This is a genomic window from Streptomyces sp. NPDC031225, assembly GCF_055570355.1.
The window spans coordinates 1-56329 of sequence record NZ_JBVIHJ010000030.1; the positions used below are offsets into that span (position 1 = coordinate 1).

At 71.4% G+C, this 56329-nt stretch carries 49 protein-coding genes, 1 tRNA gene and 1 pseudogene (1 of these 51 cut by a window edge); 36 read left to right on the forward strand and 15 right to left on the reverse strand.

Annotated elements, in window-relative coordinates:
- Positions 1 to 87: 87 nt before the first annotated feature.
- Positions 88 to 2496 carry a bifunctional SulP family inorganic anion transporter/carbonic anhydrase gene (locus ACZ48Z_RS37755; protein ID WP_468740426.1) on the reverse strand — a complete coding sequence of 803 codons (2409 nt, stop codon included), beginning with the start codon at positions 2494 to 2496 and terminating at the stop codon, positions 88 to 90.
- Between the two features lie 300 nt (positions 2497 to 2796).
- Between ACZ48Z_RS37755 and ACZ48Z_RS37760 the strand changes: the two genes are divergently transcribed.
- Positions 2797 to 4068, forward strand: a complete 1272-nt coding sequence (locus ACZ48Z_RS37760) for a polysaccharide deacetylase family protein (RefSeq protein ID WP_468740427.1) — start codon at positions 2797 to 2799, stop codon at positions 4066 to 4068.
- A gap of 3 nt (positions 4069 to 4071) precedes the next feature.
- On the opposite strand, the gene ACZ48Z_RS37765 is transcribed toward ACZ48Z_RS37760, so the two are convergent.
- Positions 4072 to 5058, reverse strand: a complete 987-nt coding sequence (locus tag ACZ48Z_RS37765) for an ATP-binding protein (RefSeq protein WP_468740428.1) — start codon at positions 5056 to 5058, stop codon at positions 4072 to 4074.
- Between the two features lie 101 nt (positions 5059 to 5159).
- Here ACZ48Z_RS37765 and ACZ48Z_RS37770 point away from each other — a divergent pair, with 101 nt between their 5' ends.
- Positions 5160 to 5984 (forward strand): oxidoreductase, encoded by an 825-nt coding sequence (locus tag ACZ48Z_RS37770; RefSeq protein ID WP_468740429.1) that lies wholly within the window; start codon positions 5160 to 5162, stop codon positions 5982 to 5984.
- Between the two features lie 336 nt (positions 5985 to 6320).
- On the opposite strand, the gene ACZ48Z_RS37775 is transcribed toward ACZ48Z_RS37770, so the two are convergent.
- Positions 6321 to 7154 (reverse strand): HAD family hydrolase, encoded by an 834-nt coding sequence (locus tag ACZ48Z_RS37775; protein ID WP_468740430.1) that lies wholly within the window; start codon positions 7152 to 7154, stop codon positions 6321 to 6323.
- Between the two features lie 599 nt (positions 7155 to 7753).
- On the opposite strand from ACZ48Z_RS37775, the gene ssd reads away from it, so the two are divergent.
- The 7 genes and pseudogenes from ssd to ACZ48Z_RS37810 form a co-directional block, all read left to right on the forward strand.
- Positions 7754 to 8866, forward strand: coding sequence for a septum site-determining protein Ssd (gene ssd, locus ACZ48Z_RS37780; RefSeq protein WP_468740431.1), 1113 nt, complete (start codon positions 7754 to 7756; stop codon positions 8864 to 8866).
- Positions 8867 to 9165: 299 nt separating this feature from the next.
- Positions 9166 to 10401, forward strand: coding sequence for a TadA family conjugal transfer-associated ATPase (locus ACZ48Z_RS37785; protein WP_468740531.1), 1236 nt, complete (start codon positions 9166 to 9168; stop codon positions 10399 to 10401).
- Between the two features lie 86 nt (positions 10402 to 10487).
- Entirely contained in the window at positions 10488 to 11513 is a 1026-nt protein-coding gene (locus tag ACZ48Z_RS37790; protein WP_468740432.1) for a type II secretion system F family protein, read from the forward strand.
- Positions 11510 to 12298, forward strand: a complete 789-nt coding sequence (locus ACZ48Z_RS37795; protein WP_468740433.1) for a type II secretion system F family protein — start codon at positions 11510 to 11512, stop codon at positions 12296 to 12298. The genes ACZ48Z_RS37790 and ACZ48Z_RS37795 overlap by 4 nt, the downstream gene beginning before the upstream one ends.
- Before the next feature lie 75 nt (positions 12299 to 12373).
- Complete coding sequence (locus ACZ48Z_RS37800) at positions 12374 to 12595, forward strand: DUF4244 domain-containing protein (protein WP_468740434.1); 222 nt, start codon at positions 12374 to 12376, stop codon at positions 12593 to 12595.
- Complete coding sequence (locus tag ACZ48Z_RS37805) at positions 12582 to 12953, forward strand: TadE family type IV pilus minor pilin (RefSeq protein WP_468740435.1); 372 nt, start codon at positions 12582 to 12584, stop codon at positions 12951 to 12953. Before ACZ48Z_RS37800 ends, ACZ48Z_RS37805 begins: the two co-directional genes overlap by 14 nt.
- Positions 12950 to 13636 (forward strand): annotated as a pseudogene (locus ACZ48Z_RS37810) (Rv3654c family TadE-like protein); the annotation flags it as partial. The gene ACZ48Z_RS37805 and the pseudogene ACZ48Z_RS37810, both read left to right, overlap by 4 nt.
- 40 nt (positions 13637 to 13676) lie before the next feature.
- Here the strand turns inward: ACZ48Z_RS37810 and ACZ48Z_RS37815 are convergent.
- Entirely contained in the window at positions 13677 to 16250 is a 2574-nt protein-coding gene (locus ACZ48Z_RS37815) for a DEAD/DEAH box helicase (RefSeq protein ID WP_468740436.1), read from the reverse strand.
- 80 nt (positions 16251 to 16330) lie between these two features.
- Here ACZ48Z_RS37815 and bldG point away from each other — a divergent pair, with 80 nt between their 5' ends.
- The 12 genes from bldG (at position 16331) to ACZ48Z_RS37875 (ending at position 33470) form a co-directional block, all read left to right on the forward strand.
- A complete protein-coding gene (bldG, locus tag ACZ48Z_RS37820; protein WP_006132569.1) occupies positions 16331 to 16672 on the forward strand; it encodes an anti-sigma factor antagonist BldG in 342 nt (113 codons plus the stop codon).
- A gap of 119 nt (positions 16673 to 16791) precedes the next feature.
- On the forward strand, positions 16792 to 17229 hold the full coding sequence (locus ACZ48Z_RS37825; protein ID WP_468740437.1) for an ATP-binding protein: 438 nt from the start codon (positions 16792 to 16794) through the stop codon (positions 17227 to 17229).
- Between the two features lie 320 nt (positions 17230 to 17549).
- Positions 17550 to 19958, forward strand: coding sequence for a sodium-translocating pyrophosphatase (locus ACZ48Z_RS37830; RefSeq protein ID WP_468740438.1), 2409 nt, complete (start codon positions 17550 to 17552; stop codon positions 19956 to 19958).
- A 196-nt stretch (positions 19959 to 20154) separates the two neighbouring features.
- On the forward strand, positions 20155 to 20772 hold the full coding sequence (locus ACZ48Z_RS37835; RefSeq protein ID WP_468740439.1) for a small secreted protein: 618 nt from the start codon (positions 20155 to 20157) through the stop codon (positions 20770 to 20772).
- A 152-nt stretch (positions 20773 to 20924) separates the two neighbouring features.
- Positions 20925 to 22448 carry a DUF7059 domain-containing protein gene (locus ACZ48Z_RS37840; protein WP_468740440.1) on the forward strand — a complete coding sequence of 508 codons (1524 nt, stop codon included), beginning with the start codon at positions 20925 to 20927 and terminating at the stop codon, positions 22446 to 22448.
- A 673-nt stretch (positions 22449 to 23121) separates the two neighbouring features.
- On the forward strand, positions 23122 to 23319 hold the full coding sequence (locus tag ACZ48Z_RS37845) for a hypothetical protein (RefSeq protein WP_468740441.1): 198 nt from the start codon (positions 23122 to 23124) through the stop codon (positions 23317 to 23319).
- A gap of 259 nt (positions 23320 to 23578) precedes the next feature.
- Positions 23579 to 26407 carry a type I DNA topoisomerase gene (gene topA / locus ACZ48Z_RS37850; RefSeq protein WP_468740442.1) on the forward strand — a complete coding sequence of 943 codons (2829 nt, stop codon included), beginning with the start codon at positions 23579 to 23581 and terminating at the stop codon, positions 26405 to 26407.
- A gap of 124 nt (positions 26408 to 26531) precedes the next feature.
- On the forward strand, positions 26532 to 29756 hold the full coding sequence (gene tmk, locus ACZ48Z_RS37855) for a dTMP kinase (RefSeq protein WP_468740443.1): 3225 nt from the start codon (positions 26532 to 26534) through the stop codon (positions 29754 to 29756).
- A 201-nt stretch (positions 29757 to 29957) separates the two neighbouring features.
- On the forward strand, positions 29958 to 31163 hold the full coding sequence (locus tag ACZ48Z_RS37860) for a DNA polymerase III subunit delta' (protein WP_468740444.1): 1206 nt from the start codon (positions 29958 to 29960) through the stop codon (positions 31161 to 31163).
- 95 nt (positions 31164 to 31258) lie between these two features.
- Positions 31259 to 32920, forward strand: a complete 1662-nt coding sequence (locus ACZ48Z_RS37865; protein WP_468740445.1) for an alpha/beta hydrolase — start codon at positions 31259 to 31261, stop codon at positions 32918 to 32920.
- 108 nt (positions 32921 to 33028) lie between these two features.
- Positions 33029 to 33102 (forward strand) — tRNA-Thr (locus tag ACZ48Z_RS37870).
- Between the two features lie 224 nt (positions 33103 to 33326).
- Complete coding sequence (locus ACZ48Z_RS37875; RefSeq protein WP_468740446.1) at positions 33327 to 33470, forward strand: hypothetical protein; 144 nt, start codon at positions 33327 to 33329, stop codon at positions 33468 to 33470.
- Positions 33471 to 33495: 25 nt separating this feature from the next.
- Here the strand turns inward: ACZ48Z_RS37875 and ACZ48Z_RS37880 are convergent, their stop codons facing one another.
- Positions 33496 to 34287 carry an inositol monophosphatase family protein gene (locus ACZ48Z_RS37880; protein WP_468740447.1) on the reverse strand — a complete coding sequence of 264 codons (792 nt, stop codon included), beginning with the start codon at positions 34285 to 34287 and terminating at the stop codon, positions 33496 to 33498.
- Between the two features lie 55 nt (positions 34288 to 34342).
- On the opposite strand from ACZ48Z_RS37880, the gene ACZ48Z_RS37885 reads away from it, so the two are divergent.
- Positions 34343 to 35242, forward strand: coding sequence for a LysR family transcriptional regulator (locus ACZ48Z_RS37885; RefSeq protein ID WP_468740448.1), 900 nt, complete (start codon positions 34343 to 34345; stop codon positions 35240 to 35242).
- 9 nt (positions 35243 to 35251) lie between these two features.
- On the opposite strand, the gene ACZ48Z_RS37890 is transcribed toward ACZ48Z_RS37885, so the two are convergent.
- Positions 35252 to 35860 carry an NAD(P)-dependent oxidoreductase gene (locus ACZ48Z_RS37890; RefSeq protein WP_468740449.1) on the reverse strand — a complete coding sequence of 203 codons (609 nt, stop codon included), beginning with the start codon at positions 35858 to 35860 and terminating at the stop codon, positions 35252 to 35254.
- A gap of 443 nt (positions 35861 to 36303) precedes the next feature.
- Here ACZ48Z_RS37890 and ACZ48Z_RS37895 point away from each other — a divergent pair, with 443 nt between their 5' ends.
- On the forward strand, positions 36304 to 36498 hold the full coding sequence (locus ACZ48Z_RS37895) for a hypothetical protein (RefSeq protein ID WP_468740450.1): 195 nt from the start codon (positions 36304 to 36306) through the stop codon (positions 36496 to 36498).
- A 164-nt stretch (positions 36499 to 36662) separates the two neighbouring features.
- Positions 36663 to 37007, forward strand: a complete 345-nt coding sequence (locus tag ACZ48Z_RS37900; protein ID WP_468740451.1) for a DUF3052 domain-containing protein — start codon at positions 36663 to 36665, stop codon at positions 37005 to 37007.
- A 71-nt stretch (positions 37008 to 37078) separates the two neighbouring features.
- Here ACZ48Z_RS37900 and ACZ48Z_RS37905 read toward each other — a convergent pair whose 3' ends face one another.
- Both ACZ48Z_RS37905 and ACZ48Z_RS37910 read right to left on the reverse strand, forming a co-directional pair.
- Entirely contained in the window at positions 37079 to 37546 is a 468-nt protein-coding gene (locus tag ACZ48Z_RS37905) for a hypothetical protein (protein WP_468740452.1), read from the reverse strand.
- A 40-nt stretch (positions 37547 to 37586) separates the two neighbouring features.
- Positions 37587 to 38401, reverse strand: a protein-coding gene (locus tag ACZ48Z_RS37910; RefSeq protein ID WP_384178561.1) for an IS5 family transposase whose coding sequence is annotated in 2 segments (ribosomal slippage) — positions 37587 to 38051 and positions 38054 to 38401 — 813 coding nt in all. Because the reading frame shifts where the segments join, the coding sequence is not laid out codon by codon here.
- A 226-nt stretch (positions 38402 to 38627) separates the two neighbouring features.
- Between ACZ48Z_RS37910 and ACZ48Z_RS37915 the strand changes: the two genes are divergently transcribed.
- Both ACZ48Z_RS37915 and ACZ48Z_RS37920 read left to right on the forward strand, forming a co-directional pair.
- A complete protein-coding gene (locus ACZ48Z_RS37915) occupies positions 38628 to 39521 on the forward strand; it encodes a glycosyltransferase family 2 protein (protein ID WP_468740453.1) in 894 nt (297 codons plus the stop codon).
- Between the two features lie 363 nt (positions 39522 to 39884).
- A complete protein-coding gene (locus tag ACZ48Z_RS37920; protein ID WP_468740454.1) occupies positions 39885 to 43361 on the forward strand; it encodes an AfsR/SARP family transcriptional regulator in 3477 nt (1158 codons plus the stop codon).
- Between the two features lie 294 nt (positions 43362 to 43655).
- Here ACZ48Z_RS37920 and ACZ48Z_RS37925 read toward each other — a convergent pair whose 3' ends face one another.
- Positions 43656 to 45344 carry a bifunctional 3'-5' exonuclease/DNA polymerase gene (locus tag ACZ48Z_RS37925; protein ID WP_468740455.1) on the reverse strand — a complete coding sequence of 563 codons (1689 nt, stop codon included), beginning with the start codon at positions 45342 to 45344 and terminating at the stop codon, positions 43656 to 43658.
- Positions 45345 to 45496: 152 nt separating this feature from the next.
- A complete protein-coding gene (locus tag ACZ48Z_RS37930; RefSeq protein ID WP_468740456.1) occupies positions 45497 to 46231 on the reverse strand; it encodes a Clp protease N-terminal domain-containing protein in 735 nt (244 codons plus the stop codon).
- A gap of 76 nt (positions 46232 to 46307) precedes the next feature.
- Between ACZ48Z_RS37930 and ACZ48Z_RS37935 the strand changes: the two genes are divergently transcribed.
- Positions 46308 to 47501, forward strand: a complete 1194-nt coding sequence (locus ACZ48Z_RS37935; RefSeq protein ID WP_468740457.1) for a DUF2786 domain-containing protein — start codon at positions 46308 to 46310, stop codon at positions 47499 to 47501.
- On the opposite strand, the gene ACZ48Z_RS37940 is transcribed toward ACZ48Z_RS37935, so the two are convergent.
- The 4 genes from ACZ48Z_RS37940 to rpmB all read right to left on the reverse strand — a co-directional run bounded on the left by ACZ48Z_RS37940 (position 47482) and on the right by rpmB (position 49273).
- Positions 47482 to 48033, reverse strand: coding sequence for a DUF4232 domain-containing protein (locus ACZ48Z_RS37940; protein ID WP_468740458.1), 552 nt, complete (start codon positions 48031 to 48033; stop codon positions 47482 to 47484). The two genes, ACZ48Z_RS37935 and ACZ48Z_RS37940, sit on opposite strands and share 20 nt — an antisense overlap.
- 116 nt (positions 48034 to 48149) lie before the next feature.
- Complete coding sequence (locus ACZ48Z_RS37945; protein ID WP_468740459.1) at positions 48150 to 48641, reverse strand: hypothetical protein; 492 nt, start codon at positions 48639 to 48641, stop codon at positions 48150 to 48152.
- Between the two features lie 68 nt (positions 48642 to 48709).
- Positions 48710 to 49015, reverse strand: coding sequence for a 30S ribosomal protein S14 (gene rpsN, locus ACZ48Z_RS37950; RefSeq protein WP_468740460.1), 306 nt, complete (start codon positions 49013 to 49015; stop codon positions 48710 to 48712).
- Positions 49016 to 49036: 21 nt separating this feature from the next.
- Positions 49037 to 49273: a 50S ribosomal protein L28 gene (rpmB, locus tag ACZ48Z_RS37955; RefSeq protein WP_468740461.1), complete on the reverse strand. Its 237-nt coding sequence runs from the start codon at positions 49271 to 49273 to the stop codon at positions 49037 to 49039.
- Positions 49274 to 49335: 62 nt separating this feature from the next.
- On the opposite strand from rpmB, the gene rpmG reads away from it, so the two are divergent.
- The 5 genes from rpmG (at position 49336) to ACZ48Z_RS37980 (ending at position 51651) form a co-directional block, all read left to right on the forward strand.
- A complete protein-coding gene (gene rpmG / locus ACZ48Z_RS37960) occupies positions 49336 to 49500 on the forward strand; it encodes a 50S ribosomal protein L33 (RefSeq protein ID WP_468740462.1) in 165 nt (54 codons plus the stop codon).
- A 2-nt stretch (positions 49501 to 49502) separates the two neighbouring features.
- A complete protein-coding gene (locus ACZ48Z_RS37965) occupies positions 49503 to 49751 on the forward strand; it encodes a type B 50S ribosomal protein L31 (protein WP_468740463.1) in 249 nt (82 codons plus the stop codon).
- The gene (locus tag ACZ48Z_RS37970) at positions 49751 to 50929 is read left to right on the forward strand and encodes a CobW family GTP-binding protein (RefSeq protein WP_468740464.1); all 1179 of its coding nucleotides are present in this window, start codon (positions 49751 to 49753) and stop codon (positions 50927 to 50929) included. The genes ACZ48Z_RS37965 and ACZ48Z_RS37970 overlap by 1 nt, the downstream gene beginning before the upstream one ends.
- 5 nt (positions 50930 to 50934) lie before the next feature.
- Positions 50935 to 51168: a 30S ribosomal protein S18 gene (gene rpsR, locus ACZ48Z_RS37975; RefSeq protein ID WP_389102954.1), complete on the forward strand. Its 234-nt coding sequence runs from the start codon at positions 50935 to 50937 to the stop codon at positions 51166 to 51168.
- 240 nt (positions 51169 to 51408) lie between these two features.
- The gene (locus tag ACZ48Z_RS37980; protein WP_328749214.1) at positions 51409 to 51651 is read left to right on the forward strand and encodes a DUF397 domain-containing protein; all 243 of its coding nucleotides are present in this window, start codon (positions 51409 to 51411) and stop codon (positions 51649 to 51651) included.
- A gap of 91 nt (positions 51652 to 51742) precedes the next feature.
- On the opposite strand, the gene ACZ48Z_RS37985 is transcribed toward ACZ48Z_RS37980, so the two are convergent.
- Positions 51743 to 52237: an ATP-binding protein gene (locus tag ACZ48Z_RS37985; protein WP_468740465.1), complete on the reverse strand. Its 495-nt coding sequence runs from the start codon at positions 52235 to 52237 to the stop codon at positions 51743 to 51745.
- Between the two features lie 366 nt (positions 52238 to 52603).
- Between ACZ48Z_RS37985 and ACZ48Z_RS37990 the strand changes: the two genes are divergently transcribed.
- The 4 genes from ACZ48Z_RS37990 to ACZ48Z_RS38005 all read left to right on the forward strand — a co-directional run.
- Positions 52604 to 53428 carry a helix-turn-helix domain-containing protein gene (locus ACZ48Z_RS37990; RefSeq protein WP_468740532.1) on the forward strand — a complete coding sequence of 275 codons (825 nt, stop codon included), beginning with the start codon at positions 52604 to 52606 and terminating at the stop codon, positions 53426 to 53428.
- 165 nt (positions 53429 to 53593) lie between these two features.
- Positions 53594 to 55054: an aldehyde dehydrogenase family protein gene (locus ACZ48Z_RS37995; RefSeq protein ID WP_468740466.1), complete on the forward strand. Its 1461-nt coding sequence runs from the start codon at positions 53594 to 53596 to the stop codon at positions 55052 to 55054.
- 114 nt (positions 55055 to 55168) lie between these two features.
- Positions 55169 to 55705 carry a DinB family protein gene (locus ACZ48Z_RS38000; protein ID WP_468740467.1) on the forward strand — a complete coding sequence of 179 codons (537 nt, stop codon included), beginning with the start codon at positions 55169 to 55171 and terminating at the stop codon, positions 55703 to 55705.
- 18 nt (positions 55706 to 55723) lie between these two features.
- On the forward strand, positions 55724 to 56329 hold the 5' portion of the coding sequence (locus ACZ48Z_RS38005; RefSeq protein WP_468740468.1) for a PadR family transcriptional regulator. The gene runs 36 nt beyond the window's last position; only the first 606 of its 642 coding nucleotides appear in the window; its start codon is at positions 55724 to 55726; the stop codon falls past the right edge of the window.

The window sequence follows — 56329 nt, forward strand, 5'->3', positions numbered from 1 at the left end:
CCGCCTCCCCCTCCCCCCCCCCCCCCCCCCCCACCCCCCCCGGGCCGTCCCCCCCCCCCCCGCCCCCCCCCCCCCCCACCGCGAGGTTCACACCGGGAGGTCGGTCGCCGCCTCCACATGGTCGAACTGCCCGTCCCCACCCGCCCCGCTGAGCAGGTACGCCTGCGCCTCACCCACGTGGAAGTACATCCCGTGCAGCTCCAGCGCCCCTTCGCGCAGGGCCCGGGCGACCGAGTCATGGGCGCTGAGGTGCTCCAGCTGCTCCACCACGTTGGTCAGGCAGAGCTGCTCGACCGCGTCGGCGGGGGCCCTTCCGGCGAGCCTCGCCCAGGGGCGGCTGTCGTCGGCCATCCGCTCCAGGCTCGGCAGCCCGTGCCGCAGCCACCGCTTCAGCGGGGTCTGGGCGCCGCCCGGCTCGGAGTTGAGCAGCGCCTGCATGGCGCCGCAGCCGGAGTGACCGCACACGGTGATGGACCGTACCTTCAGGACGTCCACCGCGTACTCGATCGCGGCCGCCACCGAGTCGTCCCCGCTCTCCTCGCCGGGCAGCGGAACGAGGTTGCCCACGTTGCGCACCACGAAGAGGTCGCCCGGACCACTGGAGGTGATCATCGAGGTGACCAGCCGTGAGTCGGCGCAGGTGAGGAAGAGCTGCGACGGCTGCTGGCCCTCGCGCGCCAGCCGGGCCAGCTCGCCCCGCACGATCGGTGCGGTGTTGCGCTGGAACGCGCTGATGCCACGGGCCAGTTCACGTCCGCTCGACTCACGGGGCGCGCTCGGACCGGGTGCTGTACCGGGCTCACCGGGCGCCTCGGCCCGTGCTGCGGCGGGCGCGCTCGGGCGCTCGCACTGGTGGTTGCGCCAGGCCGTCCAGGGACGGCAGCGGCAGTCGGCGGAATCGGACGGCTCGGCGATCCGGGTGCCCGGTCTGCGGCCGGTCAGCTCGACCGAGCCGCCCTGCGCGGTGTGCGTCTTCTGCCAGTCGTGGAGCGACTCGTACGCCGCGTGGTCCATGAACGACCCGTCCAACTCCACGACCGCGTCGGCCCCTTGAGGGACGAGATGCAGGGCCCTGCTGAGCCGGGGCACCGCGAGGAACGTCAACTGGCCTCGTACGTGTACGTGATGGACTCCCTCTCTCTCGTCGTGCGTGATGCGGGTGCGGGTGAGGCGGTGCAGGGCGACGGCGACGGCGACGGCGATCCCCAGCGTGACGCCCTCCAGGACGCCGAGGAGGACCACGCCCAGGGTGGTGACGGCGTAGACCAGCACTTCTCGGTGGCGGGTCACCGTGCGGATGTGGTGCAGGGACACCATCTGGATGCCGACGGCCATCACCAGGGCGGCGAGCGAGGCGAGCGGGATGAACTCCAGGACCGGGACCATCAGCAGCGCGGCGATCACTACGAGAACGCCGTGCAGCATCGTGGAGTTCCGGCTGACGGCACCCGCCTGGACATTCGCCGAACTCCGCACCGCCACACCGGCGACCGGCAGTCCGCCGAGCGTGCCGGAGACGATGTTGGCGGCACCCTGTCCCAGCAACTCGCGGTCCAGTTGGGAGCGGCCGACACGGGCGCTGCGGCCGGTGCCGGGGCCGGCGGCGAGCAGATCGGGGCGGCCCGCGACCAGCTTGTCCACGGCGACCGCGCCGAGCAGCGACTGCACGCTGCACACCAGCGTGGTGGTGAGCACGGCGGCGACGAGGCCCAGCACAGGGCCCTCGGGCAGTCCTGCCAGGGCGTGGCTGCTCCAGGACGGCAGGTCGACCCTGGGCAGGGTCAGCCCGGCGAGCGAGGCGGCAACGGTCGCTCCGCCGACGGCGACGAGGGCGGCCGGGATCCTGCGCAGCAGACGGCCGGCCCGGCCGGGGATGCGCGGCCAGAGGAAGAGCAGCACCAGGGTCAGGACGCTGGCCGACACCGCGGACGGCTGGACGCGTGCCAACTGGGCGGGCAGAGCGCGGAGGTTGTCGAGGACGGCACTGTGCGGGGTGCCGCCGAGGACGATGTGCAGCTGGGCGACGGCGATGGTGACGCCGATGCCGGCGAGCATGCCGTGCACGATCGCGGGGCTGACGGCGAGCGCGGTGCGGGCCACGCGCAGGCAGCCGAGGCAGAGTTGGACCACTCCGGCCAGAACGGTGATGGCGCAGGTCGTCCGCCAGCCGTAGCGGTGGATCAGGTCGGCGGTGACCACGGTTAGTCCGGCGGCGGGACCGCTGACCTGGAGCGGGGAGCCGCCGAGCCGGCCGGCGACGATCCCTCCGACGGCGGCGGCCACGAGGCCGGCCTGGAGGGGCGCGCCGGTGGCGAGGGCGATGCCGAGGGACAGGGGCAGGGCGATCAGGAAGACCGCGATCGAGGCCGACACGTCGGCGCCCGCGATGCGGAAGCGGCGGGGCGGTGTCGGCGGCGGGCTGTGGGGTCGGTGGGTGCGCCTCGTAGGGTCCGAGTCGCTCGGGTCGGTGGCGCGGGTGGGGACGCAGGCTGACATGTTTTCCCGTCTCCTCCGGGGCAGCGCGGTCGCGGAACAGGTGGTCCCCCGTCGGTGACGGAGGGTCGGGTCGCGGCCGTGGGTCACGGCGTGCAGCGGCGGGATGAATCAACGCTCGGTAAATGGATCGTAATGCAGAGTAAAGGCCAGGCATAGACTTTCCGGTCAAATGGTCTAACGAATCACCTGTATGTGTGAAGTGGCAATTTCATCGGCTTGTCGTATTAATTCATTCTCGGTCCCATGCGAACTTGGCGGCGCTGTCGTTGGCCCCGAGAGAAGGAAGAAGGTGGGCGGAACATGGCCGCCACCCAGAGGATTGCTGCGGGAGTCGTGGTCGCCGCGGTCTGTGCCGCCTCACTGGCCGGTTGCGCGACCGACGCCTCAAAGGGAGGGGCAGCCGGTCCGCAGAAGGCGAAGCCGGCCCAGGCACCCCCCAAGCGCGTGGTCCGCCTGATCGGCGACGGCTCCACCTCGTACACCGGAGCCCAGCCGCACCTGCCCAGAGCCGAGCGCCTGAAGCCCGGTCAGAAGCCCCCGCAGTTCGTGGTGTTCTCCTGGGACGGCGCGGGCGAGGACAGCCAGAAGCTGTTCTCCCACTTCCGCGAGGTCGCCAAGGCGAACCACACGACGATGACGTACTTCCTCAGCGGCGTGTACATGCTGCCGGAGGACAAGCGCGACGAGTACAAGCCGCCGCAGCACTCTCCGGGCCGCTCCGACATCGGCTTCAACGACGAGCAGGGCATCGCCGACACCGTCAAGCAGCTGCGCCTCGCGTGGCTGGAGGGCAACGAGATCGGCACCCACTTCAACGGCCACTTCTGCGGCAGCGGCGGCGGGGTCGGGCAGTGGTCGGTCGAGGAGTGGAAGGACGAGATCGCCCAGGCGAAGAAGTTCGTGAAGTCCTGGAAGACCAACACCGGGATGAAGAAGGCCTCCCCGCTGCCCTTCGACTACGACAAGGAGCTCATCGGCGCCCGCACACCCTGCCTGGAAGGCCAGAAGAACTTCATGAGGGCCGCGAGCGAGCTCGGCTTCCGCTATGACACCAGCGGCGTCAACGAGCAGCTCTGGCCGAAGAAGAAGCAGGGCCTGTGGGACCTGTCGATGCAGCTCGTGCCCTTTCCCGGGCACTCCTACGAGCAGCTCACCATGGACTACAACTTCATGGTCAACCAGTCCGGCACCAGGACCCAGGGCGACCCGAACAAGTACGAGTTCTGGGGCGACCAGATGCGCGACGGCCTGCTCAAGGGCTTCCACCGGGCCTACGACGGCAACCGCGCGCCCCTGATCATCGGCAACCACTTCGAGTCCTGGAACGGCGGCACCTACATGCGGGCCGTCAAGGAGACCATCGAGCGGGTGTGCAACAAGCCCGACGTGCGCTGTGTCTCCTTCCGGCAGCTCTCCGACTGGCTGGACGCCCAGGACCCGAAGACCCTGCAGAAGCTGAGCACCCTGGGGGTCGGCGAGGCGCCGAAGCAGGGCTGGCCGGCCTTCCTGTCCGGCAGCCCCGCCCCGGCACCGAAGGGCGTACCGGGGGCACCGGCGGCCAGGAAGCAGTAACCGTCAGACGGTCGCTGCCGTCACCGCGCCCTCGCCGAGCATGAACGAGGGGTCGATCTGCGCCGCCAGGTCGGCCCCTGTGCGCTCGTTGCCCCAGGACTCGGCGTTCTTCAGATGGAAGTGCACCATCTGCCGGGTGTAGCGCTCCCAGTCCCGCAGGTCGTATGTCGCGTCGACAGCCGTCCGCAACCGGTGCAGGGCGCGGCGGTTGACGTCCTCCAGGAGTGCGAACCGGGGTGGCCTGCCCTTCTCCAGCGCGCGCACCCAGTCGGAGTGCCCGAGCGTCACCAGCAGGTCGTCCCCGACCTCGGCGCGGAGGAAGTCGAGGTCGTCCTGACCCTGCACCTTGTTGCCGACGACTTGCAGGGTGACCCCGAAGTCCCGGGCGTACTCCTTGTACTGGCGATAGACGGAGATCCCCTTCCGGGTCGGCTCGACGACGAGGAACGTGATGTCGAAGCGGGTGAACATGCCGGAGGCGAAGGAGTCGGAGCCCGCCGTCATGTCCACCACGACGTACTCACCCCGCCCGTCCACCAGGTGGTTCAGGCACAGCTCCACCGCTCCGGTCTTGGAGTGGTAGCAGGCGACCCCCAGGTCGGCGTCCGTGAAGGGGCCGGTGACCATCAAACGGACCACGTCGCCGTCGAGTTCCACCGGGCGGGCGCAGGCGTCGTACACCGGGTTGTCCTCGCACACCCGCAGCAGCCGCGAGCCCTCGCCGGGCGGAGTGGTCTTGATCATCTCCGCGGCGGACGCGATCCGCGGGTTGCTGCCGCGCAGGTACTCCTTGATCAGCGGCAGCCGGTCGCCCAGGGCGGGCAGTGCGACCGCCTCCGCGTCGTCCAGACCGAGCGCCGGTCCCAGATGCTGGTTGATGTCGGCGTCCACGGCGATCACCGGTGCCCCGGTGGTCGCGAGGTGGCGGATGAACAGGGAGGACAGGGTGGTCTTGCCGCTGCCGCCCTTCCCGACGAAAGCAATTTTCATGTTCACGAAGCGTAGTCGTGACATGGCTGTACGTGTCAGGTGTGCGTGAAGAAGACCACTCCATCGAGGGGTGTGGGGCTGGAATGCGTAATCTCGTACTCATGAGTACGACAGGCGCGACCGCCGATCCGCTCGCGGCCCTGGGCTCGCTGCCCGGCGTGGCCGAGTCCGTGGAGTCCGTGCGCAAGTCCGTGGACCGGGTCTACGGACACCGGGTCATGCGGCGCCGCAGCAACGAGATCACCTCCGAGGCGGCCCTGCGCGGCGCCCGCGGCTCAGCCGCGCTGTCCGGTGCGGACTGGGCCCTCGAAGAGGTGCGCCGGCGTTCGGACTTCGGTGTCGACGACGAGGCGCGGGTCATGGGTGCGGCCCTGAGGCTGACCGCCGAGGCAGGCCAACTGCTGTCCATCTGGCGGCAGTCGCCCCTGCGCGTGCTGGCCCGGCTGCACCTGGTGGCCGCGGCCACCGACGGGGAGGAGATCGGGCGTCCGCGCCAGGCGGGCGAGGCGGTCCAGGAGCCGCTCATCGAGCTGTCACTGCCGGGCGCGGCAGAGGTCTCGGGCCGGCTGGAGGGTCTGTCCGAGCTGATCATCGCGGGCGGCTCCGCCCCCGCCCTGGTCACCGCCGCCGTCGTACAGGGAGAACTGCTCGCCCTCAGGCCCTTCGTCTCGTACAACGGCCTGGTCGCGCGCGCGGCGGCGCGGATCGTCCTGGTCGGCAGCGGTCTCGACCCGAAGTCGGTCTGCCCGGCGGAGGTCGGTCACGCCGAACTGGGCCGCGCGGCCTATCTGGAGGCGCTCGACGGATACGTCTCGGGCACCCCCGAGGGCATGGCCGCCTGGATCGCCCACTGCGGCAGGGCGATCGAACTGGGGGCCCGTGAGTCGACGGCGGTGTGCGAGGCGCTCCAGCGCGGGGCGGCCTAAAAGGCCCCGGAACAGGGTTGCGGCGGTACGAGGATTCGTACCGCCGCTGGCATGTTCACCTGGTTACCAAGCGTCCTCGATATATTGCCCATCAGGTCGGGAACTCTGCCCGTCACCTGGTGCGGCTGGCCCGTAATCGACGGGTCGACGTCGCGTGGGTGCCTGGTGTTCATGCTCGGTCCGTGGGGCCAAATGCGTTTTTAAGGTGATCCTTTCGGATGTCCTTGGTCTCGCGGGCCGTTAACCCCTTTGTACTCCTGGACCGGAGCAAGCGGAACCCCTGGCAGCGCTTCTTTACTTTTATCCGCAAATGCACGCCAAGTGGTCCGAACCGCCTCAGGCCACCGGTGACCGGCGCCGATTCGCGTACCAGACAAGGCCCGCAGTGGCCGCCGCGGCTCCTATCGCGGCGACCGCGACGAGCGCCGGGCGGGGCGGTACGGCGAATCCGGGCAGCCGCTGCTTGAGCCGGACCGGCCGGTGGAAATCGAGAATCGGCCACCCGCGCGCGAAGGCCTCACGGCGCAGTGCCCGGTCGGGATTGACCGCGTGCGGGTGGCCCACGGCCCTCAGCATCGGCAGGTCGGTCGCCGAGTCGCTGTAGGCGTAACAGCGCTCCAGGTCGTACCCCTCGGACGCCGCCAGCTCCTTGACCGCCTCGGCCTTCGTCGGGCCGTACGCGTAGTACTCCACCTCGCCCGTGTAGCAGCCGTCCTCGCCCACGACCATGCGGGTGGCCACCACCCGGTCCGCGCCGAGGAGTTCGCCGATCGGCTCGACCACTTCGGCGCCGGACGTGGAGACGATGACCACGTCGCGTCCGGCGGTGTGGTGCTCCTCGATGAGGGAGGCGGCCTCGTCGTAGATGATCGGGTCGATCAGGTCATGGAGCGTCTCGGCAACGATCTCCTTGACCTGCTGGACGTTCCAGCCGCGCACGAGCGCGGAGAGGTACTCGCGGGTGCGCTCCATCTGGTCGTGATCCATACCGCCGACGAGGAAGACGAACTGGGCATAGGCGGTCCGCAAGGCGGCCCTGCGGTTGATCAGGCCGCCTTGGTAGAACGACTTGCCGAACGTGAGCGTGCTCGACTTCGCAATGACCGTCTTGTCCAGGTCAAAGAAGGCGGCTGTGCGGGGCATCGAGTGGTTATCCACGACCCCGAGCATAGGCGCAGCCCATTCGGCGTAAGGTGAGGCGCGTGGGTTTGCCTGAGAGGGCTCTCGGGTACACCATGGAAGTCACGGATCGTTCGCGACCGTGCTAACGCGGTCCGGCTCCTCCCCCCCCGAGTCGGCCGTGAAGGCGACCCCCACTCTCCCCCCCGGTGGGGGTCGTCGCATGTCCGGGTGGGTTTTTCCTCATGAGCATGCGGTCCTCGGACCGCTTCGAGGCGGCTTCGGCCGCCTCTTTCGCATGTCCATGATTCGTCACCGTGCGTAGCTGGAGCGCTGCTCTGTGGAGGTTGTACACAGGCGGCGCGGGGCTCACCGGTATGGGTGATGGCGATATTCACAGCCGCTGAGTTGTCCACAGTTATCGACCAAGATCCACATGATTTCCGGGATCCCTGCACCGTGATTCCCACGCATCCCGCTCGGGCCGACTTCATGGCCGGTTCCGGTTAGCCGGGTGTGTTTGGCCGGTTCGTATCGGCCGCTCATATGGAGACCGCTTGCCGGTTCTTCACATGTTTGGGAATCGCGGGGCCTCAGGGGCCGCGTGGGAGAAGCGACGCGCGGGTTCTCGCGCGTCGCGGTGAAGGGGGATGAGGACCGTGGCCGCAGCCGTCACACACGATCTGCCGCCCGCCGCCGGAGGGCGGCAGGGACAGCCGTTGATCGTCACGGAGGACGAGGATCTGCTGGACGACCTGCTGCGCCTGTGCGCGGCGGCCGGGGCGAAACCCGAGGTCCATCACGGAGTGCCGGAGCGCAGAGGCAGTTGGGAGGCCGCCCCGCTCGTCCTGGTCGGCGACGACGCCGCCCGGCGCGTCCGCGGGACCGCCCGTCGGCGCGGGGTGGTGCTCGTGGGCCGGGACCAGGACGACTCCGGGGTGTGGAAACGGGCTGTCGAGATCGGCGCCGACCATGTCCTCGTGCTCCCCGACGGCGAGCAGTGGCTGGTCGACCGCATCGCCGACGTCGCCGAGGGCGTCGGCCGGCCCGCCCTCACCGTCGGTGTCATCGGCGGCCGGGGCGGGGCCGGAGCCTCCACGCTCGCGTGTGCCCTCGCCGTCACCTCCGCGCGTGAAGGCCTGCGCACACTCCTCGTGGACGCGGATCCACTGGGCGGCGGACTCGACGTACTCCTCGGCGGCGAGGGCACCGAGGGGCTGCGCTGGCCCGCGTTCGCCGCCTCGCGCGGGCGGGTCGGAGGCGGCGCCCTGGAGGAGTCGCTGCCGCGGCTGCACTCGCTGCGGGTGCTGAGCTGGGACCGCGGCGACCGCATCGCCGTCCCGCCGCAGGCCGTACGCGCGGTGCTCGCCGCGGCCCGGCGCCGGGGCGGCACTGTCGTCGTCGACCTGCCGCGCCGCCTCGACGACGGCGTCGCCGAGGCGCTCGCCCAGCTCGACCTCGGCATCCTCGTGGTCCCCGCAGAACTGCGCGCCATCGCCGCGGCCGGCCGGGTGGCCTCCGCCGTCGGCATGGTCCTGCGGGACCTGCGGGTGGCCGTACGGGGCCCGTACGCACCCGGCCTCGACGACCGCGAGGTGGCCCGGCTGCTGGGACTGCCGCTGCTGGGCGAGGTGCCGGTCGAGTCGGCGCTGCAGCGGCCGCAGGGGAGCGAGGCGCCGCCGGGAGCGGCTGTCCGGGGGCCGCTGGCCCGCTTCTGCAAGGAGTTCTGGGAGCGGGCGTTGACGGAGGCGGGGGTGGCATGAGCGGCGCATTCGAAGGCGGGTGGACGAGCGCGGGGCCGGAAGGCTCGGTGGTCGGGCGGCGACGGGCGGAGAGGTCGTCGGCGGACAGGGCTGTCGAACGGCGGTGTGCCGGGGAGCCCTCTGGCCGGGCTGTCGAGCCGGTGCGGGCGGGTGGCTCGGTTGCCGCTGTCGCTCGGTGGCGGGCGAGTGAGTCCGTCGGCGGTGTCGTCGGGCGGTGGCCGGCCGGTGAGGGTGAGGGCGCGGACCTCGGATGGGCGCGGGCCGATGAACCGCTGACCGAAGCCACCGCGTGGCAGGCGGTGGGGGGCGGGAACGCGGGCCGGACGGATGTTTCCGCGGCGGGCTCGGCGGCGGGCGTGGACACGGCTGCCGGGCTGCTGGACGGCGTACGGCAGTGGCTGGCCGAGAGCGGGGCCGAACCGACACCCGCGCGGGTGGCGCAGGCCCTGCGGGAGCAGGGGCGGGTGCTCGGGGACGCCGAAGTGCTCGGCGCGGCGGAGCGGTTGCGGTCCGAACTGGTCGGCAGCGGCCCCCTGGAGCCGTTGCTCGCCGACCCGTCGGTGACGGACGTCCTGGTGTCGGCCCCGGACCGGGTCTGGGTGGACCGGGGTGGCGGACTCGAACTGACCGCCGTCTCCTTCCCGGACGCGGCCGCCGTACGACGACTCGCGCAGCGGCTCGCCGCGGTGGCCGGGCGGCGCCTCGACGACGCACGGCCCTGGGTGGACGCCCGGCTGCCGGACGGGACGCGGTTGCACGCGGTGCTTCCCCCGGTCGCCGTCGGCTGTGCCTGTCTGGCGCTGAGGGTCGTACGCCCGCGTGCGTTCACGCTGGACGAGCTGGTCGCGGCCGGCACGGTACCGCCGGGCGGAGACCGGGTCCTGCGGGCGCTGCTCGACGCGCGGCTGTCCTTCCTCATCAGCGGCGGGACCGGCACCGGCAAGACGACCTTGCTGAGCGCGCTGCTGGGGCTCGTGGGGCCGGGTGAGCGCATCGTGCTTGCGGAGGACTCGGCGGAGCTCAAGCCGGACCATCCACACGTCGTACGGCTGGAGACCAGACCCGCCAACCAGGAGGGCGCCGGGCTCGTCACGCTCGAGGACCTGGTGCGGCAGGCACTGCGGATGCGGCCGGACCGGCTGGTCGTGGGCGAGGTCCGCGGGCCTGAAGTGGTCCATTTGCTGGCCGCGTTGAACACCGGCCATGAAGGCGGCTGCGGAACCGTGCACGCCAACGCGGCGGCCGATGTCCCGGCCCGCCTTGAGGCGCTGGGGACGGCCGCCGGGCTCGACAGGGCCGCGCTGCACAGCCAGTTGGCGGCCGCGCTGTCGGTCGTGCTGCACCTCGTGCGCGACCGGACCGGGCGGCGGCGGATCGCTGAGGTGCGCGTACTGGAGCGGGACTCCTCGGGCCTGGTGCGGACGGTGCCGGCGCTGCGGTGGGGCGCGGAGGCGTTCGCGTACGAGCGTGGGTGGGAGCGGTTGCGGGAGCTGCTCGGGGGCGCGATGCGAGGGCTGGAGGGGCTGGGCGCGTGACTGCGGGACGACGGCGCGGACCGGGCCGTCGGGGAGCTGCTGAGGGCCGATGACGGCCCGGACGGTGAGAGGGCGTGGTGATCGGGATGAGTGAGATGTCGGTGGGGTCGATGGGGGTGGCCGTGGGGTGCCTCGGAGCGGCCGTGTGGCTGTCGGGTGGCCGCCGTTCCGGGGTGCGGCGGGCGCAGGCGCTGTTCGGGGGCGATGGGGTGGCGGGGGTGGGGCCACCGCCGTGGCAGCAACTGCTGGCGGAACTGCGGCGGGTTCGTGGACGACTGGGATTCGAGTGGTGGGCGGCGGTCGGCGGCCTGGTGCTCGGCGTGCTGGGCGCTTCGGTGTTGCCGGTCCTCGCAGGGGCGGCCGGGGTGCCGTTGCTGCGGCGGGTGCGGCTGGCCCGGGAGTCGCGTCGAGTACGGGAGCGGCGTACGGACGCGGTGATCACGCTGTGCGCGGCGGTCGCCGGAGAGGTGCGGGCCGGGCGGCAGCCGGGGGAGGCGCTGGTGTGGGCCGTGCGGGACTTCGAGGGGGCGGCGGTTGGCGGAGCGGGGTCGGGCGGGCCCGGGCCTGGAGCGTCGGCGCCTGGAGCCGGTGAGGTCGGGGGGTGGCGCCTCGGGAGGCCGGGGGCGGGTGGGCGGTGGTCGCGCGGGCTGCGGGCCGGCCTCGGGGAGCCGGAGTCGGGTGGGCTCGGAGATGCGCAGGCGGTCGTGCTGGCAGCGGCCCGGTTCGGCGGGGATGTTCCGGGGGCGCTTGCGGCCGGGGCTCGGCGGCCGGGAGCTGAAGGGCTGTTGGGGCTTGCCGCGTGCTGGCGGGTGGCTGTGCACCAGGGCGCGGGCCTCGCGGCCGGGCTGGACCGGCTCGAAGGGGCGTTGCGGGCCGAGCGGGATCAACGCGCGGATCTGCGTGCTCAGTTGGCCGGAGCGAGGTCCACGGCATGGATGCTCGCCGCCTTGCCGGCCCTGGGGCTGGGCCTGGGTGCAGCCCTCGGCGCCGACCCCCTGCACGTTCTGCTGCACACCGGGAGCGGGCTGGGCTGTCTCCTGGTCGGCGGTCTGCTGGAGGGCGTCGGGATGTGGTGGGCGATGCGGATCGTGCGGGGAGCTGAGGCGGCGTGAGCGCGGAAGTTGTCCACAGGCTGGGGGTGGTCGTGGGGATCGCGATGGTCGTCGCCTGGCTCGCCCGATGGGTCGCCGCGGTACGGCGGGAGCTGAGGTTGCGGCGGCGGCTGGGTGAGCTGTTGGCTGCCGTGCAGGCCACGGCCGAGGGTCCGCGGACCGAGGGGCGGGAACTCCTGCGGCGCTGGCTGCCCGTGGCCGGGGCCGGGTGCGCCGGGTGGGTTCTGGTCGGCGGAGTCCCCGGTGTGGTGGTCGGGCTGGTCGTCGCGGCGGGCCTGTGGCGGTGGCGGCTCCGGCAGGCGGCCGGCGTGGGTGTCCAGGAGGCCGACCTGCGTGAGGCGGCCCGCCAACTCCCGCTCGCCGCAGATCTGCTGGCCGCGTGTATCGCGGCGGGCGCCGGCCCGGTGATCGCGGCACAGGCCGTCGGCGAGGCACTGGGCGGGCCTGTGGGAGAGGGACTCGCGCGCGGGGCGGCGGAGGTACGGCTGGGCAGTGAGCCGGGCGAAGCCTGGCGAAGGCTCGCCACGACCCCGGGCGCCGAACCACTTGCGCGGCTGCTGACACGCGCCGACGTGACCGGGGCGCCCGCGGCCGGACCGGTCGCCGGGCTCGCGGCGGACGCCCGCGCCGACTGGGGACGTGCCGCGACGGCACGGGCACGTCGAGCGGCAGTACTGGTCACCGCGCCGGTGGGGCTGTGTTTTCTGCCCGCGTTCATCGCCGTCGGCGTACTGCCGATCGTGATCGGACTCGCGGGCGGAGTGCTGGGAGGAGGTGGGCGATGACGGACGACGGCCGGTGAACCGGCCCATCAGCAGGCAGACAGGTAATCAACGGGACTGATCCTCACGGGGGTTGAGATGTGCAAGACGGTATGGGCGCGGATGCGTGCCCTGGTGTGCAGGACGATGTGCGGGGCGCGGTCGGTGCGCGAGGACGCGGGGATGGTCACCTCGGAGTACGCGATGGGGATCGTCGCGGCGGTGGCGTTCGCGGTGGTGCTCTACAAGGTGGTGACGAGCGGGGCCGTCAGTGCGGAGCTCCAGGCCATCGTGAAGCGGGCGCTCGATGCGAAGGCGTGAACGGGCGGCGGACCAGGGGTTCGTGACGGCGGAGTCGGCCATGGTGCTGCCCGTGCTGGTGATGTTCGCGATGGCGCTGGTGTGGGGGCTGCTCGTGGTGGCCGCACAGATCCAGTGCGTGGACGCCGCCCGGGCAGGTGCTCGGGCGGCGGCCCGTCAGGACCCCGCCGACGCGGTCGTCCAGGTGGCCCGGGACACGGCCCCGCGCGATGCGCAGGTCGCGGTCACCCGCGAGGGCGACCGGGTCCGTGTGGTGGTCGTGGCGAAACCTCCCGCACTGCACGGCCTGCCCTTCGAAGTGCGGGAGGAGGCCGTGGCGTTGGCGGAGGAGACGGTGACGGTGGAGGCAGGGGGATGAGTGGCGAGGCGGCGAGGGGTGGTGCCTCGGGGCACGGGGTGGTCCCTGCGCGGAACGGAGCAGGTGCAGGTGCAGGTGCGTCTGCCACCGCTCGGTTCGCCGACGGTGGTCGGGCCGACGGCCGGGTGCTCGTCCGATCTGCCGACGGTGGTCGGGCCGACGGTCGGGTGCTCGTTCGATCTGCCGACGGTGGTCGGGCCGACGGCCGGGTGCTCGTCCGATCTGCCGACGGTCGTCGGGTCGACGGTCGGGTGCTCGTCCGGTCTGCCGACGGTGGTCGGGCCGACGGCCGTCACGCGTTGGTCCGGTTCCGCGGCGACCGGCTCGCCGAGATCCGTGCCGTTCTCGCCGGCTTCGCCGTTGCCTGCCTCGACAAGGGCCGTCGCGCTGTCGCCCGGTTCGTCGGCTCCCACGCCGCCGCTGGCCGGGCTGACCGCGGGTCCGCCACCGTCTGGAGTGTCGGAGCCATCGCGGTGTTGTGCGTGGTGTTCGGGGGTGTGCTGGCGCTGGGGCAGGCTGTCGTCGTACGGCACCGGGCGGCAGGCGGCGCGGATCTCGCGGCGCTGGCAGCGGCGGATCACTGGTCCGACGGTCCCGGGGCGGCCTGCGCCCGGGCGGAGGGGGTGGCGAGGGCCCAGGGCGCGCGGCTCGTGCGGTGCTCGGTGGTCGGGGAGATCTCGGACGTGACGGCGGCTTCCGGGAGAGGGCCGTTCACGGCGGAGATCAGGGCACGCGCGGGGCCCGCGGGGCCGGTCCCGCCGGGGGTTCCGCTTCCACCTGGCCCGGACGGGGCGCCGATGCCCTCGCCCCCGGCACCCCAGGCACCCCCGCCTCCGCACTCGCCCCCTCGGCCGGCGCTCCCCGCAGCAGCACCGTGAGCAATCGCACCGCGCCGCGTTTGTGCAGCGGGTCGTTCCCGTTGCCGCACTTGGGGGACTGGATGCAGGACGGGCAGCCGGCGTCACACTCGCAGGCGGCGATGGCCTCACGGGTGGCGGTGAGCCAGGCGCGGGCGGTGTGGAAGGCGCGCTCCGCGAAGCCCGCGCCGCCCGGGTGGCCGTCGTAGACGAAGACCGTGGGCAGCAGCGTGTCGGGGTGGAGCGGGACCGACACGCCGCCGATGTCCCAGCGGTCGCAGGTCGCGAAGAGGGGCAGCAGGCCGATCGAGGCGTGTTCGGCGGCGTGCAGGGCGCCGCCGAGGATCTCCGGGTTGATCCGGGCCTCGTCGAGCTGGTCCTCGGTGACCGTCCACCACACGGCGCGGGTGCGCAGCGTACGAGGAGGGAGGTCGAGTTTCGTCTCGCCGAGCACTTCACCGGTCATCAGACGTCTGCGGAGGAAGGAGACCACCTGGTTGGTGACCTCGACGGAGCCGTAGCACAGGCGGCCGTCGCCCCAGGGGATCTCGGTGTCCGTCTCCAGGACGGTGATGGAGGTGGTGTCGCGGGCGACCGTCGAGTAGGACGGGTTCGCTTCTTCGACCAGGGCGACCGAGTCCTCCAGGTCCAACGACCGCACCAGGTACGTGCGGCCCTGGTGGAGGTGGACCGCGCCCTCGTGGACGGTGGTGTGGGCGGCTCCCGCGTCGACCGTGCCGAGGAGGCGGCCCGTGCCGGACTCGACGATCTGGATCGGCGGGCCGCCCTCTCCGCGGATGTCGGTGAGGTCGGCGGCCCGTTCCCGCCGGGTCCAGTGCCAGGCCTTGGTGCGGCGGCGCAGGAGCTTCGCGGACTCCAGCTGGGGCAGCAGCTCCTCGCACGCCGGGCCGAACAGCTCCATGTCCTCGTCCGTCAAGGGCAGTTCGGCCGCGGCGGTGCACAGGTGCGGGGCGAGGACGTACGGGTTGTCGGGGTCGAGGACCGTGGACTCCACGGGCTGGTCGAAGAGGGCCTCGGGATGGTGGACGAGGAAGGTGTCCAGGGGGTCGTCGCGGGCGACCAGGACCGCCAGCGCCCCCTGGCCGGATCGTCCGGCCCGGCCCGCCTGCTGCCACAGGGAGGCGCGGGTGCCGGGGTAACCGCAGATCAGTACGGCGTCCAGCCCGGAGACGTCGATGCCGAGTTCCAGGGCGGTGGTGGCGGCGAGGCCCAGCAACTCTCCCGAATGGAGCGCCTGTTCCAGGGCGCGGCGCTCCTCGGGAAGGTAGCCGCCGCGGTATGCCGCCACGCGCCGGGCGAGGGAGCGGTCGACCTCGGCCAGCCGTTCCTGGGCGATCACCGCGATCAGTTCGGCGCCGCGCCGGGAACGGACGAAGGCGACCGAGCGCACGCCCTGCACGGCGAGGTCGGTCAGCAGGTCGGCCGTCTCGGCGGTGGCCGTACGGCGGACCGGCGCGCCCTTCTCGCCCTGCATCTCGGTGAGCGGGGGCTCCCAGAGAGCGAACACCAGTTCCCCTCGCGGGGAGGCGTCGTCGGCGACCTCGACCACCGGGAGGCCGGTGAGGCGGCGGGCGGCGACCGACGGTTCGGCGGCGGTCGCGGAGGCGAGCAGGAAGACGGGAGAGGCGCCGTAGCGGGCGCACAGGCGGCGCAGCCGGCGCAGCACCTGGGCGACGTGGGAGCCGAAGACGCCCCGGTAGGTGTGACATTCGTCGATGACGACGTACTTCAGTGCCTTCAGGAAGGAGGACCAGCGCGGGTGGGACGGGAGTATCCCGCGGTGCAGCATGTCCGGGTTGGTGAGCACGTAGTTGGCGTACTGGCGGACCCACTCGCGTTCCTCGAACGGCGTGTCGCCGTCGTAGACGGCGGGGCGCACCGAATTGGCCAGCGGTTGTGAAAGTTCCTTCACCGAGCGGCACTGGTCTGCCGCCAGCGCTTTCGTGGGCGCCAGGTACAGCGTGGTGGCGCCGCGCCCGTTGGGAGCTTCCGAGCCGTCCAGCAGGGTGGAGAGGACCGGCACGAGGTAGGCCAGCGACTTGCCGGAGGCGGTGCCGGTGGCGACGACGACCGACTCGCCGTCCAGGGCGTGCTCCGCCGCGCGTGCCTGGTGGGCCCAGGGGTGTTCGATACCGCAGGCCTGGACGGCCGCGATGACCTCCGGACGGATCCGGTCGGGCCAGACGGCATGGCGGCCCTCACGTGGGGGCAAGTGCTCCGTATGAGTGATGCGCGCAGCCCGGCCCGGCCCCGCGGCGAGCCGGCCGAGGACCGTGCTCGGTGCGGGGCGGGAACCGGGGTCCGTCGAGGGTCGATCGGATCGGAGATTCTTGGCCATCGGCACCGAGTGTGTCACTGGCGTGACGGACAATGGGACCAAGGCGTCGTGCACGCCTGCCGGTAAGTGATTGAATGCCATCGCGGCTGGCGAACCGTCCCGGGGGCTCTGCCGAGGTGTCCCGAGGGGCGACCGCTCGATAGCAAGGTGCTGGAGGATCCGTGGACCTGTCCCTGTCGACCGAGACCGTCGGCGATCGCACGATCGTCAGGGTCGGTGGCGAAATCGACGTATATACCGCGCCCAAGCTGCGCGAGCAGCTGGTCGAGCTGGTGAATGACGGCAGTTTCCACCTTGTCGTCGACATGGAGGGCGTGGATTTCCTCGACTCCACCGGACTCGGCGTACTGGTCGGCGGCCTGAAGCGGGTGCGTGCCCATGAGGGCTCGCTGCGCCTGGTCTGCAACCAGGAGCGCATTCTCAAGATCTTCCGTATCACCGGCCTCACCAAGGTGTTCCCGATCCACACCTCGGTCGAGGAAGCGGTGGCGGCGACCGACTGACCGGTTTCCCGGGCCCATGCCCGGGACGGCAGCAGGACGTCGACAGATGTACAGGAGGGGGTCCGGGCTTTCGGCGGCCCGGTCCCTCGACAGCACGCCCGTAGTTCCGAGGGGGACGTATGGCCACCGTTGAACTCCGTTTCAGCGCGCTGCCCGAGCACGTCAGGACCGCCCGACTGGTGGCGGCAGCGGTTGCGCGCAGGGCCGGGGTGGACGAGGCCGTTCTCGACGAGGTCAGACTCGCTGTCGGCGAGGCCTGCACCCGTGCCGTCGGACTGCACCAGAGCGGCGGCATCACCGCGCCGGTCCAGGTGCTGCTGATCGAGGAGGAGAAGCAGTTCTCCATCGAGGTCGGCGACGAGGCGCCGCGTTCCGCCCCGGGTGACCGGGCGCCGGGCGCCGCGGGCGAGGAGTTCGATGCCGAGGCCGAAGAGGACGAGATGGGCCTCGCGGTCATCAGCGGCCTCGTCGACGACGTCGAGGTCACCGCAGGGGAGCACGGCGGTCAGATCCGTATGACCTGGCCGACCACACCGCCGGCCGCGACGCTTCCCTGATTTCACTCTTTTTTATTCCCATATTTGTTCGACTCGGCGTGACATGCGGAAGGGCCCCACCACCCGGTGGGGCCCTTCCGCATGTCGGCGTGAGCTCTCTGTGCCTACAGTGGTCTGGTGCGATGCTTTTCGTGAATTGATTCACGATCGGGCGGGTGGTCGAAGAATGATCAGTGAATTGATCGCCAATGCCTTCGGGGCATTACTGCTTTCAGGTTCCGTAAAGGCAGATTCCGTTTCCCGCGCCCTGTTTTGATCAGAGCGGGGTACCTACAATCCGTCCACAATCTTGAGCTCAGCCCAAGCGTCAAGGAGGACGAATGGCGGGGCTTTCTACCCCTGATCAGTTGGACCAGCCCACAACAACCCTCGCGGCTGCGGTGCTCACCGACGACAACCGGGTGCTGGTCGCGGTCATCGCGGTCGTCGCCCTGGCGGCGCTCGTGGTGGCGGGTGTCCTGGTACGCCAGGTGCTTGCGGCCGGCGAGGGCACCGACAGCATGAAAAAGATCGCGAAGGCCATCCAGGAAGGCGCGAACGCCTATCTGGCACGCCAGATGCGCACGCTCGGCATATTCGCCGTCGTCGTGTTCTTCCTGCTCATGCTGCTGCCCGCGGACGACTGGAATCAGCGCGCGGGCCGATCCCTGTTCTTCTTGATCGGCGCGGCGTTCTCGGCGACCACCGGCTATATCGGCATGTGGCTCGCCGTACGCAGCAACGTGCGTGTGGCCGCGGCGGCGCGAGAAGCCACTCCGGCGGAGGGCGAGCCGGAAAAGGATCTCACCGCCGTCTCGCACAAAGCCATGAAGATCGCTTTCCGTACCGGCGGTGTGGTCGGCATGTTCACGGTGGGGCTCGGTCTGCTGGGAGCCTCCTGTGTGGTGCTGGTGTACGCGGCCGACGCGCCGAAGGTCCTGGAGGGCTTCGGTCTCGGTGCGGCGCTCATCGCGATGTTCATGAGGGTCGGCGGCGGCATCTTCACCAAGGCCGCCGACGTCGGCGCCGACCTGGTCGGCAAGGTCGAGCAGGGCATCCCGGAGGACGACCCGCGCAACGCCGCGACCATCGCCGACAACGTCGGCGACAACGTCGGCGACTGCGCGGGCATGGCGGCCGACCTCTTCGAGTCGTACGCCGTGACCCTCGTCGCCGCGCTGATCCTCGGCAAGGCGGCCTTCGGCGACTCCGGACTCGCCTTCCCGCTGCTCGTCCCGGCGATCGGTGTGATCACCGCGATGATCGGCATCTTCGCGGTCGCGCCGCGCCGCTCCGACCGCAGCGGCATGTCCGCGATCAACCGCGGGTTCTTCATCTCCGCGGTGATCTCGCTCGTGCTGGTGGCGATCGCCGTCTTCGTCTACCTCCCGGGGAAGTACGCCGACCTCGACGGCGTCACCGACACGGCGATCAGCGGCAGGGACGGCAACCCGCGGATCCTCGCGCTCGTCGCGGTGGCGATCGGCATCCTGCTCGCCGCCGTCATCCAGCAGCTGACCGGCTATTTCACCGAGACGACCCGCCGCCCGGTCCAGGACATCGGCAAATCCTCGCTCACGGGGCCCGCCACCGTCGTCCTCGCCGGTATCTCCATCGGCCTCGAATCGGCCGTCTACACCGCCCTGTTGATCGGCCTCGGCGTCTACGGGGCGTTCCTGCTCGGCGGCACCTCGATCATGCTGGCGCTGTTCGCGGTGGCGCTGGCCGGCACCGGCCTGCTCACCACGGTCGGTGTGATCGTCGCCATGGACACCTTCGGGCCGGTCTCCGACAACGCGCAGGGCATCGCCGAGATGTCCGGCGACGTCGAGGGCGCGGGCGCGCAGGTGCTCACCAACCTGGACGCCGTCGGCAACACCACCAAGGCCATCACCAAGGGCATCGCCATCGCCACCGCGGTCCTCGCGGCAGCGGCGCTCTTCGGGTCGTACCGTGACGCGATCACGACCGGCGCGCAGGACGTCGGCGAGAAGCTCAGCGGGAACGGCGCGCCGATGAGCCTGATGATGGACATCTCGCAGCCCAACAACCTCGTCGGCCTCATCGCGGGCGCGGCGGTCGTCTTCCTCTTCTCGGGGCTGGCGATCAACGCGGTGTCACGGTCGGCGGGGGCCGTGGTGTACGAGGTGCGGCGGCAGTTCCGCGAACATCCCGGGATCATGGACTACAGCGAGGAGCCGGAGTACGGCAAGGTCGTCGACATCTGCACCCGGGACGCCCTTCGCGAGCTCACCACACCCGGTCTGCTCGCCGTGCTGGCGCCGATCTTCATCGGGTTCACGCTCGGCGTCGGCGCGCTCGGCTCGTTCCTGGCGGGCGCGATCGGGACGGGCACGCTCATGGCGGTGTTCCTGGCGAACTCCGGCGGTGCCTGGGACAACGCCAAGAAACTCGTCGAGGACGGTCACTACGGCGGCAAGGGCAGCGAGGCCCACGCCGCGACCGTGATCGGCGACACCGTCGGCGACCCCTTCAAGGACACCGCAGGCCCCGCGATCAACCCGCTGCTGAAGGTGATGAACCTGGTGGCGCTGCTGATCGCGCCCGCGGTGATCAAGTTCAGCTACGGCGACGACAAGAGCATCGGCGTGCGGATCTTCGTCGCCGTGCTCGCGTTCCTCGTGATCGCCGGCGCGGTCTACGTCTCCAAACGGCGCGGCATCGCCGTGGGTGACGAAGACAACGAGAAGAAGGCGGCCAAGTCGGCGGATCCCGCGGTGGTTTCGTAGGCCCTTCGACGAGCCCCAGCTCAAGGGGCGGGCGGGCGGCGCGTGTTCATGCGCCGCCCGCCCGCTTTGTGCGCGCCCGCCGATCGGCCGTGAGGCTTGTCTCGCCTGGTGTAAACAGTCGTAAAAGGGTCTGTATGTGATATTCGGTGCGTGGGTGCCGTGCGTGCGCTGTGTAAGGTCCGGGGGCTGAGAGGCCATGGAAGGGACCGATCCGGTGAACAAGAAGCTTGCGGCCGCACTGTCCAGCGGTGCGGTACTGGTACTGACGCTGACAGGGTGCGGTGGCAGCGAGGACAACAAGGAGCTCGACGCCTGGGCCAAGAAGGTCTGCGACCTGGTGCCGGCCCAGAACAAGAAGATCACGGCGGCCTACGACGCGATCACCAAGGCGGCCGAGGACACCGAGAGCACCCCCGCGGAGCTCCAGAAGGCCGACTCCCAGGCCTTCCAGGACCTGTCCGACGGCTACAAGGCGCGTGCCATGGTCATCAAGAACGCCGGTGCGCCGCCCGGTGCCGAGGACGGTGCGAAGAAGCTCCAGGACGCCGTCAGCCGGCTCAACGCCCTCTCGGCGTCCTACGCCGACATGAAGACTCAGGTGGACGGGCTCAACACCAAGGACCAGGCGAAGTTCGCGACCGGGCTCAAGGACGTCTCGGCCCAGATGCAGAAGGTGGAGGCGCAGCGTCAGACGGCCCTCGCCGCGCTGAAGGAGCTGGAGTCCGGCGACACCAAGCAGGCGCTGGCCGACCAGCCGGGCTGCAAGCAGGTCTCCGCCTCCGCCGGGGCGTCGGCCCCGGCCACCGACAGCTGACCCGTCGGCCCCGGCCACCGACAGCTGACCGTCCGCGGAGTTCCCTCGGGCCTCGTGGGCCCCGTGGGTCCCTCGGGTCCCGTCGACCGAGTGGGCCCGCGAGTCGCTCCGCGGGGCGTTCCGACGGGGCGGGCGCGGGCCACAATGGGGGCGTGAGTACCTCCAGTCTGCCCACGCTGCCCGCCGCCCCTGCCTCCGGCCGCCCCGACGCCACCGCCCGGCTGAGGGACGCCCTGCTCGGAGCCTCCTTCACCGCCGACGGGTTGCTCGAACTGCTCGGCGCGCCCGCGTACGCGGCCCTCGCGCGCAGCGAGACCGTGCCCGCGCTCCGGGCCACCCGCGGGGACACCCCGCTGGAGGTCCTCGTCCGCCTGTTCCTCCTCCAGCAACCGGTGCCGCACACGCGCGTGGAGGGCGTTCTGCCCGTCGACGCGTGTCTGGAGAGCGGGTGGCTGGTGCGCACCGGGGACGAGGTGGCGGCCACGGTGGATGTACGGCCGTACGGCGGACCCGGCGGCGAGGACTGGTTCATCGTGTCGGACCTGGGCTGTGCCGTAGGCGGCGCCGGTGGCATCGGCAACAGTGACGAGGGCGTCGTGCTCGGCGTCGGCGGTGCCTCCACGACGCTCGCCGGCATCACCGTGCGCACGCCCGTCGGCGCCGCCCTCGACCTCGGCACCGGCTCCGGGATCCAGGCCCTGCACGCGGCACAGCACGCCACGCGCGTGACGGCCACCGATCTCAACCCGCGCGCGCTGCACATCACCGCGCTCACGCTGGCGCTGTCCGGCGCCCCGGCGGCCGATCTGCGGGAGGGCTCGCTGTTCGAGCCGCTCAAGCAGGGGGAGACGTACGACCTGATCGTGTCGAACCCGCCCTTCGTGATCTCGCCCGGCGCGCGGCTGACGTACCGCGACGGCGGGATGGGCGGGGACGATCTGTGCCGCTCGGTCGTTCAGGGGGCGGGGGAGCTGCTGAACGAGGGCGGGTTCGCGCAGTTCCTCGCCAACTGGCAGCACGTCGCGGGGGAGGACTGGCAGGACAGGCTCAGGTCGTGGGTGCCGCGCGGGTGCGACGCGTGGATCGTGCAGCGCGAGGTGCAGGACGTCACGCAGTACGCCGAGCTCTGGCTCAGGGACGCCGGTGACCACCGGGGCGACCCGGCCGAGTACCAGGCGCTGTACGACGCCTGGCTGGACGAGTTCGAGGCGCGCAAGGTGAAGGCCGTGGGCTTCGGCTGGATCACCCTGCGCAGGACGGGCTCCGCGGTGCCCTCGATCACCGTGGAGGAATGGCCGCACCCGGTCGAGCAGCCGCTCGGCGACACCGTCCGGACGCATTTCGAGCGTCTCGACTACCTGCGCGCCAAGGACGACGCCGCCTTGCTGGAGGCCCACTTCACGCTCGTGCCCGAGATCGTCCAGGAGCAGGTCGGGCTGCCCGGCGCCGAGGACCCGGAGCACGTGGTGCTGCGTCAGCACCGCGGGATGCGCCGGGCCACCAAGGTGGACACGGTGGGCGCGGGCTTCGCCGGCGTGTGCGACGGCTCGCTGAGCGCCGGTCGCATCCTCGACGCGATCGCCCAGCTCATGGGCGAGGACCCGGTCATGCTGCGCGACCGTACGCCCGCGCAGATCCGGCTGCTGGTGGAGCAGGGGTTCCTGGAGCCGGCGTGACCTGCCGCCACGGGAGGCGGGCCGGGGCGCGGTACCCCTGTGGGCGCGGTACCGCTGTGGGTGTCGGGGCGCGCCGCCGCTGGGACGCCCTCGCGCTGCTGAGGCCTGTGTGCTTGCCCTGTCGACAGTGCTCCGTGCGACGGGTCTCGTCCCGGGTCGGCATGCCGCGACATGCGGCGAGGCGGGCCGTTCCCGGGACCCGGGTACGGATCTGTGGGCCGGTCAGATAAGCGTCGGCGACTGCTGGTTTCCCCGTCCCAGCAGCTCGACGACGGCTACGCGGCTGTGCGCGGTGAGCCTGACCGACGACACGAAGTCGAGCGGGAGGACACCGCCGCCCGGCGCGGTCCGAAACCGGTCGGCCACCACCGGACCGGATCCGATGCACGCCGGGTCGAAGTCGGGCGCGGTCGGCCGGGTACGGGCGAGAACCGGTCGGAGTCGAACGGATCCGGGCGGGATCCGAGCGGGATTCGGGTGAGAACCGGGCGAGAATCGGACGGGATCCGTGACCGGCCGGGGCACGGTCCGGGCGGTCGGCCGGGAGCGGTCCGAGGGGTCCGTGGCCGTGTCGGCCCGGCGTTCACCCGGGGTTCGCCTGTCCGCCGTCCGCGCGTGCCAGCCTTCATGGAAGGCGCACACACAGCCGGCGGAAAAAGGGGCACGGGGAACCATGGAGAGCGGACCGGCGGTCTTCGCGGGAGTGGTGTTCGCCCTGTTCGGAGGAGGGCTGCTGGTGTGGACCGCGGCCCGGGTACGCCATCGCGAACCCGTCGCCCACGGTGTGAGTCCCGTCGCATCCGCGGCCTTCGCGACCCTCGCCGCGCTCAGCACGCTGGCCCTCGCCGCATGGTGCCTCACCCGTCTCTAGGACGCCCGGCGGGAAGCCTCCGCGAGCAGCTCGACCGGTAATTGGGGGATCGCCCTCCGGATCAGCTCGAAAAGGCCGGTGAGGACTCCGGGCGGCAGGAATGGCGGTAGTCGGGTTACCGTTCGAGTGGCCGTTGCGGGCTTTTCCCGTTTGACACGGGGGCGGGATGTACCGTCACACTCCGCAGCGTCAGCATGACCCGACCCCGGGAACCAAGGCCTGGGGAGACCCCCAGCGCCGACCGGAGAGAAGAGCGAAGTTGTCCCCGACCAGCGAGACCGCACACGGCGGCCGCCGACTCGTCATCGTCGAGTCGCCTGCCAAGGCGAAGACGATCAAGGGCTATCTCGGCCCCGGATACGTCGTCGAAGCGAGCGTCGGGCACATCCGCGACCTCCCCAACGGTGCCGCCGAGGTGCCGGAGAAGTACACCGGCGAGGTCCGCCGGCTCGGCGTGGACGTCGAGCACGACTTCGCGCCGATCTATGTGGTCAACGCCGACAAGCGGGCGCAGGTCAAGAAGCTCAAGGACCTGCTGAAGGACTCCGACGAGCTCTACCTCGCCACCGATGAGGACCGCGAGGGCGAGGCCATCGCGTGGCACCTCCAGGAGGTGCTGAAGCCCAAGGTCCCGGTCAAGCGGATGGTCTTCCACGAGATCACCAAGGCCGCGATCCAGGCCGCCGTCGCCAACCCGCGCGAGCTGAACCAGAAGCTCGTCGACGCCCAGGAGACCCGCCGCATCCTCGACCGCCTCTACGGCTACGAGGTCTCGCCGGTCCTGTGGAAGAAGGTCATGCCGCGCCTGTCGGCCGGCCGTGTCCAGTCGGTCGCCACCCGCCTCGTCGTGGAGCGGGAACGCGAGCGCATCGCGTTTCGTTCCGCTGAGTACTGGGACCTGACGGGCACCTTCGCGACCGGCCGCGCGGGGGACTCCTCGGACCCGTCGTCGCTGGTCGCCCGCCTCCAGAGCGTCGACGGCAGGCGGGTCGCGCAGGGTCGCGACTTCGACTCCCTGGGACAGCTCAAGAGCGCGAACACCCTCCACCTCGACGAGGCCACCGTCCGCGCCCTGGCCGCCGCCCTGGACCAGACGCGGTTCGCGGTCCGCTCGGTCGAGTCGAAGCCGTACCGCCGCTCGCCGTACGCCCCGTTCCGTACGACGACCCTTCAGCAGGAGGCCTCGCGCAAGCTCGGCTTCGGCGCGAAGGCGACCATGCAGGTGGCCCAGAAGCTGTACGAGAACGGCTTCATCACCTATATGCGTACGGACTCCACGACCCTGAGCGAGACCGCGATCAAGGCGGCCCGCGCCCAGGTCACCCAGCTCTACGGCGCCGACTACCTGCCGTCGGCCCCGCGCACGTACGCCGGGAAGGTCAAGAACGCCCAGGAGGCGCACGAGGCGATCCGCCCGTCGGGTGATCGTTTCCGCACCCCGGCCGAGACCGGCCTGACCGGCGACCAGTTCAGGCTCTACGAGCTGATCTGGAAGCGCACGGTCGCCTCCCAGATGAAGGACGCGATCGGCAACAGCGTCACCGTGAAGATCGGTGGCACCGCCGCCGACGGCCGGGACGTCGAGTTCAGCGCCTCCGGCAAGACGATCACCTTCCACGGCTTCCTGAAGGCGTACGTCGAGGGCGCCGACGACCCGAACGCCGAACTGGACGACCGCGAGCGCCGCCTGCCCCAGGTCAGCGAGGGCGACCCGCTGTCCGCCGAGGAGATCACGGTCGACGGGCACGCCACCAAGCCCCCGGCCCGCTACACCGAGGCCAGCCTCGTCAAGGAGCTCGAAGAGCGCGAGATCGGCCGCCCGTCAACGTATGCGTCGATCATCGGCACGATCCTCGACCGCGGCTATGTCTTCAAGAAGGGCACGGCACTCGTCCCGTCCTTCCTGTCCTTCGCCGTGGTCAACCTCCTGGAGAAGCACTTCGGCCGGCTCGTCGACTACGACTTCACCGCCAGGATGGAGGACGACCTCGACCGCATCGCCGCCGGTCAGGCGCAGTCCGTGCCGTGGCTGCGGCGCTTCTACTTCGGTGAGGCAGCGTCTGACAGCGGCTCCGCCGCCGACGCGGGCAACGGCGACGGGGACCACCTCGGCGGCCTCAAGGAGCTCGTGACCGACCTGGGCGCCATCGACGCCCGAGAGGTGTCGTCGTTCCCCGTGGGCAACGACATCGTGCTCAGGGTCGGCCGCTACGGCCCCTACATCGAGCGCGGCGAGAAGGACTCCGAGAACCACCAGCGGGCCGACGTGCCCGAGGACCTGGCACCGGACGAGCTGTCCGTCGAGCACGCCGAGGAGCTGCTCGCCAAGCCGAGCGGCGACTTCGAGCTCGGCGCCGACCCGGAGACCGGCCGCCAGATCATCGCCCGCGACGGCCGCTACGGCCCGTACGTCACCGAGGTGCTCCCCGAGGGCACCCCGAAGACCGGCAAGAACGCCGTCAAGCCGCGCACGGCCTCGCTGTTCAAGTCGATGGCCCTGGACACGGTGACCCTCGCGGACGCCCTCAAGCTGATGTCGCTGCCGCGTGTCGTCGGCGCCGACGCCGAGGGCCAGGAGATCACCGCGCAGAACGGCCGCTACGGCCCGTACCTGAAGAAGGGCACGGACTCGCGGTCACTGCAGACCGAGGACCAGCTCTTCACGATCACCCTCGAAGAGGCGCTGGAGATCTACTCCCAGCCCAAGCAGCGCGGGCGGGCAGCCGCCAAGCCGCCGCTGAAGGAGCTGGGCGTGGACCCGGTCAGCGAGAAGCCGGTCGTGGTCAAGGACGGCCGCTTCGGGCCGTACGTCACCGACGGGGAGACCAACGCGACCCTGCGCTCCGGCGACAGCGTCGAGGAGATCACCCCGGAGCGCGGCTTCGAACTGCTCGCCGAGAAGCGGGCGAAGGCCCCCGCCAAGAAGACGGCGAAGAAGGCGCCCGCCAGGAAGGCCCCGGCCAAGAAGGCGACGGCCGCGAAGACGACGGCGAAGAAGACGACCACGGCCGCGAAGAAGACGACGGCGAAGAAGACCACCGCGACCGCGAAGAAGGCGGCGGCCTCGAAGGCGGCCTCCGAGGACTGAATCCGGCGCAGTTCCTCCACTGAGGCTTCGCAATGCGCACGCCCCGGCATCACTTTGGTGTCGGGGCGTGCGCACGTGCGGACGCGCGCCCCGGGCTGTCGGTGGCTCCCGATAGGCTGAAAGCATGACCCCTGCGGAGCAGCCAACGGCCCCTGACCCGGCCCCCGACGACGCCCTGGTCGCGGACTCCCGCGAGCGTGCCGTCCGCGCCCTGCTGCGCAGGCCCCAGCTGAAACGCCTGTGGAGCGCCCAGCTCGTCGGCGGAGTCGGCGACACCCTCGCACTTCTGGTGCTGGTGCTGCTGGCCCTCCAGACGGCGGTCGCCGAGGGCTCGTTCGGCGGCGGCTACCGAGGTCTGGCGTTCGCAGTGGCGACCGTCTTCGGTACGCGCATCCTGGCGACGCTGCTCTTCGGTGCCGTTCTGCTCGGCCCGCTGACGGCGCTCACGTCGCAGGAGGGCCCGCTCGACCGCCGCTGGACCATGGTCGGAGCGGACGGAGTCAGGGCCGCCCTGCTCATCGTCGCCCCGCTGTGGATCGACTGGACGCCGGACAACGCGCCGGCGATGCTCCTGGTGACCGCCTTCGTGACCGGTGTCGCCGAGCGCCTGTGGACCGTGTGCCGCGAGAGCGCCGCGCCCGCCCTGCTGCCGGCTCCGCCGCCGGAGGGAGCGACGGTACGACCCCTGCCGGACCACCTGGACGCCCTGCGCCGCCTGTCGCTGCGAACGACCTTCGTGGTGATCCCGCTGGCCGGCCTCACGCTCGTCGCAGCCGGTCTGCTCAACAACCTGCTGGGCTCCGGCATCGAATGGTTCGGCCAGCACCAGGCGGCCCTCGCCTCCTACGTCGCGGCCGGTCTGTTCGCCGCGTCCCTGTCGTTGCTGACCTTCCTGGAACTGCCCGACACCCGCACCCCGCGCGCGCGTTCGCCGCTGGAGGGGCTGCGCCGGCCCAAGACGGGCACCGGCGTCGACAAGGGCCGCACCGGTGCGATCCCGCTGCTCGTGCCGGCCTGCGCGGCCGTCGCCGGGGCGATCGCGGCCGCTGTCGCCGTCGCCGTGCTGCACGCCAGGGACCTGGGCGGCGGCCCGGTGACGTACGGACTGATGGTGTCCGCGCTGACCGGTGGCGTCGTGGTCGGCGTCCGTACGGCGCCCCGGGTGCTGGTCGCGCTGTCCCGGCGCCGGCTGCTCGCGCTGGCGATCGCCTTCACCGGCATCGCCCTGCTGGCGGCCGGGCTCGTCCCGGATCTCACCACCGTGCTGCTGATCGAGGTGCTGGCCGGCGTCGGCGCGGGCGTGGCCGCCAACACCGGTCACACGCTGCTCGACCAGGAGACCGAGGAGTACCGGCGGGCGCGGACCACCGAGCACCTGCACGCGGTCGTGCGGGTCAGTGTGGCGCTCGGCGCGCTGGTCGCGCCCGTGGTGGCCGCGGCGATCGGGCCGCACCGCCTGGAGAACGGCAAGTTCGTGTTCGCGCACGGCGGCGCCGCGTTCGTCCTGATGCTGGTCGGCGCGCTGCTGCTGCCGGTGGCCGCGGTCGTGCTGGCCAAGGTCGACGACCGGTCCGGCGTACCGCTCAGGCACGACCTGCGGGACGCGCTGCTCGGCGGCGACGACCCGGTGACGGTGCCTGCCGACGGCGGCTTCTTCATCGCCCTGGAGGGCGGCGACGGGGCCGGGAAGTCCACCCAGGCCGAGGCGCTCGCCGAGTGGATCCGGGCCAAGGGGCATGAGGTCGTGGTGACGCGCGAGCCGGGGGCGACCCCGGTGGGCAAGCGGCTGAGGTCGATCCTGCTGGACGTGTCGAGCACCGGACTGTCCCACCGCGCGGAGGCGCTGCTGTACGCGGCGGACCGCGCGGAGCACGTGGACACCGTGGTCAGGCCCGCGCTGGAGCGCGGCGCGGTCGTGATCTCCGACCGGTACATCGACTCGTCGGTCGCGTACCAGGGCGCCGGGCGCGACCTGTCCCCGACGGAGATCGCCCGCATCAACCGCTGGGCGACGGACGGCCTGGTGCCGCATCTGACCGTCCTGCTGGACGTGTCCCCGGAGATCGCCCGCGAGCGCTTCACCGAGGCGCCGGACCGGCTGGAGTCGGAGCCGGCGGAGTTCCACGCGCGTGTGCGGTCCGGGTTCCTCACCCTGGCGGCTTCCGACCCCGGGCGCTACCTGATCGTGGACGCGGGACAGGAGCCCGAGGCCGTCTCCACCGTCGTACGGCATCGGCTCGACCAGATGCTGCCGCTGTCCGAGCAGGAGATACGGGAGCAGGAGGAGGCCCGGCGCAAGGCCGAGGAGGAAGCGCGCCGCAAGGCCGAGGAAGAGGCCGCGCGCAAGGCCGAGGAGGAGCGCCTGGAGCGTGAGCGCCAGGAGCAGCTCGCCCGGCTGAAGGCCGAGGAGGAGGAGCGCAAGCGGCGTGAGCTGGAGGAGGCCCAGCGTCGCGAGGCCGAGCGGCAGGCGGAGGAGGCGCGGCTGCGTGCCGAGGAAGCGCGCAGGCGTGCCGAGGAGGAGCGGGCCCGTCTCCTCGCCGAGGAGAAGTCGCGCGCCGAGGAAGAGGCACGGCGCAAGGTTCAGGAAGAGGCCGCCCGCAAGCGGGCCGCGGAGGAGGCGCGCCTGCGTGCCGAGGCCGAGGAGCAGCGGCTGGAGAAGCAGCGCAGGGCCGAGGAGGCGTTGCTGCGCGCCGAGGAGGCTCGCCGGCTCGCCGAGTCCGCGGCCGCGGCGGCGGAGGCGGGACCGAAGCAGGCCGCTGCTCCTGCGGCGGGAATGGACGCGGCGACCGTGCCCACCCCGGTGGTGACGCCGACGAACGCGTCGGGTGGGCCGGTGGACGAGACGGCTGTGCTGCCTCGGGTGTCCATGGAGAAGGACGACGGGGATTCCTTCGGGGGCGGTGCCTCCCAGGGGTCCGACTCCGAGGTGACGGCCGAGCTTCCGCAGCCGCCTGTGCCTCCGGGCGCGGCGGATGAGACGGCCGTGCTGCGGCCTGTGCCTCCGGGATCGGCTGACGAGACGGCCGTACTGCCTCCCGTGCCTCCGGGATCGGCGGATGAGACCGCGGTGCTTCCTCCTGTGCCTTCGAACGCGGCAGACGAGACGGCCGTGTTGCCTCCGGTGTCGGGGGACGGCCCTGCGGACCGGGTGCCGCCGGGGTACTTCCGGGACGCGGAGCGGACGCGGGAGCTGCCGCAGGTCGACGAGAAGGGGACGCCTCGGCGCAGGGCCCGGTCGGACTGGGCCGAGGAGACGCCGTTGGACGATCTGCCTTCGCTGGCCGATGAGCTGCTCGGGCCGCATGACGAGGAGTACGGGGACGGTCGGGGCCGGCGTCGGGGGCGGTAGCGGCCGTCTTCAGGGTGCGGGCTCGCCGTGGCGGGTCGCGTGGTTTCCCGCGCTCCTGGGTGGGTGCGGTCAAGCCTGCCCGGCTGCACCCGCCCGCAGCCCGCAGAACGCAGACCGGCAACCGGCCGTCGTCCCGATGTCAGTGGTCGCCTCCACAATGGACTCCGTAGTGCGACACATGACGAAAGGGCGGCGTGACCCATGACCGTATGGGACGACCTGGTCGGCCAGGAGAGGGTGAGCGAGCAGCTCGGGGCCGCTGCCCGGGACGCCGACGCCCTGGTCACCGCCATCGCCACCGGTGCCCCGCCCCCCGAGGCGTCGAAGATGACCCATGCCTGGTTGTTCACGGGCCCGCCCGGGGCCGGGCGGAACCAGACGGCACGGGCCTTCGCCGCCGCACTGCAGTGCGTCAGCCCGGACCGGGCCCTCGGCGGCGTTCCCGGCTGCGGATTCTGCGACGGCTGTCACACGGCCCTGATCGGCACCCACGCCGACGTCACCTCCGTCGCCGCCGTCGGCAGCCAGATCCTCGCCGACGACATGCGGGACACCGTGAGGAAGTCCTTCACCTCGCCCGCTACCGGCCGCTGGCAGATCATCCTCGTCGAGGACGCCGAGCGGCTGAACGAGAAGTCGGCCAACGCGGTCCTCAAGGCCGTGGAGGAGCCCGCCCCGCGGACGGTGTGGCTGCTGTGCGCCCCCTCCATCGAGGACGTCCTGCCGACGATCCGTTCCCGTTGCCGGCACCTGAACCTGTCCACCCCCTCCGTGGACGCCGTCGCCGACATGCTGGTGCGCAGGGAGGGCGTCGAGCCCGCCGCCGCGATGGCCGCCGCCCGTGCCACCCAGGGCCACATCGACCATGCGCGCCGCCTCGCCACCGACCCGGCCGCGCGCCGGCGCCGTGCCGCCGTTCTGAAGCTGCCGCTGCGCGTCGAGGACGTCGGCGGCTGCCTCAGGGCGGCGCAGGAACTCGTCGACGCGGCGGCCGATGACGCCAAGCAACTCGCCGAGGAGATGGACGGCAAGGAGACCGACGAGCTGAAGACGGCGATGGGCGCCACCCAGGGCGGCAGGATGCCGCGCGGCACCGCGGGCGTGATGAAGGACCTGGAGGACAAGCAGAAGCGCCGCAAGACGCGTACCCAGCGCGACAGCCTCGACCTCGCGCTCACCGACCTCACCGGCTTCTACCGCGACGTCCTCGCCCTTCAGCTCGGCTCCCGCGTGGCGATCGCCAACGGTGACGCCGAGGACGCCCTGGAGCGACTCGCCCGCGGCAGCTCCCCGGAGAGCACACTCCGCCGCATCGAGGCGATCGGCGCCTGCCGTGAGGCCCTCGACCGCAATGTGGCCCCGCTGCTCGCCGTGGAGGCGATGACGATGGCACTCAGAGAGGGCTGAGGAGCGCCGGTGATCACAGGTTGACCGTGTCACTCGTACGGGCCGGATGGTTCACGGAGGGCATGTGATCCAACGCGGAGGGTTAGGCTCGCTCGATGCGCATCAGGCTCAACCCCCGCCGCACCAGCCGGAACCTTCCCGTCCGGCAGGCACGCACGGCCCGTACTCGTCAGACCCGCGAGGCCCATCCGCGGCCGGCTCGCACAGCCCTGGCCGGCGGTGCCCTCCTCGCGGTCGCCACGCTGCTCGTCTCCGCCTGCTCCGTCGGCGCGTCGACGAGTTCCGCCACCTCGGCCGGCGAGGTGGCGCTGGCCGCGCTGCCGCGATCGACACCGGCTGCGCTCACGCCGTACTACGGGCAGAAGGCGCGCTGGCACAGCTGCGGGGTGCCCGGCTTCGAGTGCGCCACGCTGAAGGCGCCGCTGGACTACGACAAGCCGGCCGGCGGGGACGTCCGGCTTGCCGTCGCCCGCAAGAAGGCCACGGGGCCGGGCTCGCGTCTCGGGTCGCTGTTCGTGAACCCGGGCGGACCGGGCGGCTCGGCGGTCGGCTACCTCCAGGCGTACGCCGGCATCGGCTACCCCGCGGCGGTCCGGGCCCGGTACGACATGGTCGCGGTCGACCCGCGCGGAGTGGCCCGCAGCGAGCCCGTCGAATGTCTCGACGGGCGGGACATGGACGTGTACACCCAGACGGACAGCACACCCGACGACGCGCGCGAGACCACCGAACTCGTCGGCGCCTACAAGAAGTTCGCGGAGAGCTGCGGCAAGCACTCGCCCGCACTGCTGCGGCACGTCTCGACGGTCGAGACGGCCCGGGACATGGACATCGTGCGGGCGGCACTGGGCGACGCGAAGCTGAACTACGTGGGGGCGTCGTACGGGACGTTCCTCGGGGCGACGTATGCGGGGCTGTTCCCCGGGCGCTCGGGGCGGCTGGTGCTGGACGGCGCGATGGACCCCTCGCTGCCCGCGCGGCGGATGAACCTCGACCAGACGGCGGGGTTCGAGACGGCGTTCCAGTCGTTCGCGAAGGACTGCGTCCAGCAGCCGGACTGCCCGCTCGGACGAAAGGGAACGACGCCCGCGGAGGTGGGCCGGAACCTCAAGGCGTTCTTCGGACGGCTGGACGCACACCCGATCCCCACCGGTGACGTGGACGGCCGCAGGCTCGGCGAGGCCCTCGCCACCACCGGCGTGATCGCGGCGATGTACGACGAGAGCTCCTGGGCGCAGCTGCGTGAGGCACTGACGTCGGCGATGAAGGAGAAGGACGGCGCCGGGCTGCTGGTCCTCGCCGACAGCTACTACGAGCGCGACGCCGGAGGCCGCTACAGCAACCTGATGCCGGCCAACGCCGCCGTGAACTGCCTCGACCTGCCGCCCGCCTACGACAGCCCCGAGCAGGTGGAGAAGGCCCTGCCGTCCTTCGAGAAGGCGTCGCCCGTCTTCGGCGAGGGCCTCGCCTGGGCCTCCCTCAGCTGCGCGTACTGGCCGGTCAGGGCGACGGGTGAGCCGCACCGCATCGAGGCCCGGGGTGCGGCCCCGATCGTCGTGGTCGGCACCACCCGCGACCCGGCCACCCCCTACCGCTGGGCCCGCGCCCTGGCCGCCCAGCTCTCCTCGGCCCGCCTCCTCACCTACGAGGGCGACGGCCACACCGCCTACGGCCGCGGGAGCACCTGCATCGACTCCGCGATCAACACGTACCTGCTCCGCGGAACCCCTCCCGCGGACGGGAAACGCTGCTCCTAGCCCGGACCTACGGACCGTCCGGGGGCGCCCCGAGGGCAGGTGCGGAGCACCCCCGGAAACTGTGTAGACTTGCCGACGTTGCTGATCGCACCATGGTGTGGACAGCGCGCCGCCTTAGCTCAGATGGCCAGAGCAACGCACTCGTAATGCGTAGGTCTCGGGTTCGAATCCCGAAGGCGGCTCTGTGGAAGCCTCAGGACTCACTCGCCGTGACCTGGGGCTTTTGCTTTTGGCCTGTGCGGTGAGTGTCCGATGCGGACCGCGTGACCATGTCTGGCCTCAGGTGGGGACCTTGCTCCACCGGCCCGGCGTGCCAGGAAGCACGTCGGCCAATCGGATCTTTCTGTTCCGCGCCCCTGCTCAGCGCTGACCCGGCGCGTCCTGCTTGCGGACTCAGCCCCATGGCTTGAAGACCGAGAGCACCATCGCGAAACTCAGCAGCACCATGGCGGTGGTGGAGAGGAACGCGACGAACCAGATGTCCCGCAACGGTTACTCGCCTGAGGCGAGTTCGGTGATCGGGCCCAGGAACGTCAGCAGCATGGCCTGATGAGGAAGAAGGGTCCGTACGATCCTCAGGCGGTGAGGACTTCCAGGGCGGCGGCGTGCACACCCGGCGCGGCGGCGATGTAGTTCTCGCTGGCGAGTTCCCACGGTTTGCCGTCGAGGCCGGTCACGACGCCTCCGGCCTCCTGGACCAGCAGCACACCCGCCGCGTGGGACCGGACGTTGTCGAACTGCCAGTGCAGGTCCATCCGGCCCGCGGCGACCTGGGCGAGCTGGTGGGTCACCGGGACGGAGACCCGTACGTAAAGGGCGGCGTTGGACATCGCGGCGAAGGCGGAGCCCATCCGCTCCGCGAACTCGGGGTCGCGACCCGGCTGGGCCTGGCCGGTCCCGGCCAGTGCGCCGTCCAGCGCCGTCTTGTCCGAAACGCGCAGCCGTACACCGTTGAGGAACGCCCCGCCGTCCTCGGTCGCGGTGAACATCTCGTCGAGGACCGGGAAGTAGACCACCGCCAGCACCGGGCGGCCGTCGCGGACGAGGCTCACGCCGATGTTCCAGTCGGGCATGCCGTGCACGGCGTTGACGTTGCCGCCGACCGGGTCGATGAGCCACCACTCGCCCGTGGCCAGCGGTCCCGATCCGTGCTCGTCGTTGAGCCAGCCCGCGCTCGGCAGGGCCTCGGTCAGCGCCGGGCGCAGCGTGGCGACGACGGCCGCGTCATTGGCCTGGAGGCTGGCGAGCAGTTCGGGGAGGCCGGGATGACGGGTTTCGGTGGAGTAGCGCGTCATCATCCGGGCGCCGGCGTGGCGGACGGCGGCGACGGTGGCGGCAAGAAGGTCCTGGTTCAGTTCCTGGCTCATGGGATGCTCCTGGAGTTGATCGAAGTGGATCTGTGTCTTGTGAGGATTTACTCGTATGCAATTGGACTTGAATCTGCTGACCGTGCTGGACGCCCTGCTCGAAGAGGGCAGCGTGATGGGCGCGGCCGAGCGGCTGCACCTGTCCTCGCCCGCGGTCAGCCGCACCCTCGGCCGGCTTCGCGCCGTCACGGGGGACGACATCCTGGTGCGCACCGGCCACTCGATGACTCCCACCCCGTACGCGGTGTCGGTACGGGAGGACGTGCACCGGCTGGTCAGGCAAGCGCGTGAAGTGCTCTCGCCGATCCGTGAGCTGGATCTGGCAGGGATGGATCGCACGTTCACGATCCAGTGCCACGACGCGGTGGCCGCGTCCCTGGTACCCGTACTGGTCGGGAGGATCCAACAGCGGGCTGCCGGGGTGCAGTTGCGGGTGCTGGCGGAGAACACCGTCGACACCGACGATCTGCGCCACGGCCGCGTCGATCTGGAACTCGGCGGTGGTAGGCCTGGCCTCCCCGAGTTCCGGTCCGAGCCGCTCGGCGACGATCGGCTCGTCGTGGCGATGCGCGCGGACCACCCGTGCGCCGCCGGACTCGACTTGGCTTCCTACGCGGCACAGCCGCATGTGGTGATCTCCCGGCGCGGCCGCCTCACCGCGTCGATCGACGACGTGCTGGCCGCCGAAGGTCTGCGGCGCCGGGTGGTCGCGGCGGTGGCGACGGTGTCCGGTGCCCTGCAGATCGCCGCTTGTGGCGACGTGCTGGTCACCTGTACGGCGATCTTCGGCCGCCCGCTCATCGAGGCGTTCGGGCTCATCGCCCGGCCGCTGCCGATCGAGGCCCCGGCGGCGACGATCAACTGCAACTGGCACCAGCGCTACGATTCCGACCCCGCCCACGCCTGGCTCCGCGAGCAGATCCGGGAGTCGTTCGAGGAGATCGCCGCCGGCTGACCACTGCGCCTACTCCGTCAGGGGCAGGGCCACGGCACCGGGAAATCGGGGCGTCTCGGCTTCGTCGAGCATGGCTGCGGCGACGGTTTCCCGGCTGACCTTGGCGCCGAGGTCGAAGGGGGGAGCGGACTCCAGGCCGACCGTGCGCCGACGGGGGCTTTCGGGTCCGTCGGCGAGCATCCCGGCGTGGAAGACGGTGCCTCCGGCCGCGAGAACGGTGTTGTCGGCCTCGACCTTGTCCGAGAGCCGGTCGCCCAGCACCTTGGCGAGCACGTCCGCGCCCTCCCCTGCCACTTCGGCGGACTTGCCCGTGCCGTAGGCGCCGAGCCAGATGACGCGCTGCGGGTCGGCGGCGACGACGGCCCGGGCGCCGGCCAGGAGGATTCCGGCCCGGTCCGTACCGAGCGCGGAAAGGACCACGGAATCCCCGTCCACGACGGCGGCGATACCGGCCGCGTCGTGCACGTCGCCCGCCACTTTGCGCAGGTTCGGAGAGTCGGGCAGGGCGATCCGCTCGGGGTCACGCGCGATGGCGGTCACGGTGTGACCACGTTGCAGCGCCTGTCGGGTGAGGGCTATTCCGGTCTGACCGGAGGCTGCGAGGACGGTGAGGTTCATGCCGAGAACGTTAGAGAGCCACTCACTTAACATCAAGTGCAAGTAACTGACTTGATAAGTTACTCAGACGCAATTGATTGTGAAGTGCTTGCCCGGAGGGCAGGGGCGTCGGCGGGGCAAGTTGAGCGTGTCACTTCAGTCCCCTGGGTTCTCTGAGTTCCCTGAGTCCGCCTTGCGTGCCCTGAGTCCGTTGGCGGTCGTGCCCGCGATGAGGCCGCGCCGCGCGATCGACCACGTTCGGGCGGCGTGCACACGTCTGGAGCTTCGGGCGCGTGGCCGCGTGCGACGACAGCCGCTGCGCCAGCCTCTGCGTGGTCGGCTCCGGGATAGGGCCCCATCGTTGTCGGCGGCTCGTGGATTTACGGGTTACCGCCAATAACCGTCCACCCACTTTGGCGGTCCGCTGCCCTGTGTCCCCGGTTCCGGCCGGTTAGCGTCCGGGCATGAGGCGACGCAAGGGCATCGGAACGAGCCGTGGCACGGCCTTGCACCGTGTGCGGGACAGGGCGATTCAGCGCCGGGAGGTCGTCCGAGCCGGAAGCAGGCGCAGACGGTTCGGTCGCCGGGCCGAGCAGGCCCGCCCCTGGCTGCAGTTCCTGGCCGACCTCGCCACGCTCCTTGCGCGGCTGGTGCGGTAGCCCGCCGGGGGTGCCCTGAGATCATGCGCTGAGGGGGACTGGACCAGCGCGCACGGAGGTGCCGTATTTCAGGGATCGGGTCGGCAGGCGGCGGAGGGCATTCCGGCAGCGGATACTCCGGTACGCCCCTCGTCAAGAAGCTCGGGATCAAGGCAGGGCACCGGGTGCGGCTCGACGGGGCGCCCGACGGGTGGGACATCCCCGGCCTGCCCGACGACTGCGACCTCGCGACCGGGGGACCGAGCGGCGCGGATGTGGCCCTCTCCTTCCATCGCGAGTACGCGCGGCTGGCGGCCGAGTCGGACGGGCTCGTCGCCGGCCTCGCGGACGATGCCGCGTTGTGGATCGCCTGGCCGCGCAGGGCCGCCGGGCACGTCAGCGACATCACCGAGAACGCGCTGCGGGACGTGTTCCTCCCGCTCGGCGTCGTCGACGTGAAGGTCGCGGCGTTGGGGGAGGACTGGTCGGGGCTGAAGTTCGTGCGGCGGCGGGAGAACCGGCGGGGCTGAGACGAGGCCTAAGAGGTCGTTTCTTTTGGTGTGCGTGAGGGCTGGCTGGTGAGTGGTGGCCGTGGCTGGTGTCACTGCGTGTGTGGGAAGGCTGTTCCAGCCAGAGTCTTTGCGGCGAGGCGTACAGCGTTCTCCCAGGCCCGGACCTCTTCGGGGGACATGAAGTCGAGGTGGTACTCCAGGCCCACGGCCGCCACGAATTCCCGCTCAGGATCTGTCAACGCCTCGATCCCCTGCCAGACTCGATCTGCGACCATCTTCGGTGGCAAGGCACCGGCGGTCAGCTCTGTCGCCATGTGATGCAGGAGGCAGCGTTCAGCGGTCTCGTAGTCCGGGATCTCCATCCCGAACTCCTCCATGGTGTGTCCGAAGAGCTGGCGGATCTCTGCTGGGTGCTCGCGCCGGGAACGGCCGGCCAGGTCGCGCAGTGAAGGAGAGTCATGGCCGGCAGCCAGTAGGTGGGCCGCCAACATGGGCAGGTCTTCCTCGCAGATGAGGTTCGCCGCGTACTTCCAGGCGATGGTGGCTGGCTCGTCCATGAGCGAATCCTGACCGAGGGGAACACCTCTGACCAGTGAGTTATCGGATCCGTGTGAGGCGCCGATGGCCGATGAGGAGGGCAGCGATGCCCACGAAGGCCAGGAAGTGCTCGGGCTTGCGCTCGTAGCGGCGGTGGAGACGGCGGCAGCCTGCCAGCCAGGACACCGTTCGCTCGACCACCCATCGGTGGCGGCCGAGTCGTTGTGAGGATTCGATGCCTTTGCGGGCGATGCGGTGGCGTATGCCGCGGCTGCGGAGCCATCGGCGCAGGTGGTCGTAGTCGTATCCCTTGTCGCCATGGAGTTTCCCAGGTCGCCTGCGACGCGGGCCCCGGCGGGACCGGATCGGCGGTATGCCTCGTACAAGCGGCACCAGGCCCTGACTGTCGTGCAGGTTGGCTGCGGAGATGCCCAGGGACAGGGGCAGTCCTTTTCGGTCGGTGATCAGGTGGATCTTCGATCCCGGCTTGCCACGATCGGTCGGATTCGGTCCCGTCAGTAGCCCCCTTTTGCGGCCCTGACACTTACCGAGTCGATTGCACATCGGGACCAGTCCAGCTCACCGAGCGCGCCAAGTTCGTCGAGGATGACGCGGTGCAGTCTGGCCCAGACGCGGGCACGGCTCCACTGCGCGAAGCGCCGGTAGACCGTGGGCCACGCCGGGCCGAAGACCGGCGGGAGTTGCCGCCAGGTGCACCCCGACGTGGCCACGAAGATGATCGCCGCCAACGTCTCGCGGTCGCCCGCCCGCCGTCGGCCCCCGCCCTGGGGACGTATGACCTCCGTAGGAGGTACCACCCGGCGAAACAGCTCCCACAACTCGTCCGGTACCAGCCGCTGGACCAGGTCTGCCATGCACTGACCAACGACCACCCCAGGCCAAAAGAAACGGTGCCTAAGGCGTCCAGCCTCCACGTCAGCCCCCTCCACGTCACCCCCCTCCACCCCGCCCCCACATCCCCATACCTGAGAAGTCCTTACCGTGAACGGCTAGCATCGCGCCGGTCGATGCCCGTCGGGCTGACGGGATCAAGGGCTGACGGGCTGACAGCACGACGGCACGAATGGACGAGGTGGGGACATGCACGCGCCGAGGATCGCCGTCGCCGTGGTGACCATGGGGAACCGGCCCGACGAGGTCGACGCGCTGCTGCGGTCCGTGGCCAAGCAGGACCTCGCGCCGACCCGGATCGTGATCGTCGGCAACGGCTGCCGGCTGCCCGAGTTCGCCGAGCGGCTGTCCCTGCCCGGCGAGGTCACCACCGTCGACGTCGACGAGAACCTCGGCTGCCCCGGCGGACGGAACGTGGCGCTCGCCCGGCTGAGGGACTTCGGCGACATCGACGTCGTAGTGGAACTCGACGACGACGGACTGCTCGTGGACGCCGATGTGCTGCGCCGCGTACAGGAGTTGTTCGCGGCCGACGAACGCCTCGGCATCGTCGGCTTCCGTATCGCCGACGAGAACGGCGAGACCCAGCAGCGGCACGTGCCCCGTGTCGGCGCCTCCGATCCGCTGCGCGGCGGGTACGTCACCGGGTTCCTGGGCGGCGGCCACGGTTTCCGCATGGCCATGCTCACCGAGATCGGGGACTGGCCCGCCGAGTTCTTCTTCGCCCACGAGGAGACCGACCTGGCCTGGCGTGCCGCCGACCGCGGCTGGCGCATCCTGTACGCGCCCGAACTGCTGCTCCAGCACCCGAAGACCTCACCGGCCCGGCACGCCATCTACTACCGGGTCAACGCCCGCAACCGCGTCTGGCTGGCCCGCCGTCGGCTCCCCTGGGCACTCGTCCCCGTCCACCTCGGTGTGTGGACGGCGCTCACCCTGCTGCGGACCCGGTCGGTGAGCGGGCTGCGCGCCTGGTTCGGCGGGTTCGTCGAGGGCGTACGGGAACCGGCGGGTGAACGGCGGCCGATGCGCTGGCGAACGGTGTGGCACCTCACCCGGCTGGGACGCCCGCCGGTCATCTGAGAGCCCGTGGTCCCGAGAAGGGGACGAGGGTCCCGGTCGCTCACCTCCGCCGACCGGGGCCCTCTCGCGTCCCACGGATCCGGCCGCGACGGCGACACTCCCCCGAGTTGCGCGTCGTACGCGCGCGCCCTCGGGCCAGATCCGATGTAGTGATCACATCAGGTTGCGCCAACAAATCGCTAACATGTGGCCAACGCATGTACGTTTCGCTGTTCGTCTCTTGGCGTGAAGTCGACGGTGACGACGGGGAACCGGCGGTGTGGGACCGCGGAACGGGAGCCGGTTCCGGCAGGGGCCGGTGTCGGGTGGCTGGCGGGAAACCGCCGTGAAGAGGGCGGGAATCCGCCAGAAGTGGGCGACGTGATGGGGCGCGGACCGCGGTCGGGGCTGCGGTTCGGACTGCTCGGACCGCCGATCCTGTACGACGGCGACGACAGCGCCGGTGTGCGGGTCGTCGGCAGCCGCAAGCAGCGGATCCTGCTGGCCGCGCTGCTCCTCGAAACCGGCCGGGTCGTCTCTGCCGGGTCCCTCAAGGACGCGCTGTGGGGCGGCACCCCGCCGGCCTCGGCGAAGGCATCCCTGCACAACCACGTCTCCCGGCTGCGACGGCTGCTCGACGACCCCGAACGGCTCCAGGCGGTGGCCCCCGGCTATCAGCTGCGCGTGGAGCCGGGTGAGCTCGACGTCCAGGTCTTCGAGAGTCTCGCCGCCGGGGCCCGCGCCGCGCACGCCGACGGGAACTGGGCCGAGACCGTCGACGCCTGCGCCGCGGCCCTCGCCCTGTGGCGGGGCACACCGCTCAGCGGAGTCCCCTCCGAACTCGCCGGGTACGCGTTGGTGCAGCGCCTGGAGGAAGCGCGACTACTGCTGCTGGAATGGCGTTACGACGCCGAGCTCGCCCTCGCGCCGACCCGGCCGGACGCCCTCGTCCCCGAACTCTCCGCGCTGGCCGCCGAACACCCCCTGCGCGAGTCCTACCACCGCCAGCTGATGCTCGCCCTCCACCGCACCGGCCGCCAGGCCGAGGCCCTCGCCGTCCACCGGGACCTCCGCAGCCGCCTGGTCGAGGAACTCGGCGTGGAGCCGGGCCCCGCGGTCCGCGATGCACATGTGGAGGTGCTGCGCGGGGGAGGCGGCGGGGTTGACGGAAGCGGTCGAAACGGTGGCCCGGGCACAACGGGCGGTGCAGGAAAGGCCGGTGACGGCACAGGACCGGCCGCCGAAGTACGTGCAGCTCGGCAGGCCGGGCGGGCGGTCACTCCCGGTGCCGCTTCCGCTTCCGCAAGCGCTACGCGCGAAGATGCCCCGCCCGCCACCCCTGCTTCCGCGTCCGCGTCCGCGTCCGCCTCACCCGACCCCGGCGTCCAGGCCCCGCACTCGAACGCCCCGCACCCGCACGCCCTCCGGGCGTCCCATCCCTACAGGCCGCCGCACCCCCACACCAAGGCGTCACCCCCGGCGCCCCTCTCACCACCCCGGCCCGCCCAACTGCCCCCGCCCCCAGGCAACTTCATCGGCCGGGTCACCGCCCGCGAAGACCTCCGCCGCGCCCTCACCCGCAACGACGGCCCCTCCGTGGGGGTCATCAGCGGCATGGCAGGCGTCGGCAAGAGCGCGCTCGCGCTGCACGTCGCCCATGGGCTGCGGGAACGTTTCCCTGACGGGCAGTTCTACGTGAACCTCCAGGGCGCCACCCCGGGCATGACCCCCCTCACCCCGGCCCAGGCCCTCACCGCCCTGCTCCGCGACCTCGGCGCCGAGCCGCGCAGCATCCCCGAACACCCGGACGCGGCAGCCGCGTTGCTGCGGTCGCTCCTCGCGCCCACCCGCACCCTCATGGTGCTGGACGACGCGTCGAGCGCCGCGCAGGTACGGCCGTTGCTGCCGGCCGGTGGCGGCTGCGCGGTGATCGTCACCAGCCGCTCCCCGCTGACCGCCCTCGACGACGCCCACCGTTACCCGCTCACCCCGCTCTCGGCGGAGGAGAGCGCGGAGTTGCTGCGCGCACTGTCGGGCCGTGAGGACCAGCAGGGTCAGGACACCCAGCACGGTCAGGACCCCCAGCACGGCCAGGACACCCAACACGACCGGGACGGTCTATACGGCCTACACGACCGGGACGGCCAGGTCGGCCAAGACCGCGGCGGCCCCGACGCAGCCCCCAGTGGCCACGGCATCCACCGAAGCGGCAACGGCGCCCCTGTCACCCGCCCGACCCCGCCCCCCGCCACCCCCATCGACGCCACCCACCCCCTGATAGAACTCACCGGCCGCCTCCCCCTGGCCCTCCGCGTGGTCGCGGCCCGTCTCGCCGCCCGTCATGCCCTCACCCCCGATGTCCTCGCGGACCAACTCGCCGCCACCGAGGACCGGTTGCGGCACCTGGAGTACGACGACCTCTCCGTCCGCCGCTCCCTCGCCGTCGCCCATGACGCCCTCGCCGCCTCCGGCCGCCGGTCCGACCGTGATGCCGCTCTCGCCCTGTGCCGGATAGGCGCCCTCGACCTGCCCACCTACGGCGTCCCCCTCGTCGCCCGTCTCCTCGGCACGGACGGCACCGACGAGGCCCGCGCCGAGGACGCCCTCGACCGCCTGGTCGACGTGGCGCTACTGGAGGAGACGGCGTACGGCCGCTACGCCCCGCACGGTCTGGTCCGCGACTTCGCGAGGGAACTCGCGGGCAGCGGGCACGCCCCCGACATCGCCCGCACGGCCCTGCGCTGGTACGCGGCCGTCGCCGAACGCGCCCTGACCGCGATCGCCGAACCCGGTCTCGACCTGGACGACCGTCGCCGCCCGACCGCCGCGCAGCCACCGGAGCACGCGGCGCACGTGCTGGCCATCCCGCCGTTCCCGTCCCCGGAGAAGGCGTTCGCCTGGGGCGAGTCGGAGCTGGAGAACATCGTCGCCCTGGTCGAACGGCACACGGACACCCCGGACGAGCGCACCGCCGCCCATGTCTCCACCCTGCTGCGCCTGCTCTCGCCCTCCCTGCAGCGCAGCGGCCGGGTCGCCGAGGCGGAGGTCCTCGGCCGGGCCGCCCTCACGGTGGCACGGCGGCTCGGCGACGACGCGGCCGAGGCATGCGCCCTGGGCGACCTGGCCGGCCTGCACTTCCTGACCGGCCGGCACGGCGAGGCCCTGGCCCTCAACGACCGGGCCCTTGAGATCTGGCGGCGGCTCGGCGCGGACTCCTGGATCCGCCGCTGCCTCAACAACCGGGGTCTGCTGCTCCAGAGCCTGGGCCGGTACGCCGAGTCGGGCGAGGCACTGCGGCAGAGCCTCGCCTGTTCACGGCAGTTGAACGACCCCTTCGGCGAGGCCGTGGCCCACAGCAACCTGGGCAACCTGTACGAGCACACCGACCCGCGCGCCGCCATCGAGCAGCACCGCCGCTCCCTCGCCATCGGTGAGGAGACGGGCAGCGTGGTCGTACGGCACTCGGCGCACTGCAACATCGGCTACGCCCATCTCACCCTCGGCGAACCGGCCGCCGCCCTGGCGCACTTCGAGGAGAGTCTGCGCATTCTCGGCAGTCCCGGCGACTGGCACGGCGAGTCCCAGAGCCGCCTCGGCCTGGTTCGCGCCCTGCGCCTGATCGGCCACGGCGAGCGCGCCGCCGCCGAATGCGCGGAGCTGCTGCACCGGGCGGACGCCCGCGCCGACCGCTACACCGGTGCCCTCGCCCGCCACCAGCACGGACTCCTGCTGCGCGAGCGGGGCAGGACCGAGGAGGCGTACGAGCAGTGGCGGGCCGCGCTGGCCGCGCTGGACGGCACGGACGAGAAGACTGTGCTCCAGGAACTCATCGCGCTCCTCGACGACTCGGGCTTACGGTGACCGCTGGGCCGCTGGGCCGCTGGGCCGCTGGGCCGCTGGGCCGCCGGGCCGCCGGACCCTCGGACCGCCGGCTCCCGGCCTCCGGACCCCCGGACCGCCGGCGCCCGGCCTCCGGACCCCCGGACCGCCGGGCCCCCGGACCGCCGGGCCTCCGGACCGCCGGGCCCCCGGACCGCCGGGCCTCCGGACCGCCGGGCCTCCGGACCGCCGGGCCTCCGGACCGCCGGGCCTCCGGACCGCCGGGCCTCCGGGCCTCCGGGCCCCCGGACCCCCTGATCCCCGGCCCCCCGGACATCACTTCGCGTCGGCATAGCACTCCACCACCGCCGTCGTGAACGGAAACCGCACCGGCGTCTCGCCGAACGTCAGCCGCCCGGCCAGGTCCGACGCCTCCCTGATCGCCGCCACGACCGCCTCGGTCTCCTCCTCGGGACAGTGCACGATCACCTCGTCGTGCTGGAAGAAGACCAGTTCGGCCGCCATCTGCGCACAGGCCTGCCGCAACGCGGCGAGCAGCAGCAGGGCCCAGTCGGCGGCACTGCCCTGCACCACGAAGTTCCGGGCGAACCGGCCCCGGGCGCGGGCGTTGGTGGAGGCGTAACCAGGCATCCAGCCCTCGTCGGCGGACTGCGCGGCCGGTTCGTCCTGCGGCATGCCCGCCTCCTCCCCGGCGTCTCCCGCCCCGACCGCCGGCGGGCACGTCCGCCCCAGCCAGGTCCGCACCAGTCGGCCCTCCTCGCCCGCGCGGGCCGCGTCGTCGACGTACGCCACTGCCTTCGGGAACCGGCGTCTGAGCGCGGCGAGGTTCTTGAGGCCGTCGCCCGAGGTCTGGCCGTAGACCGCGCCGAGCACGGCGAGCTTGGCCTGGCCGCGGTCGCCGGAGAAGGCCCGGTCGGAGACGGACTGGTAGAGGTCGGTCTCCCGTCCCGCCACCTCCATGAGCCCCGGGTCCCGGGAGATGGCCGCCAGCACCCGCGGTTCCATCTGGTCGGCATCGGCGACGACGAGCCGCCAGCCGGGGTCGGCGACCACCGCACGCCGGATCACCTTGGGGATCTGCAGCGCGCCCCCGCCGTTGGTGACCCAGCGGCCGGTGACGGTTCCGCCCGCCAGGAACTCGGGGCGGAAGCGCCCGTCCCGCACCCAGTCCTGCAGCCAGGACCAGCCGTGGGCGACCCAGATGCGGTAAAGCTTCTTGTACTCGACCAGCGGTTTCACGGCCGGGTGGTCGACGGACTCGATCTCCCAGCGGCGGGTGGACTTCACCTTGACGCCGGCCTGCGCGAACGCCTTGATGACATCGGCGGGCAGATCGGGCCGCACCCGGCGTCCGAAGGCGGCGGACACCTCGTCGGCGAGCTCGGCCAGTCTGCGCGGCTCGCCACCGCCGGCATACCGCTCGCCGAGCAGTTCGTGCAGCACCCGGCGATGTGTCTCGGCGCTCCACGGCAGCCCGGTGCGGTTCATCTCGGCGGCCACCAGCATCCCCGCCGACTCGGCGGCGGTCAGCAGCCGCATCCGGTCGGGGTGCGCGGTGGCGTCGTGCCGTCGCTGCTGGTCGGCGTAGACCTCAAGGAGGTCGGTCAGCGGCACATGGACGCTCTGCGGCTCGAACAGCGGTGACTGCGCGCCCGGTTCGGCGGAACGCTGGGGCGGATCGGGCGGTACCGGGCCGCCGCGCAGCCGAGCCAGGGCGGCCGCGGCCGAGCGGGGTTCGCCGGACCGTCCGGCGTGGCCGAGCAGGAGGGTCTCGGCGTCCTCGATGTCGTAGCACCGCTCCACCCGCACGCCCGCGGCGAGCAGCCGCGGATACACCTCGGTGGTGGACCGCCACACCCACCGCGACACCTCGGGCCGCCCCCGCACGGCCCGGGCCAGGTCCGCCTCCCGCCGCACCGGCCCCGCGGGCAGCCCGTCCGCACCGAGGGCGGCGAACTCCACGCCACCGTCCTCGGCCGGAGCGAGAGCCCAGCGGTCGGTCATGGTTGCGAGTGTGCCAGGAGGGTCTGACAACGGACCTTCCGGGCAAAAACGCCCCCGAAGAAACCCCGGTCGGCCCCCAGTCCCGCCGGCCCCCAGTCCCGCGAGCCGCGCCCCCTTGGCCCGCCCCCTCAGCCCCCCAGCCCGCGCCCCCCTCAGCCCTCCGTCCCCTGAGGCTTCAGATACCCCTCCAGCTCCTTGAGCAGGGCACCCTCGACCGCCCCCTTCTCGATACCGAGGCCGGACAGGACCCCGGTGCCGTGCTCGAACTCCAGCAGGGCCAGCAGGATGTGCTCGGTGCCGATGTAGTTGTGGCCCAGGCGGAGCGCCTCGCGGAAGGTGAGTTCCAGGACCTTCTTGGCGTCGGAGCCGTACGGGATGAGCTCCGGGACCTCGTCGGCGGCCGGCGGCAGGGCGTCGGTCGCGGCCTGGCGTACGGCGTCGAGGGTGACGCCACCGCCGACGATCGCCTTGGCCGCGAGGCCCTCCGGTTCGGCCAGCAGGCCGAGGACGAGGTGTTCGGGGCGGCCCTCGGGGTTGCGGGCGGTGATGGCCGCGTTGTGGGCGCTCATCACCACGTTGCGGGCCCGCGGGGTGTACCGGCTGAAGCCCTGGTCGGCGTTCAGGTCCGCCGACTCCTTCGGCACGAACCGCTTCTGCGCCGCCTGCCGGGTGACCCCCATGCTCCTGCCGATGTCCGTCCAGGAGGCGCCGGAACGTCGTGCCTGGTCGACGAAGTGGCCGATCAGATGGTCCGCCACCTCGCCGAGGTGGTCGGCGGCGATCACCGCGTCCTGGAGTTGGTCGAGGGGCTCGACGTGGACCTTCTTGATGGCCGTGATGAGGTCGTCGAGCCGTACGGATGACGTGACGTTGGGGTTGGCTGTCATGTGTCAACCATAGGTTGACACCCGGGAGGCGTCAACCCTTGGTTGACAGTGGGGGAGGGGTGAGACCATCGACCGCGTGAGCAGTGGCACCGGCAGTACCAGCAGTAGTGCGAGCAGCGATACGCCCGGAACCGTCGACCGCGCCTTCCGGGCCGCCCTCTACGCCGAGGACGACACCGCCCTGGACGGCGGCGCCTCCCTCCTCGCCGCCGACCCCGCCGCCGACACCGAACTGGCCGGGCGGGGCGCCGAGTTCGTGGCGCAGGCCTGGCGGCGCGGCTGGCAGCCCGCCGATGTCGTACGGATCGTCCGACGCGAACTGGACGACCTGCACGTACGGCTCGCGACGGCCCTCATCCGCGCGCAGGCCCCCGACGACCGCCCGCGCGGGCGCCGCTGGACCGCTCAGCTCGCCCAGCTGGAAGACCTCGACGAGACCACGCCCCGCCCCGACCGCTTCACGCACGCCACCGCCGTACTGGAGCTGTACCGCCTGCTGCTGCGCCTGCCCGCGCTGGAACCGCTGGAGGAACCGCAGCGAGAGCACAACGGGCAGCACAGGGGACAGTCCAAGGGGCAGCGCGGGGGCGACACCCGCACGCTCGGCCGTATCCGTGCCCTGCTCGCCAAGGCGGAGGCGACCGGCTATCCGGAGGAGGCGGAGGCGCTCACCGCCAAGGCGCAGGAGCTGATGGCACGGCACAGCGTCGACGAGGCGCTGCTGGACGCGCAGGCGCCTTCGAAGGACGCCCCCGGCGCCTGCCGGATCGGGGTGGAGCCGCCGTACGAGCAGGCGAAGGCGGTGCTGCTGGACGCGGTCGCCACCGCCAACCACTGCCGGGCCGTGTGGAACGAACCGTTCGCCTTCTCCACCGTCGTGGGCTTCGAGGCCGACCTGGAATCGGTCGAACTCCTGTACACCTCCCTGCTCGTGCAGGCGCAGTCCGCGATGGCGAAGGCGGAGGCCGCCCAGCGCGCGGGCGGCCGCAGGCGCACCAAGACCTTCCGGCAGTCGTTCCTCGCGGCCTACGCCCACCGCGTCGGCGACCGTCTGCGCGCCGCCGCCGAGGCCCCGGTCACCGAGGACCTGCTCCCGGTCCTCGCCTCCCGCGCGGTCGCCGTCACCGACCGCGTGGACCAGATGTTCCCGGAGACCAGCACGACCCGGCTGCGCGGTGTCACCGACGAGGCGGGCTGGACCGAGGGCGCCCAGGCGGCCGACCGGGCGCAGGTCGGCAACCGGCCCCGGCTCAGTCGCCGGCCTGAGTGAAGGCGCCGACCGAGGCGTTCGGGACGCCGGCGTTGTCGCTCTGGCCCTGGACCGGGCCGTACGACCACTTGTAGCTCTTGGCAGTCCCGGACCCCGGCAGGGCGATGTTCAGCGTCTTCACGTCGAGGCTCGCCTTGCCGCCCGCCTCGCCCCGTACGTACGTGATGGTGAAGGTGGCTGCCGTGCCCTTGGCCAGGGTCAGCTTCGCGGCCGCCGAGCCCTTCAGGGGTGAGACGCTCGCCGACGAGTCCGTGGCGTTCAGGTCGATGCCGGGGAAGCCGTCCAGGGTGCAGTCGGCGCTCTGGTTGGTGAGGGTGACGGGGATGTTGCCGGTGTCCCCGGCGGCGGGGGCCACGTTGGCGGGTCCGACCTCCACGTCCATGGTGCCGATCTTGCACGTGGTGCCGTTGCTCGGGCTCGCGGCGGCGCTGCCACCGTCCGCCTTGTCGCTGTCGCTGTCACCGCCACTGGAGCAGCCGGTCAGGAGCAGGGCGGCGGCGAGGGTGGTGGCGGTGAGGGGGGCGGCGCGCATGTGAAGTCCTCTGTGTGAACGATCCGGTGCATGGATCATCACGCATGACGGGACCCCACGGTTGCCCGTCCTGGTGCCCGCGGGCTGCCCTCGGGCCGCCCCGCCAACACCTTCGGCTACGACCCGAGGCTCGGCGTCGGCAGTCCGCTCGGCAGCTGACCGCCCCCGGCCCGGGTGTAGGTCTCGGTGCCGAGACCACCCTTCCAGTTGATCTTGAGGGTGCTCCTGCCGACCGACTCGACCGTCCCGTCGGCCCGGTCCGTGCTGCCGTCCGTGCACTTCAGGCGGATCCTGTCCGCGCTCGCGGAGCCGCTGCACACCGTGCCGCCGGTGGCGAAGAGGCCGGCCTGGTCGCCGTTGACCAGCAGCGCCACGGCCTTGCCGCCGGTGGTGGCCAGCCAGCTGCCCGCCACCTTCCCGGACGCGGACGACGAGGCGGAGGGGGAGGCGGTCGTCGAGGACGAGCCGGACGCGCTCGTGCTGGGCGACGGCTCGTCGTCCGAGCCGCCGCCGCTGCACGCCGTCAGCACGAGCACGCCCACGAGTCCCGCGCCCACGAGCCCGGCCCGTCGACGCGACACCGTGCGCGAGAAGTTCGTGGAAGTCACTGGAGCTCCCAAGCTGTAGCGGTCGGCCCGGCCGGACCGCAGCAAGCTACCAGCACCACCCGTGAGAGTTACCAGGACGATTTGCGCACACCTGGCAGATATCCCGCGTGCGCCTGCTTCCGCAGGCCGACCCGGGACAGTCCGAAGGTCCGGAAGTAGCCGCGCGGACGGCCGTCCACCTGGTCACGGTTGCGCACGCGCGTGGCGCTCGCGTCCCGCGGCTGTCGCCGCAACTCCTCCTGTGCGGCGAGCCGTTCGGCATCGGTGGAGGACGGTCGCCGGATGATCTCCTTCAGCTCGGCCCGTCGTTCGGCGTACCGCGCGACGACCTCCTGGCGCTTCTCGTTCTTCGCGATCTTGCTTTTCTTCGCCATACCGGTTCTCCCCTCGAATCCTCAGACCCGCACCCCGCGCGCGCGGATGCGCGCCACGGCAGCCTCGACGCCGATCGTGTCGACGGTCTTGATCCCCTTCGTGCTCAGCCGCAGCCGCACATGCCGGCCCTCGGTGGGCAGCCAGTAGCGCTTGGACTGGATGTTGGGGTCGAAACGGCGCGAAGTGCGCCGGTGGGAGCGGGAGATGCGGTTGCCGAAGCCCGGTCGGGCGCCGGTCAGCATGCAGTGGGCGGACACGGGTGACGCACCTCTCTCGAAGCGGTTGTGTAAATGGAATTCATTTTCAGTAAGATAGCAGCATGGCTCGCAACGAACTCCGCCCGGTCACCAAGCTCCGGTCCACCGCCGGGACCGGCTTCACCTATGTGACCCGCAAGAACCGCCGCAACGACCCGGACCGCATGACCCTGCGCAAGTACGACCCGGTCGTCGCCCGCCACGTCGACTTCCGAGAGGAGCGCTGACCATGCGCGAGGGAATCCACCCGACCTACGGCCCCGTCGTCTTCCGCGACCGCGCCGCGAACCACGCCTTCCTGACCCGCTCGACGATGACGAGCGGGAAGACGGTCGACTGGGAGGACGGCAACACCTACCCGGTCGTCGACGTCGAGATCTCGAACGTCAGCCACCCCTTCTACACCGGCACGGCCCGCGTCCTGGACACCGCGGGGCGCGTGGAGCGCTTCGAGCGCCGGTACGGAAAGCAGGGCTGATGCTCTCCGTCGTGATCGTCGGCGGGCTGCACGCCGACGCCCGCAAGGCGGTCGTCCAACAGCTCCTCGACGAGGTGCCGGGCAGCGTGGTCCTCCACCACGACCTGGCGACGGCCGCGGCCGGCACCGTCGTGCGGACGATCCGCGACGCCGCCGGCATCATCGACGCCGGCGAGGCGCCCCTGGTCAACGACTGCGCGTGCTGCGCGCTCCGGGAGGACCTGGTCCCGGAGCTGCGCCGCCTGGACGCGGCGGGGTCGCTGCGTCTCGCGGTCGTCGAGCTGTGGGACTCCGTCGAGCCCAAGGCCATGGCGGAGGTGGTCACGGCCGGCGGCCTCACGGTCACCGGCGTGATCACCGCCGTCGACCCGGCGCTCGTGCTGCCCTACCTCGGCAACGGCGACGACCTCGCCGAGCGCGGTCTCGCCGCGGCGGCCACCGACCAGCGCACGGTCGCCGACACCTTCGCCCGCCAGCTGGAGTACGCCCCCGCCCTCGCCGTCCTCGACTCCCCGGAGGCCGACGAGGAGGACCGCGAACTCCTCGCCCAGCTGCACCCGACGGCCCGCCGGGTCCCGATCGGGGACCCCCGCCCGACGGATCCGGCGGGCACCCGCTATCCGGTACGGCCCACCGCGCAGTCCCCGCTCGCCCGGGCCGCCCTCGCCGGCTTCGACGTGGAGTCCGCGGCGGCCGCCCAGCACCCCGCGTGCGCCCTGCTCCCCGCCGATGCCGATGCGCACGGCGTCTGCACGCTCGTGTGGCACCGCCGCCGTCCGTTCCACCCCGAGCGGCTCTACGAGGCCCTGGAGGACATCACCTGCGCGGCCGCCCGCAGCCGGGGCCGCTTCTGGCTGGCCGACAGGCCGGACGTGCTGCTGCACTGGGACGCGGCCGGCGGCGCCCTGTGCGTGGAGAGCGCGGGCCCCTGGCTCGCGTCCCTCCCGGACGCGGCCTGGGACATGGTCCCGCCGGTGCGCCGGGCGGCCGCCGCCATGGACTGGCACCCCGAGCACGGCGACTGCTGCCAGCACCTCGTCTTCACCTCGCCCGGCCTCGACCGCGACGGACTCGAACGGCTGCTGGAGTCCTGCCTGTTGACCGACGCCGAGTACGCCGCGGGCCGCGCCGCCTGGAAGCGGCTCCCGCCCGCCTTCGACACCCTCCTGGAGGTCTGACCCGTATGCCCCGCAAGCCCGAGCGCAAGCCCGCCAAGGACCGGCCCAACCCGCTGGACCAGGCGAAGATCACCTACATCGACTACAAGGACACCGACCTGTTGCGAAAGTTCATCTCCGACCGCGGCAAGATCCGCAGCCGCCGGGTCACGCGGGTCTCGGCCCAGCAGCAACGGTTGCTGGCGCGAGCGATCAAGAACGCGCGGGAGATGGCACTGCTGCCGTACGGGAGCCGCTGAGCGCATCCTTCCCCGGAACGTGGAACACCGGTGGCCCGGTTCGCGTCTCTCTAGTGCACGAGGGTTCGTCCCGAGGACGGGAACGGAAGTCGCGCCCCACACGTCACATCTGTAACCGCAGGAACACCCCTCGTGCACGTGCATCTGCTCATGCATCTGCACGTGAACAGAGCTATGATCCGGACCAGTTGACCACTGCATCACTGGCCACATGGCCACCGCACCACCGGGGAGCGACCTGTGGACCTCGACGTGTACAACGGCATGACGGCCACGACTCTGAACGGGGTGGCCTGGCAGAAGAGCCGGCACAGCAACTCGCAGGGCTCCTGCGTGGAGTTCGCGCGCCTGCCCGACGGGGGTGTTGCGGTCCGCAACTCCCGCTTCCCGGACGGTCCCGCGCTCGTCTACACGCGCGCGGAGATCGAGGCGATGCTGCTGGGCATCAAGGACGGCGAGTTCGACCACCTGATAGCGGGTTGATCCCCGGTCACCCATGGGCGACCGGGGGTGACCGTGCACGTGCGTTGTGTGACGCGCGTAGAACCTTGGCGTCGCAAAAAGCCGCGGTGCATCACTCGGCAGGTGCCGTCGTGGGGTGCGGCTGGAGCCGGAACAGGGCCCAGACCATTTTGCCGCCCAGCGATTCCGTCATCGGGTGCCATCCCCAGCTGTCGCTGAAGGAGTCGACGAGGAACAGCCCGCGTCCCGACTCCGCCGAGAAGTCCTCGGTGTCGCGCGCGACCGGACTCTCCCGGCTGGGGTCGCGCACCGCGCACACCAGTCGCTCGGTCCATCGCATCAAGTGCAGCCGCACGGGCGGGTTCTGCTCTCCCGCGCGCACACCGTTCGCCGGCATCGCGTGCCGCAGCGCGTTGGTGACGAGCTCGGAGACCACCAGGCAGACGTCGTCGAAGCAGTCGTCGAGCTCCCACTGGCCGAGTGTTCTGCGGGTGAACCTCCGTGCGTCGCCGACCGCTTCGTAGCGGGCGGGAAGGGAGCAGGAGGCGGCGTCGGACGCGGCTGCGGGATCCAGCGGCGGAAGGCCCTGCCGTAACGGCTCGAGCATGGTCGATCCATTCGTCCCCATGCGAGGCACTCCCGGGAATTCGCGGTCGTTGCGATGCAGCGGTTGCGCGGGACCATGGTTTCGGATGAGCGGTGCAGATGCAAGGTGCAGATGCACGTGCAGCTGACCGAATTAGACCCTCCCGTACCGCTTGTTGGCCATTTTTTCCGCCACCTTCTCTCCCGTTCCTTGTCTCTTCCTCCCCTCTTTCTGTCCCAGGTCTATGCAGATTCTTTGGCTTCCTGCCATATCTGTAATCGGACGAGTACTGCTCGGAGTGTTTTAGTGGCAGACTTCGGCCCCTGGAAGACGTTGGGGAGGCTGGCGAACGTGAGCGCGGGAGAGCCCGGATCGGTGGTGCGGCGGATGCTGCTCGGCTCGCAACTCAGGCGGCTGCGTGAGGCGCGGAACATCACGCGTGAGGCGGCGGGTTACTCGATCCGCGCGTCGGAGTCGAAGATCAGCCGGATGGAACTGGGCCGGGTGAGCTTCAAGACGCGGGACGTTGAGGATCTGCTGACCCTCTACGGCATCACGGACGGGCAGGAGCGCGCCTCGCTCCTCTCCCTCGCCCGTGAGGCCAACGTCGCGGGCTGGTGGCACAGTTACTCCGACGTCCTGCCGAGCTGGTTCCCCACCTATGTGGGTCTGGAGGGCGCGGCCTCCCTCATCCGCGCCTACGAGGTCCAGTTCATCCACGGCCTGCTGCAGACCGAGGCGTATGCGCGTGCAGTCGTACGGCGCGGCATGCAGGGCGCCAGCGAGGCGGACGTGGAGAAGCGCGTGGCGCTGCGTCTGGAGCGTCAGAAGCACCTGGCCGACGAGGCCGGGCCCGAGTTCCACGTGGTGCTCGACGAGGCGTCCCTGCGGCGCCCGTACGGCGACCGCGCGGTGATGCGCGAGCAGCTCCAGCACCTCATCGAGATCTCCGAACGCCCCAACGTGCGGCTGCAGATCATGCCGTTCGGCTTCGGCGGCCACTCCGGCGAGAGCGGCGCGTTCACCATCCTCAGCTTCACCGAGTCCGACCTCACGGACGTCGTCTACCTGGAGCAGCTCACCAGCGCGCTCTACCTGGACAAGCGCGAGGACGTGACGCAGTACGAGAAGGCGCTCAAGGAGCTCCAGCAGGACAGTCCCGGCCCGGGCGAGAGTCGGGATCTGCTGCGCGGTCTGCTTCAGCTGTCCTGACAGGTGGCCTGGAGCTGTCCTGAAGCGCACGGGATCTCCACCGGACAACGCAGGGTTCTCCCCAGAAGATTGCTCAGCGTGCCCAACTCGCGTGTCGCGCACGTACCATGACGTGTGATCAGACCGTGACGTTGATCGTGTGTCTGCTAGTGATTTGGGGATCACATGTCGTCGTACTTCACCGACCTGGCGCAGCAGTACATCGACGGTGAGTGGCGCCCGGGCACGGGCTCCTGGGACATCATCGACTTCAACCCGTACGACGACGAGAAGCTGGCGTCGATCACGATAGCCACGATCGACGAGGTCGACGACGCCTACCGGGCCGCCGCCCGCGCGCAGAAGGCGTGGGCGAAGACCAACCCCTACGCCCGCCGCGCGGTGTTCGAGAAGGCCCTGCGGCTGATCGAGGAGCGCGAGGGCGAGATCGCCGAGGCGATCATCGCGGAGCTCGGCGGCACCCGCCTGAAGGCCGGGTTCGAGCTCCACCTCGCCAAGGAGTTCCTGCGCGAGGCGATCAACCTCTCCCTGCGCCCCGAAGGCAAGATCATCCCCTCGCCGGTGGACGGCAAGGAGAACCGCGTCTACCGCGTGCCCGTCGGTGTCGTGGGCGTGATCAGCCCCTTCAACTTCCCCTTCCTGCTGTCGCTGAAGTCCGTCGCCCCGGCGCTCGCGCTCGGCAACGCCGTGGTCCTCAAGCCGCACCAGAACACCCCGATCGTCGGCGGCTCCCTGGTCGCGAAGATCTTCGAGGACGCGGGCCTGCCCGGCGGTCTGCTCAACGTCGTCATCACCGACATCGCCGAGATCGGCGACGCCTTCATCGAGCACCCGATCCCCAAGGTCATCTCCTTCACCGGCTCCGACAAGGTCGGCCGTCACGTCGCCACCGTCTGCGCCGCCAACTTCAAGCGCTCGGTCCTCGAACTCGGCGGCAACAGCGCCCTCGTGGTCCTCGACGACGCGGACATCGACTACGCCGTCGACGCCGCCGTCTTCAGCCGGTTCGTCCACCAGGGCCAGGTCTGCATGGCCGCCAACCGGGTGCTGGTCGACCGCGCGGTCGCCGACGAGTTCACCGAGAAGTTCGTCGCCAAGGTGCGCACGCTGAAGGTCGGCGACCCGCGCGACCCCGAGACGGTCATCGGCCCGGTGATCAACTCCTCGCAGGCGGACGCCCTTTCGAGCGTCGTCGAGCAGGCGCTCGCCGAGGGCGCCACCGCGCTGGTGCACGGCACCACCACCGACAACCTGGTCGAGCCCTCGGTCCTCGCCGGAGTCCCCGCCGGCTCCGAACTGCTCCGCCAGGAGGTCTTCGGCCCGGTCGCGTTCCTCATCACCTTCGACGGCGAGGAAGAGGCCGTCCGCCTGGCCAACGACACCCCGTACGGGCTCAGCGGTGCCGTCCACACCGCGAACATCGAGCGGGGTGTCGCCTTCGCCAAGCAGATCGAGACCGGCATGTTCCACGTCAACGACGGCACCGTCCACGACGAGCCGATCGTCCCCTTCGGCGGCGAGAAGCACTCCGGCATCGGCCGCCTGAACGGCGACACCATGCTGGACTCCTTCACCACCACCAAGTGGATCTCGGTCCAGCACGGCCGCAGCGGCTTCCCGTTCTGATTTCTCGCGTACGACCGCTGCCGCGGGCCCTTTAGGACCGGAACTGTCCTCAAGGGCCCGTAACTTCGTGGGTGTCGAGGGGAAGGCCCCTCGAACCGATGAAAGGCGGCGGTCATGGTCACTCACGTTCCTGCGGAGGAGTACGGCGACGAGCGCGGAGCCCTCCTGTCCTTCCTGGAGGAGCAGCGCGGTGGGATCCGGCGGTCGGTGCTCGGACTGACGGAGGAGCAGGCTGCAGCCAAGCCCAGCGCGAGCGAGCTCTCCCTGGGAGGCCTGGTCAAGCATGTCGCCGAGGTCGAACAGAGCTGGATCGCCCGCGCCAAGGGCGAGCAGCCGGCCGTGCAGCGGGATCAGTCGAACTGGCACGAGTGTTTCGCCCTGGTCGGCGACGAGACCGTCGCGTCGCAGCTGGCGTACTGGGAGAAGGTGGCCGCCGAGACGGAGGCGTTCGCCCGGTCGGCGCCGAGCCTCGACGACACGTTCGCCCTCCCGGACCAGCCCTGGTTCCCGCCCGAGGGCCGGGTCTCCGTCCGCTGGGTGCTGCTGCATCTGATCCGTGAGACGGCCCGGCACGCCGGTCACGCCGACATCGTCCGGGAGTCCCTCGATGGGAAGACCGCGTTCGAACTGGTGGCGCTCGCCGAAAAGTGAGGCCATAACCTGGACCGCATGTCAACGATCCGTCTTCTCGTGCTCGGCGCGGTGCGCCAGCACGGGCGGGCCCATGGCTACCAGGTGCGCAACGACCTGGAGTACTGGGGCGCGCATGAGTGGTCCAACGCCAAGCCGGGCTCGATCTACCACGCGCTGAGGCAGATGGCGAAGCAGGGGCTGCTGATCGAGCACGAGACGGCGCCGTCCACCGCGGGCGGGCCCCCACGCACGGAGTACGAGATCACCGAGGCCGGCACCGAGGAGTTCCTGCGGCTGGTGCGCGAGGCGCTGACCTCGTACGACCAGAAGATGGACGTCAAGTCGGCGGCCATCGGCTTCATCGTCGAACTGCCGCGCGCCGAGGCCGTGACACTCCTGAAGGAGCGCATCCGCGGGATCGAGGCGTGGCGGTCCTCCGTCACCGAGCACTACGTGCCCGAGGGCGGTCCCGAACAGCTCGGCCACATCGGCGAGATCATGAACCTCTGGGTCCACACCGCCGACGCCGAGGCGGAGTGGGCCAGGGGGCTCATCGCCCGTGTCGAGGGCGGGGCGTACACCTTCGCGGGGGAGGGCGAGCCGTTCGTCGGCGTCCTCGCGGAGGGTGAGGAGAACCCGTAC

Coding starts and splice junctions, on each gene's coding strand:
- ACZ48Z_RS37890 (WP_468740449.1), bottom strand. CDS start 35,860: ATGAACCTCACCGTCCTCGCAGCCTCCGGTCAGACCGGAATAGCCCTC.
- ACZ48Z_RS37925 (WP_468740455.1), bottom strand. CDS start 45,344: ATGACCGACCGCTGGGCTCTCGCTCCGGCCGAGGACGGTGGCGTGGAG.
- ACZ48Z_RS37830 (WP_468740438.1), top strand. CDS start 17,550: ATGGCGGGGCTTTCTACCCCTGATCAGTTGGACCAGCCCACAACAACC.
- rpmG (WP_468740462.1), top strand. CDS start 49,336: ATGGCTCGCAACGAACTCCGCCCGGTCACCAAGCTCCGGTCCACCGCC.
- ACZ48Z_RS37905 (WP_468740452.1), bottom strand. CDS start 37,546: ATGGACGAGCCAGCCACCATCGCCTGGAAGTACGCGGCGAACCTCATC.
- ACZ48Z_RS37845 (WP_468740441.1), top strand. CDS start 23,122: ATGGAGAGCGGACCGGCGGTCTTCGCGGGAGTGGTGTTCGCCCTGTTC.
- ACZ48Z_RS37915 (WP_468740453.1), top strand. CDS start 38,628: ATGCACGCGCCGAGGATCGCCGTCGCCGTGGTGACCATGGGGAACCGG.
- ACZ48Z_RS37835 (WP_468740439.1), top strand. CDS start 20,155: ATGGAAGGGACCGATCCGGTGAACAAGAAGCTTGCGGCCGCACTGTCC.
- ACZ48Z_RS37805 (WP_468740435.1), top strand. CDS start 12,582: ATGCGAAGGCGTGAACGGGCGGCGGACCAGGGGTTCGTGACGGCGGAG.
- ACZ48Z_RS38000 (WP_468740467.1), top strand. CDS start 55,169: ATGGTCACTCACGTTCCTGCGGAGGAGTACGGCGACGAGCGCGGAGCC.
- ACZ48Z_RS37800 (WP_468740434.1), top strand. CDS start 12,374: ATGTGCAAGACGGTATGGGCGCGGATGCGTGCCCTGGTGTGCAGGACG.
- ACZ48Z_RS37860 (WP_468740444.1), top strand. CDS start 29,958: ATGACCGTATGGGACGACCTGGTCGGCCAGGAGAGGGTGAGCGAGCAG.
- ACZ48Z_RS37790 (WP_468740432.1), top strand. CDS start 10,488: ATGAGTGAGATGTCGGTGGGGTCGATGGGGGTGGCCGTGGGGTGCCTC.
- ACZ48Z_RS37765 (WP_468740428.1), bottom strand. CDS start 5,058: ATGAAAATTGCTTTCGTCGGGAAGGGCGGCAGCGGCAAGACCACCCTG.
- ACZ48Z_RS37880 (WP_468740447.1), bottom strand. CDS start 34,287: ATGAGCCAGGAACTGAACCAGGACCTTCTTGCCGCCACCGTCGCCGCC.
- ACZ48Z_RS37775 (WP_468740430.1), bottom strand. CDS start 7,154: ATGCTCGGGGTCGTGGATAACCACTCGATGCCCCGCACAGCCGCCTTC.
- ACZ48Z_RS37825 (WP_468740437.1), top strand. CDS start 16,792: ATGGCCACCGTTGAACTCCGTTTCAGCGCGCTGCCCGAGCACGTCAGG.
- ACZ48Z_RS37865 (WP_468740445.1), top strand. CDS start 31,259: ATGCGCATCAGGCTCAACCCCCGCCGCACCAGCCGGAACCTTCCCGTC.
- ACZ48Z_RS37885 (WP_468740448.1), top strand. CDS start 34,343: ATGCAATTGGACTTGAATCTGCTGACCGTGCTGGACGCCCTGCTCGAA.
- ACZ48Z_RS37995 (WP_468740466.1), top strand. CDS start 53,594: ATGTCGTCGTACTTCACCGACCTGGCGCAGCAGTACATCGACGGTGAG.
- ACZ48Z_RS37920 (WP_468740454.1), top strand. CDS start 39,885: ATGGGGCGCGGACCGCGGTCGGGGCTGCGGTTCGGACTGCTCGGACCG.
- rpsR (WP_389102954.1), top strand. CDS start 50,935: ATGCCCCGCAAGCCCGAGCGCAAGCCCGCCAAGGACCGGCCCAACCCG.
- ACZ48Z_RS37760 (WP_468740427.1), top strand. CDS start 2,797: ATGGCCGCCACCCAGAGGATTGCTGCGGGAGTCGTGGTCGCCGCGGTC.
- ACZ48Z_RS37965 (WP_468740463.1), top strand. CDS start 49,503: ATGCGCGAGGGAATCCACCCGACCTACGGCCCCGTCGTCTTCCGCGAC.
- ACZ48Z_RS37755 (WP_468740426.1), bottom strand. CDS start 2,496: ATGTCAGCCTGCGTCCCCACCCGCGCCACCGACCCGAGCGACTCGGAC.
- ACZ48Z_RS37985 (WP_468740465.1), bottom strand. CDS start 52,237: ATGCTCGAGCCGTTACGGCAGGGCCTTCCGCCGCTGGATCCCGCAGCC.
- ACZ48Z_RS37895 (WP_468740450.1), top strand. CDS start 36,304: ATGAGGCGACGCAAGGGCATCGGAACGAGCCGTGGCACGGCCTTGCAC.
- ACZ48Z_RS37990 (WP_468740532.1), top strand. CDS start 52,604: ATGCTGCTCGGCTCGCAACTCAGGCGGCTGCGTGAGGCGCGGAACATC.
- ssd (WP_468740431.1), top strand. CDS start 7,754: ATGAGGACCGTGGCCGCAGCCGTCACACACGATCTGCCGCCCGCCGCC.
- rpsN (WP_468740460.1), bottom strand. CDS start 49,015: ATGGCGAAGAAAAGCAAGATCGCGAAGAACGAGAAGCGCCAGGAGGTC.
- ACZ48Z_RS37970 (WP_468740464.1), top strand. CDS start 49,751: ATGCTCTCCGTCGTGATCGTCGGCGGGCTGCACGCCGACGCCCGCAAG.
- ACZ48Z_RS37815 (WP_468740436.1), bottom strand. CDS start 16,250: ATGGCATTCAATCACTTACCGGCAGGCGTGCACGACGCCTTGGTCCCA.
- ACZ48Z_RS37770 (WP_468740429.1), top strand. CDS start 5,160: ATGAGTACGACAGGCGCGACCGCCGATCCGCTCGCGGCCCTGGGCTCG.
- ACZ48Z_RS37940 (WP_468740458.1), bottom strand. CDS start 48,033: ATGCGCGCCGCCCCCCTCACCGCCACCACCCTCGCCGCCGCCCTGCTC.
- ACZ48Z_RS37930 (WP_468740456.1), bottom strand. CDS start 46,231: ATGACAGCCAACCCCAACGTCACGTCATCCGTACGGCTCGACGACCTC.
- tmk (WP_468740443.1), top strand. CDS start 26,532: ATGACCCCTGCGGAGCAGCCAACGGCCCCTGACCCGGCCCCCGACGAC.